Below are 57671 nucleotides of genomic sequence, written 5' to 3' on the forward strand. Positions count from 1 at the left end.
TTTAACTAACTATCGGTGTGGTTTTTTACTTGTGATATTTGATTGTTTTTAAAGGTTTTTTGGTTTGCCTGTAATTGCTTTTATTTTTATTGTGTAAGATTAGGTTGAGACTAAAATTAATAAAACATGATCTAGATCTGTTTTTTTTACTCAACACAGGAGTACTGTAAATGGGTACTTAATAACAAACGAAATAAATTTAAAGGAAACAGTATGTCTGAATTAACAATTGGTGAAATTTCTAAACCACGCTTTGAGTTCCGTACTTTTGGGCAAGACTTTACTGAAGCCGCAGAGCGTATGGCGCGCCTATCTGTTCCGGTTCCTGAAAAGGTATGGCGTCGTGAAAGTGACGAAATTTATATTATGTCTCGCACTAATGATTTGAATAACACTAAGATTCGCGATGGCAAAATGGACGTTAAAAGTTACGTACAAACCGTAGATGGTTTAGAGCAGTGGGATCCAAAATTAAAAGCGGAATTTCCGATCAGTAAAGTTCAGTTAGAACAAGAAATCTTCCCTGCTTTCATGGTGGAGCAACCTGCATTAGCCAAAGACAGCTATAGCTTCGAAGAATTTATCGCTATCATCGACGCCCATCCTGATTTACAAGCCGTTAAAATTCATAAAGAACGTTTTGGTTATATGGTCAATAACACCATCTGTGAAGTGGCAAATGTGTTAGTCAATGGCGCAAGACTTGTCAGCGTAAACAGTGAATCAACAGAATTAGATGACATTCACACCACAGTTAAAGACTTACGCTTAGCGGGTGTTGAAAACATTAATTACCTTCAAGCGATTAAGCGCGTTATCGGTATGAAGAACCTACCGCTAGCTAATTAAGCTTGCATGAGCATTACATCATCATACTTTTTTATAAATAGGGCATAGCTATCATGGCACAAGAAATTGAACGCAAGTATTTAGTATCAAGTGAAGAATTTAAAGCACAAGCGGGTAAGTCGGTTCGTATTATCCAAGGTTACTTAAGTAGCGTGCCTGAGCGCACAGTGCGAGTGCGTGTAAAAGGTGACAAAGGGTTTTTAACGATTAAAGGTATTGGTAATGAGTCAGGTGCGTCGCGTTATGAATGGGAAAAAGAGATCTCTGTTGAAGAGGCGCAAGAACTACTGAAAATCTGCGAACCAGGTGTTATCGATAAAACCCGATACCTCGTTGATCATCAAGGACACATCTTTGAAGTCGACGAGTTCTACGGCAGTAACCAAGGATTGACCGTTGCTGAAGTCGAATTAACTGACGAAGCACAAACGGTCAATAAGCCAAGCTGGTTAGCAGAAGAAGTGACGGGTGATGCACGTTATTACAACTCTATGCTAATGAAGCAACCATTTACGCAATGGTAGGCTGAAACCATGTTGTCGCTATCGATAGCTGATCAGTACCACTTAACAATTCAGGTGGATATTCCGCCTGAATTAAGTCGAGTACAATTGCAGGCCTATTTTTTCTTTCCTGCCAAACTAGCTGACAATAGCGACGTCATGAATAAAAGCAGCTTTTATCACAATTTGTTGCAACAACAACAATTGGTCAAAGTCGAGCCCATTAGTTGTCACACCATTGACCGTGATTTACTCATTATTAAGCAAACTGCTTATGCTTCCGCCCAAGCTAATCAGAGTCGTTATGTACTAGCGTTGTCTGAATTTGTCAGTGGTATTGTTGATTTACAAGAGAATGCTAGCTTAGCGCAGTTGGCCTATATCGGTGATCAAATAGAGCAATTTTCACGGATCCACGATAACGAACAATTACTCACCCAAGGTCAGCTATTTAAGTTGGCACTACATTTATTAATGTATCACTATCATCAATCTTTGTTACAGGCTAAACACCAGGCCAGTAAAGAAGATAAGCTTTGGCTGACTGTTCAAATACAACGGCTTTGCGTAGATGCCGATATACTGAAGATTAAGTTATCTCCTACCTCAGAAGCTGGAAGAGAGAAATTACTTAATCGATTACACATCGCTAAACGGGTGATCCATCGTCCACACCAATTAACTCGTAAGAAACTTAAAGATGGTGAAGTGGCTGAACAATTGATCTTTGGTTTTGCAGCCGCATTAGCAATGGCATTTGCTACAGGTATCGCTTTTGCGACTCAAAAAGCTTTTGGTAATTTTTCTACACCATTTTTTTTCTCTCTGGTGTTGTCGTATATCTTCAAAGACCGGATTAAAGAGTTGGGGCGTAATTACTTAATGGAGAAATATTTCTCTAAGTATTCACAGCATCATTATCGGTTCTATCAACACGGTTCCAGCCAATTAGTGTATGACGCTAAAGAGGCAGTATACCGACAAAAACCTGCTGAGCTACCTGAAAAAGTAAATGCATTACGTAAACGCTTTTATCGGGCAGAAAGCCATAGTTTTAAAGAAGCGCTCGTCTATAAGCGAAGTTATACATCGCATACCCATTCACAACCAAATTCCCAATTTAAGTTTAAAGATAAACTTACAGTTAATTTAAGTAAGCGTTTACGGTTACTGCCAAGAATGGTGCGATCACATTGGGAGGAAACGGAGAGTAATATTAAGCTCCACAATGTGCATAGTGTCTATCCTATCAACATTGTTTTAGTCACTAAAACTGACAGTGGTTGTAGTTATTATCGATATAAATTAACCACAAGTCGCAAAGGTATTCATAGATTAGAGCAAGTCGAATAAGCACTTGTTGAGTTTAGTATTGGTGTTTAATTGACACAAGTTTTCAATAATCAATATATAAATAAGCATTTAAATCAACAGTATGCAAAAAATAGTGGCTCATGAGAATATGATTTTCATAAGTCGCTTTCGGCTGACTTAAAAAATCTGCAATTGGATTATTTTACATTTCGCCTTAGATCACTTTTTACGCAAGATTGTAAGATTAAGTTGTAATTAGTTGATGTTGATCATGTTTTTTTTACAGCCGTAGTTCTACTCTATGGCTAACGAGATAGAAACATTTTTGTTCCAAATTAAGTAATAAAAATAATCTAAGGAAGATGAAGATGAGCAAAGAAAATGTGTTGTCAGTTTCAGGAGTTGCTAAAGCAGTAGCAATATCATTATTTTGTTTTTCAGGTGCCACTATGGCGGCTGATACCGATCGCGTTACAGAGTTAGAAGAACGCTTAGACGCGTTAGAAATGGAGCTGATTGAAGCCCAAGATGCTGCTAACAAAAAAGATAGATTAAAATTCTCTAGCAGCAGCCCGTCACCAGAGTTCATTTCTCAAGATGGTAAATCTACCATGGAGTTTTCTGGTCGAATTCAATTGGATTATGTTAATTCAGATGACTTCTATACAGGTAGCAAGCGTGAGTTTGAAGGTGGCGCCAATACGGTCGATTTTCGTCGTGTTCGATTTGGGGTCGAAGGCTACTTTTCAAATGTTTGGAAGTACTCACTAGAGTTTGATTTTGATGGTGAATCAGAAGTTGAAGTCAAAGATGCCAATGTCAGCTACCGCGGTTGGGAAAACTCAGAATTGACTATGGGTTTCCAAAAATTCGGTTTTGGTCTTGAGGCATCTGGTAGCTCAGCTCACTTAGCATTTTTAGAGCGTGCAAGTACTGATGTGTTCTCACCAGATCGTAATGTCGGTGTGCAGTGGTTATATAAGGGTAATGATTACAACTTAATGTTGGGTTATGGCACTACAGCCAACATCAATGACGATGATTTAAATTTCAAACAAGATGTCTACAACGGCCGTTTTACTATGGCACCGATTAAAACCAGTGATCATTTATTACACATTGGTGTAAGTGGCATGTATACCAACAACAATAGTGAAGCCGAAGAGATGCGCTACCGCGCTCGTCCTAGTAGCAAACCTGTTAGCCGCACTATTGACACTGGTAAGTTTGATGCTGAATCAGTGCAGAGTTATGGGCTAGAGATGGCTTATCAGCATAGAAATCTGTTAATTCAGGGCGAGTACGTTACCTCTAAGGCCGACCAAGTCGATGATGAGTCGGTGTCAGTCGATGCGTATTACCTGCAAGCTGTTTATACCTTAACAGGTGAGCAATGGAATTACGGTAGTAAAAAGGGCACTTTCAAGTCGATTAAACCTGCCAATGCAATTTCTGCTGGTGGCTATGGCGCATGGGAATTAGCAGCTCGTGTTGATGTGGCAAACTTCGATGACACCGATGCTGGCATCACTGGTGGTGAGAAAACCGATTATATCCTTGGGGTCAACTGGTATTTAGAAAACAACTTAAAAGCCCAGTTTAACTATGTGCACACTCAAGCTGATTATAAAAAGCCATATACAGATATTAATGGTGTAGAGATGTACGACCAAGACGGCAATATTTTCCAAGCCAGACTCCAGTTTACATTCTAAATGAAGGAAAAATTTGATGAGAAATAATCTATTTTTAATCGGCCTAGTGAATGTATGTTTAAGTTCGAGTGCCTATGCGCTATCGCCTGATGCCTTTACCTCGCTTGAATACCATGTGAATACGGGTACGGCGAAAACCATGCCTTATGCAGCATCGAAGCAAACTGACGAGTTTAAAGAAGCGTTTAGTTTTATCGACTTAAAAGAGGATGTCAGAGTTAAGTTAGTGACGTATCTAGATACACCAAATCGCGCTTTTAATGCCAAAGATATTAATATCCGTGTGCGTGAAGATTTAGGTAAGCCACGTAAGAGTAAAATTACCGTCAAACTGCGTGCTGATAACCCAGAAGGCTTTGGAGAGTTAACTAATTTCCGTAAAGCTGAGATTGATTATACAGATGGCAAAGCTGCTTACAGTGTGAGCTACGATGTACCTTATTCACCTGCTGACATTGATGTGAAAAATGTCGATATTAAAGCGGTATTTGCTATCTTAAAACGTAACTCTGTCATGTGGGATATCGTTGGTGAAATCTATGAAGCCAATGAGCAAGATGTGACTCAAACCTTGGTCATGCGTACTCATGGCTGGGAAGGCACATTAAATGATAAACGTTTTGATAATATCGAAATCGACTATCAATTATGGACGCCGTATTACCGTAAACCGCGTATTAGCTTTAACGAGTTCTCTTTCAAAGGACACGTAAAAGATAAAGCACAATTAGAGCAAGTGTATCAGCACTTATATGAGCAAGTTGAAGCCGTTGGTTTTGAACATGGTCATAGTGGTTCGAAAACCAGCTCTACCTTTAAAATGAGTAAAGGATTTACTAAGTAAGTTCCACTGAGTTCATCCAATGACCAGGTACTGCGCCCCCATCACTCCCTGATGTAGTGCTTGGTCATTTCTCATCTTAATTCCCCCTTAATTAACCCTAACAAAGGAGATGCCATGTTTGGCTTTTCTCGGATCACTACGCTTCTTTCTCAGAGTCAGTCTACCGAAACCAATGTGTATTTATTCCTCGATCAAGTCACACTCGCCCAACATAAGTTTGTTTATATGTGGCAAATGTATTTAGCTCACGGAGCTAATAGCGAGGAGTTTGAAAATGCATTAACAGAGCTTCAGTCTATTGAACATGAAGCTGATGTCCTCAAGCGTGAAATTGAACAGACGCTATATCGTAAAACCCTGATCCCTGATTTACGCAGTGATGTGGCCTCGCTGATTGATTTAACCGACCGGATTATCAATAAACAGGAAACCATAGGCTTACATTTAAAAATCGAGAAGCCACTTATTCCTCAAGCGGTTGAGGCTGACCTCATGGTGCTACTGAATGCGGTAGGCAATACCATAGATCACACTATATTGTGCGCCAAAAGTTTTTTTACCGACTTACAGCGCGTACAGGAATATCACCAGAAAGTGATTATGTTTGAAAGTGATGCGGATAAAGCCTGTACGCGGGCGAAAACTATCTTGTTCGATACAGATTTACCGCTGATTAATAAAGTCCAGTTGCGATACTTTTTTGACCGCATAGATCAAGTGGCGAATTTAGCTGAAGACATCAGTGATCGGGTTGCCATATTTACTCTCAAACGGGTTCAGTAGGAGGGAATAATATGGATATTGCGATTTGGGTATTTTTATCGAGTGGTTTGTTTTTAGGTTGGTCGTTAGGGGCCAATGATGCTGCTAATGTTTTCGGCACTGCTGTCGGTTCTAAAATGGTTAAGTTCTCCACAGCGGCAATGATTTGTTCAGTGATGGTGATTCTGGGCGCAGTGATCAGTGGTGCTGGTGCATCGCATACGTTAGGTGCCTTAGGTAAAGTCTCTGCCATTGGCGGCGCATTTACTGTGGCTTTGTCGGCTGCGACAACTGTATATCTGATGACAAAGTCAGGTTTACCCGTATCGACAGGTCAAGCGATTGTCGGGGCTATTATCGGCTGGAATCTATTTAGTGGCATGGCAACTGACTCTGAAGTATTGACTAAAATCTTAAGTACGTGGGTGATGTGTCCAATTCTTGCTGCCATCACCGCAGTTATTTTATATAAAGCTGTGACACGCGCAATTGATTGGTGGCGACCTGGTTTATTTCAATTAGATCAGTGGACACGTATTGGTTTGATATTAGCAGGTGCATTTGGTGCTTATAGTTTAGGTGCTAATAACATTGCTAATGTGATGGGCGTATTTGTGCTCAGCGCACCTATTGATGCCTTTGAATTTGCGGGTATTGAGTTTAGCGGTGCAATGCAGCTGTTCTTTTTAGGTGCTGTTGCCATTAGTGTCGGGGTATTTACTTACTCTAAAAAAGTGATGATGACGGTGGGTGGCAATTTAATCTCGATGACACCAGTGACAGCATGGGTGGTAGTAATGGCGCACTCTATTGTGTTGTTTATCTTCTCTTCTCAGTCGCTGTCTAATGCTTTTGTGAACATGGGTTTACCTGCAATACCTCTAGTGCCAGTGTCGAGTTCTCAGGCGGTCATTGGTGCTGTTATTGGTATTGCCTTCTTAAAGCGGTTACCGATTCAATGGCCTGTTCTAGGTAAAATACTGGTGGGGTGGGTGATTACGCCGATTTTATCAGCCATTGCCTGCTTCATTGGCTTATTCATTGTCCAAAACCTGTTTAAGCAAGTGGTAGTGTAATCAAGCATGCTAGATGTCTGACTCATTTTTAGGATAAGCTGAGATGACGAAATCATGGTGGTATAAGAGGCGACTTTATAATGAGACATGTTAATTTAGGAGGCATGTTAGCCGTTTCAATGTCATTAGGTTGCTTACTCAGATCATATAATACTGAAGGAGCCCCACACAGAACGTCATAATCAACAATGTACTCAAAGCTTGTATCGGTGATTAATTATTAATGATTTGTAGGTTTTTATAGACCTTGGCCGGTTTAACTCACGCTTTAATTCATTTAGCCTACATGGGAATTGGTCGTGTTATTTTTATACAAATCAATACTGATTTTGAGCTAAATACTGGGTGGATATATTGTTATGTCACGATTAATTTTACTACTCATTATGAGTGTTCTTCTGACAGCTTGTGCCAGCAATCATATTACAGTTCCTGATAACGCAGCTGCAGCATCATCATTAGGTGATGTTGATTCAAGATTGTGGAACGAAGCGCGTTTATTACAATTTCACCAGCAGTGGCAGGGGACGCCATACCGTTTAGGTGGATTAACTAAGAAGGGTTTGGACTGCTCTGGTTTAGTGTATGTGGCTTATCAAGATCTTGTTGGTCCAAGTATTCCAAGAACTGTGCAAGGGCAAACAAGTTTGGGAACCCGAGTGGCTAAAAGTGATTTACAAAGCGGAGATTTAGTGTTTTTCAAAACCACAGGTAGCGGGCGTCATGTTGGGGTGTATTTATCTGGGCATCGCTTTTTGCACGTGTCGACTAAAAAAGGCGTCATAATTTCAAGTATGGATAACGTTTATTGGAAACCGCGATACTGGTTTGCGAGTCGTTTATAACCTCAGCGAATTGCGTTGTCTTATTTTTGAACAAGGCATAGCTGCAGTGACCCATGTTTTGCAACTCTTGATCAATCTCTCCGTCTCTGCTTGAAAATTGTGGTATTTTAGCCACATCTAAAGTCTATAGTGTTATGTAGACTTACAGCCATTAAATGATCAAGTTTAAGGATTTTGTCATGACCAAAGCTAAAATCGGCATTGTTACGGTAAGCGATCGTGCGAGTGCAGGTATCTACGAAGATATTTCAGGTAAAGCCATTATTGATGTGCTAAATGAGTATTTAACATCTGAATGGGAACCTGTTTATAAGGTCATTCCTGATGAAATGGCTGATATTGAAGCTACGTTAATTGATATGGCTGATGTGCAAAACTGTAGCTTGATCGTGACAACTGGCGGCACTGGGCCAGCTAAGCGTGATGTGACTCCAGAAGCGACTGAAGCGGTGTGTGATCGCATGATGCCAGGCTTTGGCGAGTTAATGCGCGCCGAGTCATTAAAGTTTGTACCAACGGCTATTCTGTCTCGTCAAACAGCTGGTTTACGTGGTGACTCATTAATCGTTAACTTACCTGGCAAGCCTAAGTCTATTCGTGAATGTTTAGATGCAGTATTTCCTGCGATCCCTTACTGCATCGATTTAATGGACGGTCCATTCTTAGAGTGTGACGAATCAGTCATCAAGCCATTTAGACCGAAAGCGAAGTAATCTGAATTCAGATTAATTAAGCTTACAGCAGTTAAAATCTGCGAATATTAAAACCAGCTACGGCTGGTTTTTTTGTGGCTAGTACTTTGTATCGCACAGTCAAATCCCCTTCCTTAGGATCAAGTTAGCGCTATAGCCTGCGAATAGCACTAAACTTGGAATTGCTATCAAGTGCGCAAATATACTGGGCTCAGTACTGAAATTTAGCCAAAGTAATAAGCCCCAACTTACCAACAAATAGCTTACGCTGATTAACCAATTTGAACTGATACTTTTCATTGCTCGTTTCCTTACTGAGTACCTCAATGATGAATAAGCCCAGTATAAAAACTAGACAAATGAGTTGTAAGTGTCATTATTGACAAATATAAGGTCAAAATTGACATTTGAGGTGCGATAGATGAAAACGATCTACATTATGGCTGCGGGTAATGTTGTCGCCAGTGGCTTAATGAGTTTTCTAGATGTGTTTAGTTTCTGCAATAGTTACTGGCGCAGAATGAATCCAGATGCCACTGAGGACTTGTTTCATTGCCATGTTATTTCTGCCCATGGTGGGCCAGTAATGACGAATCAGGGCATAGAAGTACCCGCTAAGGGCCTTAAGCATGAAGAAGATATTCTCGCAGCTGATGCGGTGATATTGGCATCGGCTTTTGTGACTAATAGAGATGAGTTTCAGCATTTTTTGAGTGATTTCGAGCCATTATTTGCGCCATTACGACAGTTTTCTGAAACAAGAAAACCTGTGGCGGCTTATTGTTCGGGGACCTTATTGTTAGCCGCATCGGGGTTATTAAACCAGCGCCGTGCAACCACTGTGTGGTGGCTAAGTGAAATGTTTGAACGTAACTTTAAAGATGTGCAGTTATGCATGGATTCATTGGTGGTTTCAGATGGCCATATTCATACCGCTGGAGCAACCACATCCAGTTTAAGCTTGGCTTTGCACTTGATTTCGATTTTGGTGGGTGAGCAAATGGCACAGCAAATGTCGAAAATCTTATTGATTGATCCTAATCGGAGTTCACAACAACCTTTTATGACAATGAGTATTAACCCTGAGCAACATAAAGATGAATTGATTCATAAAGTGCAGCAATGGATGCAAGTGCACTTAGATCAACATTGGTTGTTGGATGACATTGCCGATAAATTTGCGGTAGGTAAACGCACGTTAATAAGACGCTTTAAAAAGGCCGTTAATGAAACACCTGCGAGCTATATGCAACGTTTACGAGTTGATGAGGCCAAGCGATTACTTGAAACCACGGAACTGGGGATTGAACAAATTGTTGAACGAGTGGGCTATGAAGATAGCAGCTCATTTAGGAAGTTATTTATTCAGTTAACTAGCTTGTCGCCAAGAGCATATCGACAAAAATTTAATACCCATACTTGCTGCTGATTTAAAATATAGATAAACAAAAAGCCAATAAAATCGGTGGTTTTATTGGCTTTTTAATCGTGTTGGCAAGGTTTTACAATCCATTGATAGTTTGCTTTAAATCATAACCTGGCTCAGTGACAATGGTTTCTAGCGTAGCGATCCGCGTTTGCAGTTCTTTATTTTGCTGGCGAAGCATGCTGATTTCAGCATCATTATCTTTGTCATGTTTTGTCGATTTTATCTTGACGTAATGCTTAAACATTTCTGTGGCAGTTGTGCCCAGGGTAATGATGATAACCAAGGCCACAATGGCGTATTCTTGTTCCATAATAAACTCCTTCTATTTGATGAACCCAAGTTTGGGTTAATAACAATGACGATTGAGGCCATTTGCTGATAAAGCTCAGCAAAATGACCTGTGTTATCGACGCTTATAAACCAAAAACCACTTTCTCGCTTTTCAGCAGTTTCTCTAGCCCTAATGCAAGTGCAATTGACAAGACTAATGTGGCACCTGAAGACACCAATAACTGCAGCATTGGGATTTCTCGCCCTTTAATAAAGGCCATAAGTGCTTGTTGCTGACCTGATACAGGCAGCCATTCCAATACATCTGGGGCAATGTTATAGCTGGCAGCCATGGATAAGGCTAATGGGACAAATAGCACCATGGTTAAATAAGACTGGGCCTCTTTAAAGCTTTTGGCCATGAAAGACACAAACAGCTGTAACGTTGCCGCCATGATGGCGAGTGGAATGCCGATAAATAGCATCAGTCCCATAAAGTCAGGCGAGATGTTGACGCTAAAGCCGAGTTCCTGCCAAGGGACAAAGGTATAAGCGAATTTAGACACCAGCAAGATCAGCAGCAAGCCCAGTAAAGCAAAGCAGGTGACCGCAATGATTTTGCCCAGCACTAACTGTCGCGTGCTAATAGGGTGGCTGAGTAACAATGCCAATGAATTACGCTCGCGTTCACCGGCACTGGTATCAATGGCCAAGTTCATGCCAGAGATAAACACCGAATAAATCATGGTGAAAATCGCGATACCCAAGATAAAGCCGCCTTTAGAGTCAGGTGTAGCCTGATCTTCTACAATCACTTTAACTGGCTGTACAACCGCTGGATTAATTCCGCGTGCAATTAAGCGTAAACTGCCCATTTCACTGCTGTAAGCTTGCAACTGTAGCTCAACTCTACGAATTGATTTTTGTAGCTTTTCATTAGAGTTATCTGCAATTAAGGTCACTTCAGCAGGTTTAGCTTTAGCCATATTCTCGGCGTAATCGTCACTAATAATAAGCTCAATGTCTTTGACATCTTTTACGCTGACACCTTCATCTGTCGAGGCATTGATGCCGCGATTATTGAGAAAACGGACTAAATCAGGCGCATTGTCACTGTTAGTAATATTAATGTTTAAATCTTCTGGGCTTGATAACTGTCCGATTAACACCATAAACATGCCGCACATTAATAGCGGTGTGCCGATAGCATAATAAAGTCCAGCCATGACAGAGCGTTTGTCGCGCATGGCGTCGATGAGTTCTTTGCGAACCATTGCAATAACTGTTTTCATTAGGCTGCGATCCCTTCGTCAGTACCAATTAATTGTATAAATGCATCTTCAAGTGAATCCTTGCCTGTTTGTTGGCAAAGCTCTTCTGGGCTGCCTGTGGCAACGACTTTACCGTCTGCCATCACAATCACTTGGTCACAAAGTGCGGCAACTTCTTGCATAACGTGACTTGAAAACAGCACGCAGTGTCCAGCGGCCTTGAGCGAGAGCAAAATGTCACGCAGTAAGCGTGTACTCATCACATCCAAACCACGAGTCGGTTCATCCAAAATAATATTGGTTGGCTTGTGCACAATAGCCTGCGCTAATGCAGTTTTCATTCGCTGGCCTTGAGAAAACCCTTTGCAGCGTCTATCGGCAATATCTTCAAGTTTGAGCTGAGCAATCACATCTTGGGTTGCTTGTTTAGCGTCATTTTTTGACATGCCACTGAGCTCGGCAAAGTAGCTGATGTATTCTCTAGGCGATAAACGCTCATAGAGGCCAAATGGATCTGGGAATAAGCCCAGTTGTGCTTTGGCTTTAGTTGGCTGTTTAGCGACATCAATGCCGTCAATTTCTGCATGACCTTCATCGGCGGCAAGTAAACCAAATACGGTGCGTAGACAGGTGGTTTTACCTGCGCCATTAGGACCAAGCAAACCCGTGATATGACCGTCATGTGCGCTGAAACTAAGGTTATCAAGTGCTTGCACGTCACCAATTTTTTTAGATAGATTCGTTACAGTAATCATGATTATTCTTCCTCAGTTGTCGTTGGAATAACTTCAACGGTGTTGGCATTTAAGTAAAAACTACGGCTCACATCTTTTTCTAAACATTCGCCATCGATATTGTCCAGCGAGCCACTCGTGACTAAATCTGCCATTAACTCATTGCCACAACTTTGGTATGCGACCCCGTGAGTGGCGAATTTGGAGATAAAGTGTTTTGCATTGCTGAGTTTTTCGGTGGCCATTTCGCCCCAGCTTGGTGGAGTGGCAGGATCTAATTCGCCAGATAATAATAAGGTGGGGATGTCGCTTTCGATGGCATCACTAAAACTGCTATCAACTTGCGGCATATGCCATACGCTACAGGTGGCTTCTAACCCCTCAATCATGGTGGTTGCCATGTATGAGCCTTTGGCTCGTTGGCGAATGTCATCAGTAAGGCGGTGTATGTCTTCTCCACACACCACAGATGCATGCATTCCCATTGCAATCCCAGTGCTGTCGGCAGTAAGGGTATAAATACCTAAAATGGGTTGATAGTTACCGATAGATGCTTGATGAATCGCATGGGGAATTAATGCGCGAATATTGGGCATATATAAGGCCATACGAATTGCGCCGTTAAACTTGCCACGGGTTAAAGTAAAATCAGCGATTTCATCGGTTTGTGGATCGCGGGTTTGCGTGACGATAGCCGCTTCAGTTAATGCGTTATCCACCTGTTGAAAATCTTGCTCAAGCGTAGGAAACTGCTGCTGACATTGGCTGTTTTTCTGACAATCTTTAAATAATAAGGCGTAGCCCCTATCAATAGCACTACCTATTGCAATCACACTTTGTTGCATTGGCACCACACCATCTAAAGTAACGGTGGCGAGCGCTTGCGGATATTCGCGCATATAAAGTTGCGCCATACGTGTGCCATAAGACACGCCGTATAAATGGAATTTGTCGTAGTTTAAGTGTTCACGTACAGCTTCAAAGTCTTTAAGTGCCGTTAAACTGCCGTACTGGCTCACATCAGCATCAATCTTATCGAGACACTTTTGCGTGTCTGCAACATAGTCCATGTCGTCATCATTAAAAGATAAGGCTGACATATTGTCGTCATCACAAGCCAAAATACTGGATTGTCCAGTACCACGTTGGTCAATTAATAGAATGTCTCTATCTTGGCGCACTTTCGCCAGCACGCGATTAAAGCCTGCCGCATTTTCAATGGCTGACTGACCTGGACCACCTGCAATGGCTAACAAAGCTTGTTTTTTAAAGCTGGGTTTAATCGCAGGCAATACTGCGTAATGAATCGCGATTTGCTTGCCATCTGGTATAGCTGGATTTTCTGCCACCATTAATGAACCGCATTGAACTTGCTCTGATAGGCCATCAACATAACAAGCTGATAGTGGTGCCTGATTTGACGTGGTCTCTTCTGCTGTTACTGACAAGCTAAGCATAGAGAGCAAACCAACTTGAATTGCGCTGATTAATTTTGATTGGCGAGCCAATAGCTTTGGCTTACGAACCTTATTAAACGTTCCTTGCAACATAACTTTTCCGATGTTCATAACATCTTTCCTTTTTGCATTTCAGGATAATTGTGGTAACTTAACATTAGTGTATCGGTGTATTGATGTATTAATACAGTAAGTGAAGGCTAATGCTAGAACTAATAAAAGTCAACCCCAGTAGTGGTGAACCTATTTATCGACAATTGCATGAACAAATCGTGCGATTGATTGTGGGCGGCCAACTGCAGGTAGATCAAGTACTGCCATCAGTGAGGCAACTTGCTGAACATTTAGCGGTTAACCCGATGACAGTATCCCGTGCCATTCAACAATTAGTTGAACAAGGCTGGCTAGAGCGTCGCCGTGGGCAACCTACTCGTGTTGCTAATAAGCAAGATGCGCCTGCGACGACAAGTTTGCAGTTATTAGAATCTCAAGCCAATGATTTAATAACTAAAGCTAAGCAATTAGGCATTTGTTTGGATGATCTAAAGTCGTTGATGGAGCAGCAGTGGGATAAGTAGTCCTAGTTTAATTTAATCTTTTTAAATACTGATAACACTAAACAGTAAGCGCAAGATAACAAGGAACAAGTTGATGGAACACTCTGAAGTGATTCTCGAGTTTCAACAAGTCGATAAACGATTTGATGACCAAGCTGTATTAACCCAACTGAGCTTTAGTTTATCGGCTGGCATGGTTGTGGGCTTATTGGGGCAAAACGGGGCGGGTAAATCGACCTTAATGCGTGCAGCCTTAGGCATTTTAGAAATTGATGCAGGTAATATTACTACTCTAGGTGAAACCGCCACTGACCTGTCTATCGATGCTAAGGCTAAAATTGGCTATGTGCCACAACAGCCGTTTGGCTATGAAGGTTTCACTATTGCCAGTGCACTTGAATTACACAGTAGTTTTTACCCGCAATGGGATAAAGCACTTGAAACTGATTGGTTGGCTCGTTTTGGGCTTGATAGTAAACAACAAGTGCAAAAGTTATCAGTAGGGCAGCGTCAATCTTTAGCGCTAATTATGGCGATGGCGTATCGTCCCCAGTTACTGATCCTTGATGAACCTGTTGCCAGTTTAGACCCTATTGTGCGTCGTCAGTTTATGGGTGACTTATTTGAGTTAGCGCTTGAGTCTGGCTCTGCAGTGCTATTCTCATCTCACATTACCTCCGATCTTGAACGTGTTGCCAGCCATGTCGCGCTGCTCAAACAAGGTGAATTAGTCTTGTTTAAAGAAATTGATGCCTTACGGGAAGAGGTTGTTTTAGTGCAACTCGCAGATAACCAAGAGTTACCCGAGGGGTTAACGGTGTTAAATCGCAATCAGCAACAAGTGTTAGTGGATAATGCCGATCAAATCGACATTGCTGGCGTGGTCAATACTACCTCATTAAATCTTGAACAACTATTCATGGAACTTCACCGATGAATAGCCCGTCGCCCTCAACACAACCTAGCGCTAAAGTGACTAAAAATGCTTTTCGCAACCCATTTAAAGGGTTCTACTCACTATGGCTAAGAGACTTTGGCAGTCTGAGCTTTTTGATGGTCGCTTTGCTGGGTTGTGGCCTGACAATACTCACCATAATAACTAAGCCTGAAAAAATTGACGTCATCAATCTTGCTTTAGGCATGACTATTTTATCGATGTCTTGCGCAGTAGCCTGGCAATTCATTAAATTGTCGGCCAATGAATGCGCAATGCTTATCCCTCATTATCGAAAGCAGGTATTAATACAAGCTAGCAGTATATGGGCGGTGAGCTTATTTCTGAGTTTCGTGGCAATTGAGCTAAGTGAATTGACCAGTATCGCGACATTGATGCTTTTTGTCAGTATTGGTACTGGGTTTATTTATGCGTGTTTAATCAAACCGCAGCGATTCAATTATGCCATGCTGGTGTTTTTAGTCTTACCGATTACACCGCAATTAATTAACTATATTCCGCAATTACTGGCTGATTATATTGTATTGATCCCGGTGTTATTAGGGTTCTTAATTGATCGGAAGCTAAAACGTTTCAGCTGGAATCAAGATGCTCGTGCCATATATTTAAATGGCCTAGAAACAGGGTGGATGGTTGGCCCAATAGTGGGACAAAACCCTTGGTTTATTAAGCTAAGTCGCTACCTACATCCTGCCAGTTTTTTTATTGGCCCAATGCTCGGCATGATGTTGATTGTTTCATTGGTATTAAGTGCTGTTGGGGTGTTATTTGCAGCTTACATAGATGCAGACTTTCCCATTTTAATGGTGCTTTCGCAGTTAATGATTATGGTATGCGCATTAATTCACTGGACACGTGTTCAGCGTTGGCGCGCAGCCGAGACGCTATACATGCTACCAAGCTTTAACGGTAAAGCTGGCTTGGTAGAGCAGTTTTTTAAGTCGCAATTACGCTTAATGGGTATCGTGATAATGATTATGTCACTGATAACCCTGTTATCTGCTTTGTTTAACTCACAGATAACCCTGATGGTGGGCTTACATATCGTCGCAACGACGACTTGGGCATCTGGTTTGGCCTTAGCGTTCGGTGCAATGAGTCGATCTACTTTGCACGTTAGCTTATCTATGCTGCTTGTCTTTAGTAGTGCTATATGGCTTTCAACTTCATTAGTTGGCTTACGGGAGCAAGGTTCTATAAACGTTGGCTATTATTGGGGAGATTTAGGTTTACTCCTGTTAATGGGAGTTTTACTCGTTATCAGCAGAAACAAATTATGGAAAAATGGTGTTGCTGGTTTGTAAAAAACGACCTTATTCTGTGAATTGACGCTAATTTAGACTAAAAACTCTTATTTTTATGGGAGGCATACAGTAGAATGCCAAAAAGCGGAACACTTGTAAGCTAAAAGGTAATTATTAATGTCTCTCGAAAAATTTCATATAGTCAGACTTCTGCAAGAGCAAAGTAAAGCGCTAGAAGATAACATTGCACTCGAAGGATTTGAGATGGCAGCTCCTTGGAACAAAGTTTCATGGAGTCAGTTTGATACTATTACTAATAAAGTGGCACAACTGTTAATCGACTTTGGTTTAGCTGTTCAAGATAAAGTGGTAATTGTGGCGCAAAATAGCCCACAGTGGAGCTGCGCTGACATTGGTGCGCTAAAAGCACGTACTGTTGTGGTACCTGTTTATCCAACTAGCCCAATGGAACAAGCAGTTTTTATCGTTAATGATGCTCGCGCTAAAGTGATTTTTGCCGGTGACGAAAGCCAATATGCCACAGCTTGTAAGATCCAAGCTCAATGTCCTACTGTTGAACACATTGTGGTGTTTGATAGCCAAGTAAAATTAGCCTCAGATGAACATTTTCATTTCGATGACATCTTAATTGCTGAGACAACGCCAGTAAGTGCAACCGAGCTAGAGTCTCGTTTATCGCAAACCAACCTTGATGACTTACTTACCCTTATCTACACATCTGGCACCACGGGCGATCCTAAAGGCGTCATGCTTGATTATCGTAATATTGCGTCAATGGTAGAGCAGCATGATGATGAAATTGCTTTTAAAGCGGGTGATGTATCGCTTGCTTTCTTGCCATTAAGCCATGTGTTTGAACGCGGTTGGAGCTTCTATGTTCTATGCCGTGGTGGTCATAATGTTTATTTAAGTGACACTAACCGTGTAAAAGAAGCCATTGCAGAAGTACGCCCGCACACCTTATGTGTCGTACCGCGCTTTTTAGAAAAAGTGTATAGCGCCGTGCATGATAAAGTCAGTACAGCACCAGCGATCCGCCAGAAGCTATTTAATTGGGCTATTGGTGTGGGTTCGCGTCAATTTGAAGTGACTCAAGGGCGCAAACGACCAAGCACACGTTTATCATTGCAGTGGAAATTAGCCAACAAGCTGGTATTCAGCAAATTACAAAATGTATTAGGTGGCCGCCTTAAGTTTATGCCGGTAGGCGGCGCGGCGTTAGACGTGAATGTTGGTGGTTTCTTCCATAGTATTGGCGTACCAATCTTGTGTGGTTACGGCATGACTGAAACTTGTGCAACAGTCACCTGTAATACCTTAGATAACCGAGTATCGGGTTCTAACGGTAAACCATTACATGCGATGGAAGTGAAAATTGGCAGTAATAATGAGATTTTAGTTCGCGGCGAAACGGTGATGCGTGGTTATTACAATCGTCCAGAAGATACCGCTGAAGCATTCGAAGATGGCTGGTTAAAAACCGGCGATGCAGGCATGTTAGATGCCGAAGGTAATCTATATATTACTGATCGCATTAAAGAGTTGATGAAAACATCAAATGGTAAATACATTGCGCCGCAGCGTGTTGAAGGTAAAGTCAGTTGTTGTCCGTTCATTGAACAAGTCGCGATTGTGGCTGACGCGCGTAACTATGTATCAGCGCTAATTGTCCCCGCGTTCGAGTCACTAGAATCTTGGGCAAAAGAGCATGAGATTAAGTTTGAAAATCCAATGGAATTATTGCGCCACAGCCAAGTTGTTGAGCACTTTGAACAACGTTTAAAAGAGCTACAACACGAATTAGCAGGCTTTGAAAAAATTAAAAAATTCACCTTACTGCCTGAAGCATTTTCAATGGAATCAGGGTTAATTACCCCCACGATGAAGCTGCGCCGTAAGAAGATTTACTCTAAGTATGATCGTGAAATTAATGCGATGTACGCTAAGTAATTTTTTCTGAGCATATTATAAAGGACGCATTAGCGTCCTTTTTTGTGTCTGTTGTTTTTGTCTCAATTATTTTTGTATAAATGATCATCACATAAGTGTCATAAAAGCCGACTATTCTCTGGTTAGTTTATTCCTGTGAATATGTAACTTTTGAAAAAACTTAAACGCTATCAATACGAACGTTATGCCGTGTTATGTAAGGTCACTTACCGTGCTGACTTTGAGCCAGAAAAGCTCGGGTTTTCTAGGGGTAATTATCGTGAAATTGCCAATCGCTGGGGCAATATATGCGCCCGAGTTATGTGGCGTGATAATAAAAAAGAAGTGCTGGTGGTATTTCGTGGTTCGCAAACTATGAACGAATGGCTACTCAATTGTCAGTGCTGGCCGAAAGCGAAGCAGTTTAAAGGGTGTCGTTACAATGTGCATTCTGGCTATGACTACTTATTGGAGCAAAGTACTAACCCGATAGCACCGCATTATGAGGCTGATATTAGTCTTTTCACTCAGTTACAAATGATCCTCAACCCGTTGATTCTGGCTGGTAAGCGTATTTCACTAACTGGCCACTCATCAGGTGGCTCAATGGCAATATTAGCCGCAGATAGATTAGAGCGATTATACCCAAACTCAATTAAGCGGGTGGTGACTTTTGGCCAACCATCACCAGGGTTTAAAAGCTTTCAAAAAGCGTATTTATTACATCGACGTACTTATCGTATTTGCTGTGATATTGATGTGGTGACTTTTTTGCCACCACTGCCAGGTATTTACTTTCATGTGGGGAAAATGCTGTGGCTGCATAACGAACGGATTTATGAAAACATATCGCCGGTAAAGCGATTCTTATTAAGTTTTTTTAGTTGGATAGTGTCGCCTTTTGCCTTTCATTACATGCACAAATACATCCGTAATAAAGACTTCTTTGATGACATTTGAGCTTGAAAAATCAGAATAGGGTGACTCACTTTTAAAGCTGTCATACACTGCCTGCGGTTTTATTTATCATTACTGAACGCACATAATAAAAATAAGAGGCTTGTATGTCAGATAATCAATTCAGTTTAAATCTCACGCCACGATTTTGTGAAACCGATGCATTAGGGCATATCAATAATACGGTGATCCCTGTGTGGTTTGAGGCGGCGCGCGATCCAGTGTTTGATATTGTGAACCCAGGACAAGATTTGTCGAAGTGGAACATGATTATTGCAGGCTTTAATATTGTCTTTAATGCACCAACCTTTTATGGCGCAGAAGTGACGGTTAAAACCTATATCAGCCGTGTGGGCAACAGTAGTTTTGAGATTGCACAAAGCTGCTGGCAGAATGGGCGTCAAACCGCAGAAGCCAAAACGACGATGGTGCATTACAACTATCAAACTGAAAAAAGTCAGCCGATGTCTGATGAAGTAAAAGCGCAACTTGCTGCACTGACCGGTGAGATTGAGTAGATTATAGAGGTAGGTTTCTTACCTTTTTAAAGCCCTGTATTTTGAATACACAAAATACAGGGCTTTTTTTGAGTGGCTATTCGGCTACTTTATGCTGTTCCAGCGCTGCGAGTAGTTCAGGTGTTAGCTTGGCTTTTTGGCCTGTCTTAAAATTAAACATCACCACATTGGCGGTGCCTGAGGTCGTAACAGCTTGTTGGGCTTTACTGAAAATTCGGTAATGCATGATAAAGCGGTCTTCTTTTACGTCACTAATATTGACGCTGACTAATAATGTATCAGGGAACGTCACTGGTCGTTTATAGCGCGCGTGGGTTTCACTTAACACAGGGCCTACAGCGGTTTCTTTAAGATCGGCCATCATGTTTATCTGGCTAAAAAAATCGATCCGAGCGGTTTCAAAGTAGCGAAAATACACCACATTATTGACGTGATTGAGTGCGTCCATTTCACCCCATGCCACTGGAATTTCGGTAATAATCGCATGCTGCTGAATAAACTGGTCCATATAAATCTTGCTCCCTAATAAAGTTAAACGCTTGTTTGATTTTTATTCAGGTTAACAGGCAAAACCTAGTTCAACAAGCATGGAATGCTTTGCTATCAATTGGGCAATATGTTTTGATAATGTTAAACCACTATTTGCTATGGAATGCGTCGTTTGAACTCTTTTAACTACCCACGATTACAGCAGTTACTTTATCGCCCCGTTGAGAGTGTATCGGCCTTGCCTCGAGTGATACTCAGTTATATTAAGACCATCATCGGTAAGCTGACCGTGGCGCAAAAGTTGTATTTCATCGCCTTTCTTTTGATGTTTACCACTGATGGAGTGACGATGGTGGGGATCATTGCCATGATTGCAATGATGATTGAGTTTTGGCCATTGTTTACTAAAACTTGGCATAGCTTAGCGGGTAAAGCATTTCTGCTGTTGTTTTACGCCATTATTGCTAACTTTTCGTTGGTGTGGGCAGCCTCTGTAGTTAATGAAGTTTCAGGCGTTGATGCAGATCATTTAACCTATACCCACAATCTCGTTATTCTGCTTTATATGCCGGTATGGTTCGTACTGGTTAGCGGAGTGGCTTTAATGTTGCTGCAAGCCGTCATCCCAATTTACTTTGTATTGATGCCACTACTTAACTTGCTTGGCGTTAAATCAATACGTTTTACTAATAGTGAGCATTACCGAAAACGCACTATATTGCTGCGAATGATATTGGCTTACGTGGTGTTAGCTAACCTGTATTTATTAAGTGATATTGAGAACACCTTTGAAACCAGTGATCCCAGAGCCAAAATGATCAAATTGTTAGAAGAGGAAACGGGTGAAAAAACTGAAGATATTGAAGCTAGTTTGCAGAAGCTCTCAGCCGTCGGTGCGAAAATTGCCGAAGCTAATGCAGAGACTAAGACTGAGGCAGAACCTAAGGCAGAGACTGAGACAATTTTAGCTGTTGTGAACTTAGAAAACCTTAGCTCTACTGAGTCAATGCCAGCGCCTGAACCTGTGACTTCGAGTGTTAGCGAAGTGACTCCTCCAGATATCGCCGCGAGTACTCAAAAGGTGATTGAGGATGCCGTTCAACAATCTATTAAACAAGTACAACAAAACGAGGTTACACGTTTGGATGTGGGGGCGGATGAAGCGGCTGAGCGACGTTACGATATTATTCGAGAGAGTTATCGCTTGATGGTAAGAATGACGATTGCCAATTTTATCTATTATTTTGAGGGTAACCAGTATTCTCGTTGTGAATCTGAACCCAATAGTAAAGTGGTTGAACTCAATGACTATGAGATCTTACAAGTATTGCCCACGGCAAAAGATGAAAGCCGATATGGGTATTCATTTGATGTGAAAGCATGCGTGTCACCGGCTTTTCCTGCTAAAGAGGAGTCATGATCCGTAATAGCATCTTTATCGGCTTATCTATGTTGCTGGCAAAGGCTTCAATGTCGGCACCTGTAATTGAACAAAGTATCAGCGATATTGCTAAAGGTAATATTGCTTCAGCTATCGTGTTATCTGATGCAAGTTTAATCTCACTGGGCGTAGTCAATTTTGACCCTAACAATATTGTCAGTCTTGACCGATTCGATGCAGGATCAGAGACTTCAATACAGCGTAGAAAAGAGCTTAGCGTCTATTCGATCCCCTGGGAAAGTGACTGGCAGGGTAAAGAAGATGAATGGCAGCGAGCGACATTTGCAAAATTTTCTTATATCAATTCTAAGCAATCATTACAGCTATCAGACGATATAACACTGGTTGATAAACTTAATGAGAAAAGTTATTTACTGTTTGCTGAGCAGCGCTGGAAGTATCTGCTATCAGACAAATGGTGGTTACAATTAGCCGTGGGTGCGCATTTGATTCGCTATGAAAATGACTTTGACTATCGCAGCGATTTTGGTGATTTTCAAGATGAGTTAGATGGCAGCTTGTTTAATACCTCATATGCAGCTTGGATGCTCGACCCTACCATTGAGTTGCATTATCAAGATACGCTGTGGGGTAATAAGTGGCAATTCATCAGCCGTTATAACTATGCTTTTGGGCAACTGTTTGACACCGATTCTCCCCAGCAAGATGGCTCGCCTAATGTCGGTCGTTTCAGTAATGCTTTTATTTTTCATTACGCACTTCCGCCAATGATGAACCTGCGCAATGAAATGCGTTTTTTATTCAAACGCATAGATTTAACGGGTGATGCAGTGGCAACAATGAACACAAATCACTATTACGAAACCGGTCTAGGCTGGATAGTTGAAACCCCTTCATTGTCATCTTGGCTGACCAATGTAGGAATTGGCGTCACGGTCAATATTGATAGTGCCCTAAGTGGTGGCAGTGTGGTGCTACTGTTTAATGAGGATATTTAGCTGTGTTAAAGCGTCACTCTAGTTTTAGTTCTAGATTTAGTTCTAGTTCTAGATGTCACTGCCGACGTTACAACAGGCAATAAAAAACGGCCACAGAGGCCGTTTTTTATATTATGACAGACATCTTTATGCGTCGATATCTAATCCTGAGAAGTCACTGATTTGCGCAAATTTAGCGGTTTTTTGATTATCAAAACGTACCATTTGGCGAGTATGTAATCCTGCCGCTTCTGCCGCTTTTAATTCTTCAACAACATCAGAAACGAATAGCACTTGTTTAGGGCTTAAGCTGATGGTGTTTAAGATATTACAGTAAGCTTGCTTATCTAATTTGTTACCCGTACGCGTATCGAAATGACCACTAAATTTAGGGGTTAAATCACCCGCATCACTATGGCTGAAAAGCATTTTTTGTGCTTCAGCAGAGCCAGACGAGAAGCTATAGATTCGCATGTTAGCGGCTTCAAATCGTGGGATAGCGTCGATGAAATCTGGGTAGATATGACCGGTGAACTCGCCAGATGCATAACCTTGTTTCCAAATAAGACCTTGAAGGGTTTTAAGTGGCGTTGCTTTGCGGTCTTCATCAATCCATTGCGCAAGGATTTCTGTGACGCGTTCAACAGAGGCGTCTTGTTCTAGTGCAAGGTCGCGTACGTCACTAATACAGTATTCAACCAATGGGTTGTGCTGATTCTTATTCAGAAAGTCGCCCATGGCTTTTTTTGAATAAGGAAATAGTACATCGTGAATAAAATCTAGATCAGTCGTGGTGCCAGCTGTATCTACGATAATCGCTCTAATACCCATAGTGTCTACGTACTCCAATCCTTAAATTTGCTTGTTCAAGATCCTAAGCTTTATTGGGTCTGATGGCTAGTCAAATTGGTGTCTAGAATAGCAGTTATCTTCAAATCAATGATATTCCATGTATTTAGCTGCCAATACGGTGAAGTTTAGGTATTATGAATAGACACATAACAGGTGTTTTATTTCAACTTTTGAGGCTGTCACTATGATTTCAAAATGGGCAAAACGATTTTTTCAGATGGCTGAGCTAGTTGGATCATGGAGTAAAGATCCATCAACGCAAGTTGGCGCGGTGATCACTAAGCATAACCGTATTGTTTCAGTCGGTTTTAACGGTTATCCACACGGGATTTCTGATAGTGCTGAAACCGATGACCGTGAAATGAAATTACTGAAAACATTACATGCAGAAGAAAATGCCATTTTGTTCGCCAAGCGTGATTTAGGTGACTGTGATATCTGGGTGACGCATTTTCCTTGTCCTAATTGCGCTGCAAAAATTATTCAAACTGGGATCACTGGTGTTTATTGCCCTGAGCAAAGTGAAGATTTTCTTTCTCGTTGGGGTGACAAAATTAAAGTCAGCCAAGATATGTTCTTGCAAGCGGGTGTGAAGGTGAACTGGCTTCCAGTGAGTGAACTTGAATAAAGGCTGTTTTTTCAATCGACAGCTTTAGTCATTAGAATCGCAAATTATGCCGACATAACTAAGTAAAAAAGTTTGTCGGCTTTTTTGTGTTGAAATTAGGCTCGGTTCGCATTATTGATGAACTAACACGCCATTTTTAACCACATCTTTGCATGGGTTAACGCCGTATGAGTAAGCAAGTTGCGCAGGGGTAGTGATATCCCACAAGCAAAAGTCAGCCTGCATGCCTTGGGCTAAAACACCGACCTTTTCTTCTATTCCCAGCGCTTTTGCTGCGTTTGCGGTAATACCTTTGAGTGCTTCTTCAGGGGTTAACCTAAACAGTGTACAGGCCATATTAAGCATTAATAGAGTTGAGCAAATTGGTGATGAACCTGGGTTAAAGTCACTGGCCACCACAATAGGCACTTGATGTTTGCGCAGCAACTCAATCGGTGGCATCTGAGTTTCACGTAAGAAGTAATAGGCACCAGGCAGTAATGTGGCACAAGTGCCACTGGCCGCGAGTGCTTTAACTCCGTCTTCATCAAGGTATTCGATGTGATCGACAGATTTAGCGCCAAGCTTAGCGGCTAACGCAGAGCCGCCCATATTGGATAACTGCTCAGCATGGAGTTTGATATCCAGTCCAGCTTGTTGAGCTGCGGTAAGTACTTTTTCTGTTTGGGCTAAATTAAAGGCAATATTCTCACAAAATACGTCTGCAGCATCAGCAAGACCTTGCTCAATAACCTTTGGCAGCATGTCATTGACGACCAAATCCACATAGCCCTCAACATCGTCTTTGTACTCTGGTGGAATTGCATGAGCGCCAAGGAAAGTGGTTTTGACATCTACATGATGATTACGGCCAAGCTCGCGAGCCACTTTTAGCAGTTTGACCTCGGTTTCAGTATCTAGGCCATAACCTGATTTGATTTCAACGGTCGTAACACCTTCTTTGGCTAGGGCATTTAAGCGTTGACGGCCAAGCTCGAATAACTCTGCTTCTTCAGCTTTTCGACAAGCGTTAACCGTTGATATGATGCCGCCGCCAGCGCGGGCGATATCTTCATAACTTGCCCCTTCAAGGCGCATTTCAAATTCATTGGCGCGACTACCAGCAAACACTAAGTGGGTGTGAGCATCAATAAGACCTGGGGTTATCCATCCGCCTCTGCCGCGGTATACCGGCATCGAAAACACATCGAAATCAGGCAATTCTTTTCGAGGCCCAAGCCATGCAATTTTGCCATCTTTAACTGCAATAGCGGCATCGGTAATGGCACCGTAAGCGGCTGAATTGTTTGGATCCATTGTAGCTAAATTAACGTCTATCCAAACATGATCCCACGACATGGCAACTCCAGCATTAGCAATAAATTGAAAGAATAATAGCAAAACAATACTTGTTTTTACTTGTATATACAAGGTAAGGTTGGTGCTGAGTTTTTAGCCATTAAGTGGCTTTCATCACCCATTATTCCATGATATCGGTGTTGTTTGCAGCAATAAAGCCCTGATGACAATAGACCTAATAACCACGATTGACCTGATAACCAGATTGGATAACACGATGGCATTAGCAAAATTTGAGCAAATCAAGCAGCACATTTTAGCCCATATTGAGTCGGGCGAATGGAAAGAAAATGATCGAGTGCCATCAGAAAACCAGTTAACTGAATTAATGGACTGTAGCCGTATGACCGCCCGCAGAGCATTAACTGAGTTAGTTGCATCCGGTGTGTTAGAAAGAAGCCAAGGTCTAGGTACCTTTGTCGCTGGGCTGAAGTCTCAATCATCGCTGCTGAATATTCGTAATATTGCCGATGAAATTAAAGAGCGCGGCCATGGCTATAGCGTTAAACAGTTAGCCTTGTCGCAAGTTCGCGCAGAAGGTGCGGTGGCGATCTCGCTGGGCTTAGAAGAAGGTAGCCCTGTGTTTTATTCTGTGTTGGTGCATTGCGAACAAGAGCAACCCCTGCAGGTAGAAGAGCGTTATGTGAACCCACAAATGATCCCTGATTATTTACAGCAAGATTTTAATCAACTGACGCCCCATGAGTATTTATCTCGAGTTGCGCCTTTAACTGAGGCTCGTCATACCGTAGAAGCCGTGATTGCCAATGAGCAAACCCAGCAGCTGCTTGCCATTACTGCAGCTGAACCTTGTTTACAAATTATACGTCGCACCTGGTCTCGTAAAGGTGTGGTGAGTTTTGCCCGTTTAACCCATCCAGGTAGCAAATTTAGCCTAGGTGGTCATTTAACTTTTAGTCAGTAAATTAATAATAAAGCCAAATCGTTAGCGCAGTCAGTGCGAAACGATTGAAGATAATTGAAGGAAGTACAATGAATAACAGACACGACCCTAGTCGCAATATTATTGCGCCTCATGGCACTACGCTCGCATGTAAAAGCTGGCTAACAGAAGCTGCCATGCGCATGTTAATGAATAACCTTCATCCTGATGTCGCCGAGCGCCCTGAAGACTTAGTCGTATACGGTGGTATCGGCCGCGCAGCTCGTGATTGGCAGTGTTATGACAAGATCATTGAAGTGCTTCAACGTCTTGAAGACGATGAAACCTTATTAGTGCAGTCAGGTAAACCAGTTGGCGTGTTTAAAACCCATAGCAATGCCCCGCGCGTGATTATCGCAAACTCAAACCTAGTGCCGCATTGGGCTAACTGGGAACATTTTAATGAGCTCGATAAAAAAGGCCTGGCCATGTATGGCCAAATGACCGCAGGTTCATGGATTTATATTGGTACCCAAGGCATTGTTCAGGGTACTTACGAAACTTTCGTTGCCATGGCAAAACAACATTTTGAAGGCAGTGCTGCAGGTAAGTGGATTTTAACAGGCGGCCTTGGTGGCATGGGTGGTGCACAGCCTCTTGCTGGCACTATGGCTGGTTACTCAGTACTGGCATGTGAAGTCGACGAAACCCGCATCGATTTTCGCTTACGTACTCGTTATGTCGACAAAAAAGCCACTTCACTGGATGAAGCATTAGCCATGATTGAGCAAGCGAATGCATCAGGTACTCCTGTCTCTGTCGGATTACTGGGTAATGCTGCGGATATTTTTGCTGAGTTAGTTGAGCGTGGTGTAACGCCTGATGTAGTAACCGATCAAACTTCGGCACACGATCCGTTAAACGGCTATTTACCTCAAGGTTGGACGTTAGCCCAAGCTGCTGAAATGCGTCTAAAAGATGAAGCGGCAGTGGTTAAAGCAGCGAAGCAATCAATGGCGGTACAAGTCAAAGCCATGTTAGCGCTGCAAGCAGCAGGTGCGGCAACAACCGATTACGGCAATAACATTCGTCAGATGGCTCTTGAGGAAGGCGTAGAAAACGCGTTTGATTTCCCTGGCTTTGTTCCTGCTTACGTGCGTCCATTATTCTGTGAAGGAATTGGTCCTTTCCGCTGGGTAGCATTATCGGGTGACCCAGAAGATATTTATAAAACTGATGCCAAGGTAAAAGAGCTTATTCCTGATAACCCGCATTTACATAATTGGCTTGATATGGCCCGCGAACGTATTGAGTTCCAAGGCTTACCTGCTCGTATTTGTTGGGTCGGACTGAAAGACCGTGCTCGTTTAGCGTTAGCATTTAACGAAATGGTCAAGAATGGCGAACTATCGGCGCCGATCGTGATTGGTCGTGACCATTTAGATTCTGGCTCTGTTGCCAGTCCAAACCGTGAAACTGAATCTATGCTTGATGGTTCAGATGCAGTGTCTGATTGGCCATTAATGAATGCGTTATTAAATACGGCAAGTGGCGCGACATGGGTGTCGTTACATCATGGCGGTGGTGTTGGTATGGGCTTTAGTCAGCATTCTGGTGTGGTGATTGTGGCTGATGGTAGCGATGATGCAGCTGAGCGTTTAGGTCGAGTTTTATGGAATGATCCTGCCACTGGTGTCATGCGCCATGCTGATGCTGGATACGATATTGCGATTGACTGCGCTGAAGAGCAAGGTCTTGATTTACCGATGCAAGGAGTCAAGTAATGACTGCAACACAACATAGATTATTGCTGAGTCCTGGCACGTTATCATTAGCCCAGCTGCGTAAAATTAGCCGCAGTGCTGTCCATGTAACACTCGCTGAAGAAGCGAAAGCTGATATTAATACGAGTGCAGGTTTAGTGCAGCAAGTACTTGATGAAGGCCGCACAGTGTATGGTATTAATACCGGTTTCGGCTTATTGGCGAACACCAAAATTGCGCCTGAAGATTTACAGCTGCTGCAGCGCTCAATTGTATTGTCCCATGCCGCGGGCATTGGCCAATACATGCAAGATGCAACCGTACGATTAATGATGGTGTTAAAAATTAACTCGTTAAGCCGTGGTTTTTCAGGTATTCGCATAGAGGTGATTAACTTCCTTATTCAATTGGTAAATGCAGGAGTTTATCCGTGTATTCCTGAAAAGGGCTCAGTGGGTGCATCTGGTGATTTAGCGCCCCTGTCACACATGTGTTTGCCGTTATTGGGCGAAGGTGAAATGAGCTATCAAGGGCAAATTATCACTGCAGCAGAAGGACTGGAAATTGCAGGTCTTGAGCCGATTGAATTAGCGGCCAAAGAAGGCTTAGCATTATTGAATGGCACGCAAGCGTCAACAGCTTTAGCCCTTGAAGGTTTATTTCATGCAGAAGACTTATTTGCGGCGAGTTCGGTCATTGGTGCAATGAGTGTTGAAGCGGCAATGGGCAGTCGTAGTCCGTTTGATGCACGTATTCATGCGGCACGAGGTCAAAAAGGTCAGATTGATTCTGCCGCGATTTTCCGTAACTTATTGGGTGATGAATCTGAAATCAGTGCCAGTCACGTGGATTGTGAAAAGGTACAAGATCCTTATTCATTGCGTTGTCAGCCACAGGTATTAGGTGCGTGTTTAACTCAAATTCGCCATGCTGCTGAGGTATTAGGTGTCGAATCAAATGGCGTGACGGATAACCCATTAGTCTTCCAAGACACTGGTGATATTATTTCAGGTGGTAATTTCCATGCTGAGCCAGTGGCAATGGCGGCAGATAATTTAGCGATTGCGATTGCTGAGTTAGGCTCAATTGCTGAGCGCCGCATTGCGCTATTAATCGATTCTAGTTTATCTAAACTGCCACCCTTTTTAGTGGAAAATGGCGGGGTTAACTCAGGGTTTATGATTGCGCAAGTGACAGCGGCTGCATTGGCATCTGAAAACAAAACTTATGCTCACCCAGCTTCAGTAGACAGCTTACCGACTTCAGCAAACCAAGAAGACCATGTTTCGATGGCCACGTTTGCAGCGCGCCGTTTACGCGATATGTCGGAAAATACCCGAGGTGTGTTAGCGGTTGAGCTACTTGCTGCTGCACAGGGGCTGGATTTCCGTAAGCCATTAGCGCCAAGTGATGCGGTTGCTAGTGCTAAAGCTGAGTTACGTGAAGTGGTGGCTTATTATGATAAAGATCGCTTCTTTGCACCTGACATTGAGAACGCGACAGACTTACTTTATACCGCGAGCTTTAATCGCTATTTACCTGCTGGAATGTTAGCGAGCTTTTAATTTTTCGCTTATCGTTCAAAGCGAAGAATCAAGCATTAAAAAAGGACCTTAGGGTCCTTTTTTATGTTTAACATTGCTTGCAGATCATCAAGTCTCAATCTGCTTACATGGTTACACCAATAGAGAAAATGGCAGCATCAGCACTCGTATCGTAACCAGCACCAATAACAAAGCCTTTGGTGACGTTATATCTCACGCCAAACTCAGCTCCCCATTCTTTGTTGCGGCTGCGTTCCCACACAGGCTCACCGCCGACAATGAAAGGCACAATATTATCAGTGGTGTTTTCTTCATAAATGTAGGCTGTTGCGCCACCATAGACACTTAAGTCTTGGGTTAGGCTGTAACTTAGACCGAAGCGCCACATGTATTCTTTAGCATAACCTTCGCCAGGCTCAGGCACATCAAGATCGTATTTATCGCCCCAAGCATAACCAATGTAATAGCCCCAATCGGCATAATCTGGGTCGAAATGTTTTGCAGCAATCGTGACACCAAACATATCACCACGGCTATCAACATAATCTACCAGCAAGGCTACTGACGGAGTGTATTGTTGACCTTCTTCTGTCGTGTTTGCTTGAGCTTGTTGGCTAAAAGCAACTAAGCTAATAGAGAATGTAATGGCAAGCCAGATTTTTTTCATGAATACCTCTACCTGATTGGATGGCGCTATTGTTAGGGTTTGCCAATCAGAGGTCAATATTTGCCCGTATTTTTGCGGCCGATATCGTTGAATAGGCCATTAGTGTTAACAATTTGTTTTATGTCAGTGGAAAGCTTACTGATGTTTTGTCATATATTTGATTGCCATCGTTTCAAAGCAGAAATATGATATGTTAGCCAATGATTTTTTGGTCATTAAGGAATGAAAGTAGTGGATAACGAGTTACGCGCAGATATTGCCCAGTGGTTACTGGAAGCAGGGGTGAATAGTCAGCCTTCCGATAGCGTGGCGACATCAATTCTATTGTTTGTCAGCTTTTTAGTCGCAACGATTGCTTACTACATTACTAAAAAAGTCTTTGTTAAGGCGGTTAATGCTGTTATTCGCAAATCTGCAGTGACCTGGGATGACATCTTCATGCGCTATGGCGTGCTTGAAAAGTTAGCCTTGTTAGTACCTGCATTTATCCTCGACCTATTCGTACCTATCGTGTTGACCCATCAGGATTTATTAGGTGTCATACTTGATCGCGGTTTAAGCGTACTGGTGGTAATTTTTATTATTCGTGCGATTTATGCAGGTCTTGATGCCTTAAATGAAATTGCCGATGTAAAGCTTATTAGCCGTCGCTTGCCTGTAAAAAGTTTTGTGCAGCTGTTTAAACTGTTCTTATTTTTCATTGGCGTCATTATTTCGGTTTCAGTGCTTGCTGATCAGTCACCCGTCTATTTCTTAAGTGGTTTAGGTGTGGCGACGGGTTTAGTCATGTTGGTGTTTAGAGATACGATTCTAGGCTTTGTTGCGGGTATTCAGCTTGCGGCCAACCGCATGGTGAGTAAAGGCGATTGGATCCAAATGGATAAATACGGCGCAGATGGCGCAGTAGATGAGGTGTCGCTGAATACCGTAAAAGTACGTAATTGGGATAATACCATTACGATGATCCCAGCTTATGCGTTGGTATCAGATGCATTTAAAAACTGGCGTGGCATGTCTGAAAAAGGTGGTCGTCGTATCAAGCGCGCAATTAATCTTGATGTGAATAGTATTCATTTTTTATCTGAACAAGAAATAGAACGATTATCAAAAGTGAATTACCTCAAAGATTACTTTCCTAAAGTCGTATCAGAAATCAATCACTCAAATGAGCAGGTTAATGATTTTGATATGCCAGTGAATGGTCGTCGCTTAACGAATGTAGGCACCTTTAGAGCTTACTTAGATGCGTATCTTCGCCATAATAATAAGCTTCATAAAGACATGACTTTAATGGTGCGCCAGCTTGCGCCAACCACTGAAGGTTTACCTATTGAATTGTATGTCTTCACTAACGATACACGTTGGGCATTTTATGAAGGGATCCAAGCTGATATCTTTGACCATATCTTTGCCATCCTGCCTGAGTTTGGTTTAAAAGCATTTCAAAACCCAACGGGTAACGATATTCGCAGTATTAAACCTGACACTAAAGTGCATTAGCACTTTAGTTATTAGCTGTTTGATTAAAGTGACAGAAACAAAAGCCGAATTAACCTTGTCTAGTTCGGCTTTTGTGTTTTTGAAGGCTGATAATCAGGGATCACCTTAGGGTGATGTCCCGTTATACCGCGAAAAAAATCCAGTATCTGATTCATGTCCGCTGACATATCATCACTGGTATCCATTGGCTTATTGAGCACTATCGATTTACGTGAAAAGTCCAGTCCCACAGTAATAATGGGCACCTTCGCTTTTACCGCAATATGGTAAAATCCTGTTTTCCAACGGGTAACCGCACTGCGTGTTCCTTCAGGGGCTAATGCTAGTTTGTATTGATTATCGGCTTCAAAATGCTGCACTGCTGCATCGACCATGTTGTTATTCTTACGGCGATCAACAGGGCTGCCACCGAGCCATTTGAAGAACCAGCCCCAAGGTGGAATAAACAATTGGTGTTTACCTAAGAAATGGATGTTTATCCCCAGCGCAGATCGCGCAATGATTCCGATAATAAAATCCCAATTACTGGTATGCGGGCCAACGACCATAATGAACTGGCCATCATGAGGCGCGCTCCCCTCAAACTGCCAACCACATATTGTGAGTAGCGATAAACTAATTTTGCGAAACATGGACTATTTTCCAGTTTATTTGTATCTGATACGCTAGAATCTAACGATAAGATAATGAAATATTTTACGAATATTATTTGGGTTATGATTTGTTTACCAAACAATACCGGCCTGATTACAGTGTCGATTGAGTCGGTAAAATGCCAGATTACAAACCCATTTTAAGCGTCAATGCTGTGATAGTTAACTAACCTATCGTATTCATTGTCGTAATACAAAAGGACTAATTCTTTTTTTCTTCTGGAGAAATCAAGCATATCCAATCAGCGAGGAGAGTGTGTGAAGCACCTTACAATAATCAGTAGCAGCGTTTTTTGTGTGCTGTTTTCAATGGTGAGTATCGCGACTGAAAAAGTCTCGATGGACACCTTACCGGCTGCAGAAAATAACACGGCAGTTCAAACAGTAGCAGAAGCTGACACGGTTACTGAAACATCGACTGAGCAAGTTCTCAAATCAGTACCATTAAAGCCAACAACCACTGAAAAAGTGCAAGTGGGCTCAATTAAAGCTGTAGATATTGCTGAGACAAAAACTGCTGTAGAAGACGCTGTTACAGACATCAGTGAAGTGATACCTGATGAACCGGCTAATGTGGCTGATAATGATGACAAGCCAAAGCAGCCTGAAGCTTTTACACCAGTAACCCCCGTTGCTGCTGTTGATATAAACCCAGAAGATGCTGCACCTATTTCTTTAGATGAAGTGAATTCAGACAGTGCAATTCCGACGGATCGCATTCGCTCTGTTATTTCTAACCAAGAAAAAGCCTGGAATAGCGGTGATATTGACGCTTACATGCAAGGTTACTGGAAAAGCGACAAGCTGCGTTTTGTGTCTAATGGTAAGTACAACTATGGCTGGGATTCAATATTAGCCAGTTACAAGCGTAGCTATCCAACCTCTGCCAGAATGGGCAAGCTCAACTTTAAAGTGCGAGAAATTAAAATGCTCAGTAACTATGCGGCACTCGTCGTTGGGCGCTGGACATTAGAACGCGCTAAGGACAAACCAAGTGGTGTGTTTACCTTATTGATTGAACGTATTGATGATAAGTGGGTTATTACTCATGATCATTCATCAGACTAGCGGTTTATTTTATCAAAATGGGCAAGCTATTCAGTGCTTATACTGAATCGTTGTTGCCCTAGATTTCTGGATTTACCGTCGTAACGTACTTCGGTAAATTCAATATTACCTTTACTGTCCTGCATCACCACGCTGGTGGAACGAGTGCCATATTCTGGGTGCTTAATAAATATCGCTGAAAGTAATCTTTCCCACTCAAGATCAATACCAGTGTTTGGCAAACCGGTGTCATCTGCCTCAGATTCATCGCGCATGAATGATAGCATTTGTGCTATATCTGGCTCGTCATGGCTCAATACATGTTGCTCTAACGCCTGTTGCCCTTTAGCCATTTTCGGCCAAACATCGTCTAACGCGCCATTACTGACCGCATGAAATCCTTTGCTCAATGGTAAATTTTCCGCTGTAGCGCTATTAAAACACCATAGCTGGTTATCTTGCTGATAAACCAGATTAAATGGGCTGTAGTTGTCACTATGCTGATGCAACCATTGTTGATTCAATAAGCCGTCACCCGATAGGGCTTTAAGCACTAACTCGCCACGACTACGCATGCCTTCATGTTCAGATTGGAGGCGTATATTGGTTAAGGCTGAAAATTGCCCGAGTTTATTGACGCCTAGCCAAGTGCCACCTGCTTGTAAGTCTTTGCCTGCTAGGATTTGAGCGGCTGAGGATGTGGCTTGGTTAGTTGAACTGGCAGCAATTGGCCAAAAGTGAGCAGGTTCAGTAGGGCGGTGATGAAACTCATCGCGATTAGCACAAACAATCAAAGGCCATTTGGGATGCATGTCGACAGCGATAAATAAAATGCACATAAGCTCTACCTAAAGAAGATGATAAAACATCATAACCTAAAATTTACAGGTGAAGCATTAGTAAAGCAGTATGGGTGAATTAAACGGATTAAATTAAGACGTTACCGTTATATCCTGCTGCGCGATTGTCGCAGCAAGCGCTACGACAATGCTTGGTTAGAATAAGCTGAGACTGAGTATGGCATAAGTTTAGTGATGATGACCGTGATTGTGCTCATGGCCGTCTTTATGACTGTGATCATGACTGTGGCTGTTAAACTTAATCAGCAAACGACTGAGGAATTTTCTTGGGCCTAAACGCAATAAGCTGGCGCTAAAGATTAACCCTACTACCACAGCAGCAGTAATGTTGATGCTATCTGGCAAGGTTAATAATTGGTGCCAATCGACAAGATAGTGATGTGCAAATAACAAAGCTACAACTAACACTGTCGATAAAGCGGCGCGCATTCCCCAACTCATCAGTTTAAGCTGACTAATACTGAGTACAGGCGCAGCGATTAAGGCAAACGCAACAGCCACATTACTCCAGCCGCTATAGGCTAGTGAAAGGGCTAATACCGCAGCACCTAGATTACAGAAACGCATTGGTAAAAATACCGCCAGCAGAATCAATACTTGCAGCGCTGGGTGCTCAAGGTGTATCGAAGGGTGACCAATTAAATTCGCCAAAATAAGGCTTAAAGCAATCCAAGGGGCACTTCTATCTACCAAGTGTGCAAAACCAAAACGCCATGCTGATTGCGGTAGGTTTTCATGGGGATCAGTAAGCTCAACGTTACCTAAACTCAGTAATGTACCAATAACCAATAAGCCAATGGCTTGATATATTGCAAACCATGGACCGAGTAATAATAGGGTAATTATCAATGCTTCAGGGCCCGCTAAACGTTGTAGCCAGCGACTAGCTAACCCTTCGTTTAAAGGCGATAAACCCGCTTTAAATCGTGCCGTTGCGATCAAATAGCTTAGAATCAGAATCGGTGAGATTGTGAGTAACCAAGTCATAAATTGATCTGAGCCGTGGCTATGGTGGTTATGACCACCTGTATCAACAAGTAATAACAATGCTAGTAATCCAACACCCAGTAAGCTGCCAATACCCGCTTGATATTGGTAACGACCCTGGACATCATCATTTTGATTGCCATGGGGTTGATGTAGCACCACATGCAAAATAGAACCAGTAACAAATGCTTGGAGGTAAACAGTATTGTCGATGCTTAAATGCTGTAGTAGTTGCTCACCGGCAAAATAACCCACAGAGGTTAATGCCATCATTGCCACAAGCACTGCACTAGCCCACTTTGTGCCTACTTGCGGCTTTAACAACCACCAAATAGCCACACCAACAGGCAGTCGATGCATGATGACTCCAAGAGCAAGTAAAGTTGAATTACCTTCCTGCTGAGCCAGTACCATTGCACCGCCATCAGTAATGGTATGCAGCAATAAACCACCAATCCCTAGGGTCAAGGTGACGTTATGAGTGATTTCAGAATATCGATGAAATAGTCGTTCGCTTGCTGTAGGCCCCCAAAGGCCAAGCACGACAAATAATAATGTGAGGATCCCGCCGTGCTCGAGCAGTTCAGGCAAAATATGAATAAGCACTAGCCCGCCTAAAGAGACGAAGATAAATCCGTCCAAGCCTTTTTGTAGCCCACTTCCCGATGAGAAGTAGCGATAAAAAAGTGGTCCGAATAAAAGTGCAATACAACTAGCGACAAGATAGAGCATGGAATCCAAAAGAATCAAAGAGACGAAAAAAACAATCAAGTATATCCTAGTATTTCATTTAACTTAATACTTGCTTAGCTTGATTATTCATCATCTTTAGAATTTACACGGTAAACATCCACGAAAACCGACAAATATAAACAAATCTTACTGTTCATACCTCCAAAACAGCCTCATTAAGTATACAATGGCGCTTCTTTGTTAATTAATAATAGAATATTTGTAATGGACATATTTTCAGCTGCTGTGATGCTATTTTTGATCATGGATCCTTTAGGGAATTTACCGATTTTCGCCTCAATTTTGCGACATATCGAACCTAAAAAACGTCGTCGCGTGCTTATTCGTGAGTTGTTGATTGCGTTAGCCATCATGCTGCTGTTTTTATTTGCTGGCGAAGCGATACTTAATTTCCTCAATTTACGCCAAGAGTCGGTGAGTATTGCTGGCGGTATTATTTTATTTTTAATTGCGATTAAAATGATATTTCCGCAGCCGGGCGGAGTCGTCGGACTTGCTGCAGGCGAAGAGCCTTTTATTGTACCAATGGCAATCCCACTAATGGCTGGCCCTTCTGTATTGGCGGCATTAATTCTACTTGCCCATAGTGATAGCTCCCGAATGACTGACTGGACTATTGCGTTGCTTGCCGCTTGGGGCGTGAGTGCGGTGATTTTACTATTTTATAAAGTATTCACCCGACTATTGGGCGAAAAAGGACTCACTGCGGTTGAGCGACTGATGGGAATGGTATTGGTGATGATTTCAGTACAAATGTTCTTAGATGGTGTTTCAAGTTATTTGAAAAGCACTGCATAAGCGCTCAACCTTTTAAATAAAGTATGTATACCTAGGCCGCAATTGCGGCCTTTTTTGTATTCAGCGTTAAACTATTTGAGAGGTTTATATATTATGGACTTGAGCAGGCTGATTAATCTTAGCGACAGCAGCTGGTAAGAATATTTCGCTGACGATAATGTCTTGGTTAGCTAAATTGAAATAACGGCGACGCCCCCATAAAGGCGCGTTCACCTCTTGAGATAAGCTGGTGGCCAGTTGGGCTAGCTTACTGCAACTTTCAAATTCAGCGACTTCAATTTTTCCTGGGACAATATCATTACTTGAAAATAGCAATTCACCTAAGGGTCTAGTGCCGAGTGCTTTGAAGTTATGTTGGTGAAAAGTGGTTAATACTTCGGGGATTAATGTCCGTGCAAAAACCCAAGGTTCGCCATCGAGGCATAATAAAACTTCTCGAACCCAAACGCGGTGTTGATGAGGACATTCGCCAGCTAACGGGGTCGTTAGATGCTCCCCAAGTACTTTGACTTCAAAATGTTGGCAACAGCTTCTTAATTTTTGAGTTAAACTGCCTGTGGCAAGTAACCATTCTTTTAGCGCTGTTTTTGGCATAGAATTGAAATTCTCAGGTGAAAACCATTGGATTGATTCACCATAAGGGAAGCTAAGGCTGGTCACTTTCATTCATTACTCGTTACAATGTACACAACGAGTGCAGTTTATCACGACAGAGCTTATATAAATAATGGAGTTTGTTTAACTATGGCAAAGTATGTATACGCAATTTTACTTTCAATGATGTTATCGATGAATGTATATAGTGCCGATGAAAAAACGGTAGAAAACTTTGCTTATTATGGGTTTGAACCTGACATAGTGACGAATTACATTTCAAATCGTAAGAAGTTAGGCTTTGTTAAAATCAGTGTAGAATTGATGGTAAAAGATCCTGATCACCTTTTGCTTATTGAGCATCATGATCCATTGTTACGCTCAGCAATTGTTGAGGTATTAGGTAACCAAGCGGAAGACAAAGTGAAATCATTAACGGGCCGTGAAGACATTCGACGTGAGTGCTACGAAACCGTTAATAGGCTTCTAGAAGAAGAAACTGGGCAACAAATAGTCGTTAATTTATTGTTTACTAAGTACTTATACGATTAATGAAACATAAAAATCAATCGACATCAGCAGACAAAGCATCAAGCAAAGGCACTGCACGTAAATCTAATCTCGATACGAAAAGTGCCAAGCAAACTCAAAAGGTGAATAAACCTTCTCAATCGTCGAAGGTTAAAGTCGCTAAACCGATATCAAAGACCTTACACCCTCGTAATAAGCATAACCAAGGTTATGATTTTGAAGAGCTTATTTCAAAGTGTCCCAAATTGTCCCACTTTGTTAAGCCTAATCCTTATGGCAACTTATCAATCGATTTTTCTGATCCTCAAGCAGTTAAAACATTAAATGCGGCAATCCTAAAAACTGATTATCAGATTGAGCATTGGGATATTCCCCAAGGCTTTTTATGCCCACCTGTTCCAGGTAGAGTTGATTACTTACACTACATTGCGGACTTATTAAGTGACAAAGGCAAAGTGCCGAAAGGTCAGAAAGTCATTGCGTTAGATATTGGTACTGGCGCGAACGGTATTTACCCATTACTTGGGATTCAGTCATACGGTTGGCAATTTGTTGCCAGTGATATTGATCCTATATCGATTGCCAATGTTGCTAGTATTGCTGATAAAAATCAGGCGATTAAAAGAAAGATTTCTTTACGTCAGCAACATAACCCCAATCACATCTTTAGCGGCATCATTGCTGAGAATGAACGCTTTGATATCACATTGTGTAATCCGCCTTTTCATCGCTCTCTCGAAGAGGCAAGCCAAGGTAGTGCAAAGAAAAACGCCAATTTAGCTGCTAACAGAGCAAAGAAGGGGACAGCTAAAGGTGCTGCATCTGGAACTTTAACCACTAAAAAACCAGATAATGCGGTAAGTGGTTTGAACTTCGGTGGCCAAAAAGCCGAGTTATGGTGTGAAGGTGGTGAGCAGCAGTTTTTAGCCAATATGATTACTGAAAGTCAGCAGTTTGCTTCACAGTGCTTGTGGTTTAGTTCGTTAGTGTCTAAATCAGAAAACCTTAAGCCGTGTTATGCCTTGTTAGAGAAACTATCAGCAGATAGTGTCAAAACCATTGAAATGCAACAGGGAAATAAGATTACTCGAGTATTGGTATGGAGCTTTTTAACCAATGCGCAGCGGCTTCAATGGGCAAAATTTAGAAATATGCAATAAAAATGGCTCCTTGTTTAGAGCCATTTTTTAGTAGACTTTTTTGCTAAAACACACTTCTGACTCAGCGTGAATAAATGATGTTATTTCTCTTTATTAGCATCAAATTCAATGTTTTCAGCGCCATGGTAAACCAAGAAGTGGCGCCCTTTAGCTCGCGCAATAATGGTAATGCCCATCTTCTGTGCTAATTCAAGTCCCATTTGGGTTACACCACTACGAGAAAGCAATACTGGAATCCCCATCTTGGCAACCTTAATCACCATCTCACTGGTTAAACGACCGGTGGTATAAAAGATCTTATCATTGCCGTTCTCACCTTCAAGCCACATATCACCCGCTAGAGTATCAACAGCATTGTGACGCCCGACATCTTCAATAAAGGCCTGAATGGTATCGTCTTTACAAATACCGCAACCATGTACCGCGCCAGCATTCTTATAGGTCTCGTTATAAGCGTTGATATTTTTTAGCAAGCTATACAAGGTAGATTGCTTGAGTTCTGGTGTCGGTAAGTTGATATCATCTAACCCTTGCATGAAACCGCCATACACCGTGCCTTGTCCACAACCTGAGGTCACTGTTTTTTCAGAGAGCTTTGCATCTAAATCGGCGGTTTGTTCTTGCGTCAGAATAGCTGCCGAATTGACATCCCAATCGACAATAATTGATTCGAGTAAATTCGCATCATTCACAAACCCCTGGTTTTTCAAATAGCCAAGGGCAAGAGACTCAGGCTTAGCGCCCAAAGTCATTAAGGTCACAATGGGTTGCCAATTCAAGTAAACCGTCAGTGGTCGCTCGCAGGCGACAAATTTATCAATGCTCTCGCCTAATTCATTTATGGCTTTAACTGGCAAGGTTAAAGGCACTTCTGCTTGAGTTTTGACGAGTTTCAGTGGGGCTTTAGCACGTGTATTGGATTGCGTCATTGATATTGAGGCCTCTGACTGTGTCATCCATTGCCGTCATCGGCTTTAAGATGAGTATCGTGATTAAAGTAACTGCGTATCAGCATAGCAACTTTTGTTCCCGTAACAGCAAGTAGATTGTAAATGCGTGATCTAACACAAAAGTTAATCAGGAACAGCTAATTAACGTAGCCTTATGTCCTAGTAAAATTAGCAATATGGACAAATTGTCCTACTCTTAATGTTGAATAAGAGATCTAGGTCAAATTTTTGGTTTGATTTTATTTGGCACTATTATTGCAGATTAATGACTATATAGAGGAATAAGGCCATATTTCGTATTTGAAAAGGTCACGCAATTGTTAATTAAGTTTATGTATTTATTGTTCTTTTGTTTATTCCTCGTTGATTCATGTTTTTAAGGGCACAGCTTTTATGCAACACACTGAAAATGTTTGGCCTATGTACGTATCACTCAAGAAAGTTGAGAAAATGATAGGTCGGTGGCCATCGGTGACGTGGGAAGTCGATCAAATGCTTCCTGCGACTCACGAAGCTCCCGAGGGCGCGAAGTTAGTGTTATTTGAATTACATAAAGATGAGCGCGGAAGTTACCGTATCAATTTAGATATGGACAACACCATGCTTTATATCGTGTGTGATGAGCTAGCGGATGGAACCTATGTTCCTGCCGTTATTTCATGTGACCAAAATGTCGCTGCCGGTTGCTTAGAGTCAGAAACTCCGGTGTTAAATATGCCGATGCCAGAAGCATTAGCATGTTGGGTTGAAGCATTTATCACGCGTCATGGAGAAGTTGAAATTTCAGCTAAACGACGTAAACACGTTAATCGCCGCAAGGATCAAGGCCCAAGTACAGATCACCTTCGGAGTCATTAATGAGCGATAAACCTAGAGGATTTTTCTCTCGCTGGACAGAGCGTCGCGAACAAGTTGAAGCAGAAGCTGCTGAGTTAGCTCAACAAGAGCAACAAGCACAAGCTTTACAGGCGCAAGCTGATAACGAAGAAATCCCAAGTAATGATGCTCAAGCTGAGTCGGCAGAAGCAGACCAACCTGAGAAGATACTTGAAGCTGAAGATTTACCTGATCCAGAAAAAATCGAAGTTGGCGGTAGTTTTGCTTCGTTTATGGGAGCTAATGTCTCTCCTGAGGCAAAATCGGCAGCGTTAAAAGCGTTATGGAAACAACCACAGTATAACGAAATTGATGGCTTACTTGAGTATGCCTTAGATTACAGCAACCAACCCAAACTGAGCCCAGAAGTCTCTGCTGAGTTGGCCAAAAAAGTTTTCCGAAACGTCATGAAAGACGAGAAAGAAACAGCTGAAGATGAAGAGTTATTAGCCAGTGAGGGAGATGACACAGTTGGTGATGCAGCTGATGCCCCACAAGGTATAAATGAGAAGAGTGAATTAGTCGCAGAGACTGACTTAATTAATCAGAATGATGATCTGATTCTGGCGCAGGAAGTGGAACAACCGCTTCAAAGCCAAGTAAAAGTCTAGTTCGACGCAATAATTTTATGTCCACTATTTTGGCGTGTTAGGTGTTTTACTTATTGTTTTAGCTGATGTAATTAACGCGAGTAGATGACGCATTGATTATGAATGGATTGAACAGCGTAATAAGTATTCCCCGCAGCTGAAAACTGTTCAGGAACGCAATGTGAGCAATAGTCAAACCCCGCTTGAACTACAACAAGTTCGCCAGCAGGTATTAGCACAGACTCAAGTGATCCAAAACTTGATCCCACCAACAGTCAGTTATACGACTGAAGGCAATGTGTTAGTCATCGGCCCAGAAGATTTGGCTCGATTAGCTGCAGACAAACTGTCTACTATGGCCAATACCGTAATTTTGGCTAACGAAGCCATTACTAGCCAAGATGAAGCGCATCTTGAAGCGGTAATGAATGCTGCTGTGAATAGTGAAAGCTATTACAACAAACTTATCTCTGTTAAAGGCTTTTTAGGCCAATTCCAAGTAACAGTAGAAAGTGACGGACAAGACAGTAAAGCAGCTGAATTAAGCTTAGTCGCCATCCGTAAGCCGCATTTTGATATCGTTTTAGATTTGAGCATGGAGCCATGTTTAAACCTTGAAATGCTGCCACCGGGTTACTTTTACGTCGGCCAAGATGCTGAAAAACTCGCTGATGCATTAGAGCAAATTCCAGACCTTGTTGGTGAGTTTGATAAGCCACGCTATGTGAAAGTGAACAGTGATATCTGTGCACATAACCGTAATGGCGTTAATGGCTGTAACCGTTGTTTGAATTTCTGTCCTGCAGATGCGATTAGCAGTATCGAGCAGAAAATTGAAATCGATCCATACCTTTGTCATGGTGCTGGCAGTTGTACCAATGCTTGCCCAACTGGTGCAATCGCATTTGATTTACCAACGCCACAAGCACTTCATAGTTACATTCAAAAGTTAATTAGCCGCTACCTTGAGCAAGCTCAAGCTGCACCTGTCATCTTATTCCATGACAGTGCCGTTGGTGCTGAATTAATTACTGCAGATTTGGTCGGTGACATTATTCCGGTTGAGCTGGAAGAAATTACCGTTGCCAGTATTGATCATTGGATGTCAGCGTTAGCTTGGGGCGCACGTCAGGTATTAATTTTAAATACAGATGCAACTGCACCGACATTGACGCAAATGTTGAACGGTGAATTGTCGCTGGCGAATACTATTTTAGATGAAATGGGTCAGCCGCAACGTATTAGTTTAATTGATACAGAGACCTTAGCGTCACTTAATGACAAATTGGCTATAAGTTTAGATTGGCCATTAACTGTGCCAGCAGCTTTCACGCAAACAACCAAGCGTGAAACATTATATGCAGCTATTGATCATCTTAATCAACAAGCTGCAGCAAGTGACACCTGTATTGCTATTCACAATGTGCCTTACGGTAAAGTCGAAGTTAATCAAGACAAATGTACTTTATGTATGTCTTGTGTGGCGACTTGCCCTACTCAAGCATTGACTGATGGCGGTGATAAACCTGCACTACATTTTGTTGAACAAGACTGTGTTCAGTGTGGGTTATGTGAAAGCTCTTGTCCTGAGAATGTGATTACGATTACTTCGCAAGTCAACTTAGACCAAGCGTCACGTCAGCAGCGCCAAACGTTAAAAGAAGAGGCTCCGTTCGAGTGTATTCGTTGCGGAACCGCTTTTGCTACACAATCAATGGTTCATCGCATGATTGATATGATTGGAGGTCACTCAGCATTTAACGCCAACATTGAGCGGTTAAAAATGTGTGGTGATTGCCGCGTAAAAGATATGTTTGAAGACATTCTTGAAGACCCTGAGAAGCAACTTCGATAAGAGACCCGATATGACCGAATTAGTTAGAGAAATTTCAGAAAACGATCAGCTACGGGCAGATATTTACCAAATATTAGCAGCCTTATTACGCCGTGAGCCAAGTGCTGAACTGCTAGCGTTTTTAGCTGAGCTTGAAATCGATGCTGAAGAAGAAAATGACATGACAGCGGCTTGGGCTGCATTGAAAGTTGCTGCAACTCAGTACACCGAAAAAGAACTCGAAGAAGAATACTTCAACATTTTTTACGGTGTTGGTCGTGGTGAAGTATTGCCTTATGCAAGTTGGTTTATGACAGGTTCATTGATGGATAAGCCTTTGGCTTTATTGCGTCAAGACCTACTGCAACTGGGTTTTGCTCGCGAAGATGAAGTGAAAGAGCCTGAAGATCATGTTGCTGCATTATGTGAAGTGATGGGGACTCTGATTTTAGAAGCACCCGGTTACCGTCAGTTAGCGTTTTACCAACGCCATATTGGCAGCTGGATAGCTCGTTTTTGTGACACATTAGAAAAAACACCTAGTGCTGCATTTTACGCTCCAGTTGCATTACTAGCTAAAGCATTTTTTGAAGTAGAAGCAAATGAATTTGAGCAATTAAGCTTAGATATCCCTGTGAACTGCCCAGGCAGTGAAGCAGAAGCTTCTGCATCAGAATCTGCAGAAAAAATTGAACCTTCAACCAATGAATTGGCATCTTAATTAGCCTACATTGTTGTTGGTACAAAGATTTATGCCACTGAATGTAAATTCAGTGGCATAGACCGAAACGGGAGGTTACTCCCACTCAATCTAGGGTGTATTTACCCTTTTATGTTAAGCGTTTATTAAGGAGAGACTATGAAGAAGCAAGCTTCCGACATGGGTCGTCGTCAAATGCTAAAAGCATTGGCTGTCGGCAGTGCCGCTGGCGCAGTTGCTACTGTTAGCGGACAAGCTCTAGCTGCCTCACCAGAAGCCACACCAGTTGTGGGTAAAAGTGATGGTTATAGAGAAACAAGCCATGTACGTAGTTACTACGACACGTTACGTAGTAAGTAATTTAAGGAGAATATGTGATGCGATTAACCCGCAAAACAGAGACAGTTGAAGTGGCAGATAAGCCTGCACTTGGACTGAATCGTCGCCAATTTTTAAAGTCAGCAACATTCGCAACAGGTGGTATCGCCGCTGCATCAATGCTTGGTGCTGGAATGATGCGTAAAGCAGAAGCTAAAGACGTACCACATGATGCACCAACTGAAGTAAAACGTACTATTTGTTCTCACTGTTCAGTGGGCTGTGGTATTTACGCTGAAGTACAAAATGGTGTGTGGACAGGTCAAGAACCTGCATTCGATCACCCATTTAACGCTGGTGGTCACTGTGCTAAAGGTGCTGCACTACGTGAGCACGGTCATGGTGAGAAACGTCTTAAGTACCCAATGAAGCTGGAAGGCGGAAAGTGGAAGAAACTTTCTTGGGAACAAGCGATTGAAGAAGTAGGTCAAAAAGCCCTCGACATTCGTCAAGAGTCAGGCCCTGATTCAGTGTTCTTCATGGGTAGTGCAAAGTTCTCAAACGAACAAGCTTATATGTACCGCAAATTAGCGGCAATGTGGGGCACGAACAACGTCGACCACTCTGCACGTATTTGTCACTCTACCACTGTAGCCGGTGTTGCAAACACTTGGGGTTACGGTGCGCAAACGAACTCATTTAATGACATTCGTAAATCGAAAGCGATGATGTTTATCGGTTCGAACCCTTGTGAAGCTCACCCAGTTTCAATGCAACACATCCTTGAAGGTAAAGAGCGCGGCGCGAAAATTATCGTAGTCGACCCTCGTTTCACCCGAACTGCAGCTAAGTCTGACGAGTTCGTGCATATTCGTCCTGGTACGGATATTCCTTACATTTATGGTTTGTTGTGGCACATTTTTGAAAACGGCTGGGAAGACCAAACTTTCATCGACCAACGTGTATACGGTATGGAACGTATCCGTGAGGAAGTGAAGAAGTGGAACCCTGCGGAAGTTGAAAATGTTGCTGGTGTACCAGAAAAGCAAATGCATCGCGTGGCTAAATTACTCGCAGAGACTAAGCCTGGTACTGTGGTTTGGTGTATGGGTGGTACTCAGCATCACGTCGGTAATGCGAACACTCGTGCATACTGTATCCTCCAATTAGCCCTTGGTAACATGGGTGTTGAAGGTGGTGGTACTAACATTTTCCGTGGTCATGATAACGTTCAAGGTGCAACTGACTTTGGCTTATTGTTCGATACATTACCTGGTTACTACGGCCTGAAAACGGGTTCTTGGAAGCATTGGTGTAATGTATGGGATCTTGATTTCGATTGGGTTAAAAGCCGTTTCGACCAAGCTCAACATTTAGGCCAAGACCCAATGACTTCAACGGGTATCCCATGTTCACGTTGGCATGATGGTGTACTTGAAGACAAATCTAAGATTGCTCAGAACGACAACATCCGTATGTCATTCTTCTGGGGTCAATCAGTTAACACTGAAACTCGTGGCCGTGAAGTGCGTGAAGCATTGAACAAAATGGACACAGTAGTTGTTGTGGATCCTTTCCCAACAATGGCAGGTGTCATGCACGAACGTACTGATGGTGTGTATTTACTGCCAGCAGCGACACAGTTTGAAACTTACGGTTCTGTATCGGCTTCAAACCGTTCACTACAGTGGCGTACACAGGTTATCGATCCTTTATTTGAGTCAAAAGCTGACCACATTATTATGTACAAGCTGGCGAAAAAATGGGGCATCGAAGCTGAATTCTGTAAGCATATTAAAGTGAATGGCGATGAGCCATTAATCGAAGATATGACGCGCGAGTTCAACAAAGGTATGTGGACTATTGGTTACACAGGCCAAAGCCCTGAGCGTTTGAAAATGCACCAAGAAAACTGGGGCACTTTCGATATTGAAAGCTTAGAAGCACCAGGTGGTCCAGCTAAAGGTGAGACTTATGGTTTACCTTGGCCTTGTTGGGGCACACCAGAAAACAAACATCCAGGTACACAAATTCTGTACCGTACTGGACGTGAAGTTAAGTATGGTGGTGGTAACTTCCGTGCACGTTACGGTGTAGAGCATGAAGGTAACAACATTCTTGCGGAAGGTTCTTACTCTAAAGGCAGTGAAATTCAAGACGGTTATCCTGAATTTACCGCAGACATGCTTAAACAGCTTGGCTGGTGGGATGATTTAACCGCTGAAGAAAAAGTTCATGCTGAAGGGAAAAACTGGAAAACAGATATTTCTGGTGGTATCCAACGTGTTGCGATTAATCACGGTTGTATCCCTTACGGTAACGCGAAAGCGCGTGTTATTGTTTGGAACTTCCCTGATGATATTCCAATCCATCGCGAGCCATTATATACCCCTCGTCGTGACTTAGTGTCTAAGTACCCAACCTACGAAGATCGTATGGTTGCACGTCTTCCTACTCTGTATAAGTCTATTCAAGATAAAGACTTTGCAAAAGACTTCCCATTAGCAGTAACGACGGGGCGTTTAGTTGAGTATGAAGGTGGTGGTGAAGAAACGCGCTCAAATCCATGGCTTGCAGAATTACAGCAAGAAATGTTTATTGAGATTAACCCTGCTGATGCAGCAGATCGCGGCTTACGTGATGGTGATGACGTATTCGTTCACAGTCCAGAAGGCGCTAAAATCACAGTTAAAGCAATGGTGACTCCACGAGTCATTGCTGGTGAATGTTTCATGCCATACCACTTCGCTGGTGTTTTCGAAGGCAAGAGCCTAGAGAAAAACTACCCAGAAGGCACGGTTCCTTATGTTATTGGTGAAGCTGCCAATACAGTAATGACCTATGGTTATGACGTTGTGACTCAGATGCAAGAGACGAAGTCTAGCTTGTGTCAGATCAGCAAAGCCTAATTAACTTGATGAGGAGATAAGCCACTATGGCAGTCATGAAATTTTTGTGTGACACAAAACGCTGCATCGAGTGTAACGGTTGCGTCACAGCTTGTAAGAACGAAAACGATTCCGCTCTAGAGTGGGGTATTCAACGTCGTCGCGTGGTTACTATCAATGATGGTGAACCAGGCGAAGCATCAATTTCAGTTGCATGTATGCACTGTACAGATGCACCTTGTATGGCCGTTTGTCCGGCGGATTGTTTTTATCAAACCGACGACGGCATTGTACTGCATGATAAAGATACTTGTATCGGTTGTGGTTACTGTTTCTATGCTTGTCCTTTCGGTGCACCTCAGTTCCCGAAAAAGACAGCATTTGGCAGTCGCGGCAAAATGGATAAGTGTACTTTCTGTGCCGGTGGCCCAGAAGAGAACCATTCAGAAGCCGAGCGTCAGAAGTATGGTGCAAACCGTATTGCTGAAGGTAAATTACCTATGTGTGCAGAGCTTTGTTCAACCAAAGCATTGTTAGCTGGTGATGCAGATATCGTATCGACTATTTACCGCGAACGTATGGCGAAACGTGGTAACCCGGATGCAATTTGGGGTTACGACCCTAAAACGGGTGATATGGTTTAGGCAGAGCAAAAGGTTACGGGCTTTTGTCCGTAACCAAGCAAGGAGTGACAATGTTAAACAAACAGTTAAACAAATCACTGCGTAGCTTGTTTGCTCTGTTGGTTCTGGTGATGGGGTTGGGTTTTTCAACCACAACCTTAGCAGCAGATGAACAATCAAGTAAGCAGCAGGCAGCAAAAGATAACCCAGCTGAATTATGGCGGGCTGTAAAAGGCGGTGAAACTGGTCGCACTACAGCACAAGGCATTGAACCTGGAGTATTAATCAATGTTGGTGGCAATGAAGGTAGAATTATTAGGGATGACTATATTACCCCTGCAGTAGCGTTAGCGCTTGTAGGTGTATTTGGTGCATTTTTAGTGTTCTATTTTGTCAATGGTCCAGCAAAATTAACCAAAGGTTTTTCAGGCAAGATGGTTGAACGATGGTCTAAAGCAGATATTTTACTGCATTGGATTATGGCAATTGCTTGTTTAATCTTAATGCTGACAGGTTTGATGATCATATTAGGTAAATTTGCTATTCAACCTTATGTGAGTGCCAGCATTTGGGCCGGGGTCATTGCTTTCAGTAAGTTTGTGCATGATTGGACAGGTCCTGTTTTCATCGTATCTTGGTTGGTATGTATTGTTAAATGGATGCCACTACAAACCATTAAAATGTACGATTTGAAGTGGTTCCTTGTGGTCGGTGGTTACATCAACTTTGGTCCATTCAAAGGAAAGCATCCAGACAGTGGCTTTGCCAATGCTGGTGAAAAGATGTGGTTTTGGACCTTAGTATTCTTTGGTCTATTTATCAGCGTATCAGGCATGATGTTAGTGCTTCCTGGCTTAGATTTACCGCGAGAAGCTTCAATGCTTGCGTTACTTGTTCATGGTGTTAGTGCTGCAATTTTAATTGCATTCACGATAGTACACATTTGGATGGCAACAGCATTAAGTGAAGGTGGTATGGAATCAATGGTTTCAGGTTATTGTGATGAGAACTGGGCAATCCAGCATCACAATCTTTGGTACGATGAAATCAAAGCTAACGGTACCTTGAAATACCAAGAGTAATTGAACTAAGCCAATAAGGCTAAAGCAGTGAAAAACACCTCAACTGAGCTAATCTCGTTGGGGTGTTTTTATTGGTAGAGGTTTTATTTTTGTAAAGACGCTATGGAAAAATGTTGCCTCTGTTTATCAAACTACCAGTCTAATTTCCCAGCTTACATTTAAAAATTACTTCAAACTAACCCGAGTTTGAAGGTCATTCAAAGCCCTCGATTTTGGGGCTGATTGTTTGTCTTTTGGTGTGTCTTTTGGTTCTGTCATTATCCCTTTAATTGCCCCTTTAACTGTCACTCAATTTAAGCATTGTTCGTAGAATCATTTGGCGTAAGAAGTCACTTGATTGTTAATGAGTCGATAAACATTATTTAGGCCGTTGCTTGGGTATCGTTAATAGCTAAGAGTACTATCGCCGTTAGTTTTAAGTCATAAATGCTATAAGTGAATAATAAGGATTCTCAATAACAAGGATAGCTTATCAACTATCTAACTGCATGAGATGTTAAGGTTTTTAACAAATGTAGCTTTGCGGATTAAGCTGCAGATTTGTTCATTTCAAAAGCAAACCTTTCTAAAATATGACCCAGTTAACGCTTTGTTGATTCCATCGCTTTTTTTGGAATGTGAACTGGTGCTAGATCAATTTTTTTCGACCACTCTCCCTATATATTAGCGGCGTAAAATTTTTAACATTATTCATTTAGAAGTGTTTTTACCTTTTGGATTCACTTTCATTAACTTGTTGTTAACAACAGGTTTTGAGGAATCGAGAAGGCCTATTAGGGCATCAACCGATGAGTTGGTGTGATTTAACCGGGAGTAAAGATGAAGAAGCAACAGCCTGATCTGAACCGCAGATCTTTGCTGAAAGCCATCACCGTAGGTAGCGCTGCTACTGCAGCAATTGCTGTTTCAGGTGTGAGTGTGGCCCAAGCAACCGAGAGTAACGTTAGCAGCAAAAATGCTAAAGGTTACAAAGAAACTGCGCATATTCGTAGCTACTACGATAGCTTACGCGGCTAATTCAGGAGAAATAAGCGATGAAGTTAACTCGCAAGTCTACCGCAGCACCTAAAGCTGCATCAAAGTCGCTCGGTATTAACCGTCGTCAATTTATGAAGAATGCAGGTATTGCAACAGGTGGTATCGCCGCTGCTTCATTAATGGGCACTGGTATGATGCGTAGAGCTGAAGCGCATGATGTACCGCATGATGCACCAACTGAAATCAAACGTACTGTATGTTCTGCATGTGCTGTTGGTTGTGGTTTATACGCTGAAGTACAAAATGGCGTTTGGACAGGTCAAGAGCCTGCATTCGATCATCCATTTAACGCTGGTGGTCACTGTGCGAAAGGTGCTGCTATCCGTGAACATGGTCATGGCGAAAAGCGTCTTAAATACCCAATGAAATTGGTTGACGGCAAGTGGAAGAAACTATCTTGGGAGCAGGCTTACAACGAAGTCGGCGACAAGATGATGGATATCCGTGAAGAATCAGGTCCTGATTCAGTTTACTTTATGGGTAGTGCTAAGTTCTCGAACGAAGGTTGCTACATGTACCGTAAATTTGCGGCAATGTGGGGCACGAACAACGTCGATCACTCTGCTCGTATTTGTCACTCTACCACGGTAGCCGGTGTTGCTAACACTTGGGGCTACGGTGCGCAAACTAACTCTTTCAATGATATCCAGAATGCAAATGCAATCTTCTTCATCGGTGCAAATCCGGCTGAAGCGCATCCAGTTGCAATGCAGCATATCCTTATTGCTAAAGAGAAAAACAACGCAAAAATTATTGTTGTTGACCCACGTTTCTCACGTACTGCTGCACACTCTGATCTTCATTGTGCACTACGTCCAGGTACGGATATCCCTTTCATCTACGGTATGCTTTGGCACATCTTTGAAAACGGTTGGGAAGACAAAACGTTCATCAAAGAACGTGTTTTCGAAATGGAATCAATTCTCGAAGAAGTGAAGAAGTTCCCACCGAAAGAAGTTGCAGACATCACTGGTTGTAGCGAAGAAGAAGTTTACCAAGCTGCGAAAATGATGGCAGATAACCGTCCAGGTACTGTTGTTTGGTGTATGGGTGGTACTCAGCATCACGTAGGTAACGCGAATACACGTGCTTACTGTATCCTTCAATTAGCACTGGGTAACATGGGTGTTTCTGGTGGCGGTACTAACATTTTCCGTGGTCACGATAACGTTCAAGGCGCGACTGATTTAGGTTTGTTATTCGATAACTTACCTGGTTACTACGGCTTAACTTCTGGCGCATGGGATCACTGGACAAACGTGTGGGACATCGAGCTAGACTGGGTGAAAAACCGTTTCGACCAAAATGAATACCTTGGTCGCGTACCAATGAATACTCCTGGTATTCCTTGTTCACGCTGGCATGACGGTGTTTTAGAAACACCTGAAAAATTAGCACAAAAAGACCGTGTACGCATGGGCTTCTTCTGGGGTCAATCAGTTAACACTGAAACGCGTCAAGATGATGTTCGTGACGCACTAGACAAGATGGACACTGTAGTTGTTGTGGATCCATTCCCAACAATGGCTGGTGTAATGCATCGTCGTCAAAACGGTGTTTACTTGCTACCAGCTTGTACTCAGTTCGAAACTGAAGGTTCAGTATCTAACTCTGGTCGTTCACAACAATGGCGTGAAAAAGTTGTTGAGCCATTATTCGAATCAAAAACTGACCTTGAGATTATGTACCGTTTATCTCAAAAGCTTGGTTTTGCAGACGAGTACACTAAGCGTATCGCTAAAGATGCCAATGACGTGCTTGTTATCGAAGACATTACTCGCGAAATTAACCGCGGTATGTGGACCATTGGTATGTCAGGTCAAAGCCCTGAGCGTATCAAAGAGCACACCCAAAACTGGGGCACGTTCAGCAACAAGACACTTGAAGCTGCTGGCGGACCTGCTAAAGGCGAAACTTACGGTTTACCTTGGCCTTGTTGGGGAACTCCTGAGCAGAAGCATCCAGGTACTCAAATTCTTTATAACACAAGCAAGCATGTTCTTGATGGTGGTGGTAATTTCCGTGCACGTTACGGTACCGAATACCAAGGTAAGAACTTGTTAGCTGAAGGCAGCTTCTCTAAAGGTGCTGAAATCACTGACGGTTACCCAGAGTTCACTGCAGACATGCTTAAACAGCTTGGCTGGTTTGACGAGCTAACTGCTGAAGAAAAAGTTCATGCAGAAGGCAAAAACTGGAAAACTGATATCTCAGGTGGTATCCAACGCGTTGCAATGAAGCACGGCTGTATCCCTTACGGTAACGCTAAAGCTCGTTGTATTGTTTGGACATTCCCTGACCAAGTACCTGTTCACCGTGAGCCGTTATACACGCCTCGTCGTGACTTAGTATCTAAGTATCCAACGTACGCAGATATGCAAGTACATCGTCTACCAACACTTTACAAGTCAATTCAAGACAATGACAACAGCGCTAAGTACCCATTAGCACTGACTTCTGGTCGTCTGGTTGAGTATGAAGGTGGTGGTGAAGAATCTCGTTCTAACCCTTGGCTTGCAGAGCTTCAACAAGAAATGTTTGTTGAAATTAACCCTGCTGATGCTGCTGACCGTGGTCTTCGTGACGGCGACACAGTGTGGTTAGAAGGTGCTGAAGGCGGACGTATTAAGATTAAGGCAATGGTTACTCCACGCGTTAAGCCTGGTGTTACTTGGATGCCTTACCACTTCGCTGGTGAGATGCATGGTGAGAGTCTTGAGGCTAATTACCCAGAAGGCACAGTACCTTACGTACTAGGTGAATCATGTAACACTGCATTGACCTACGGTTATGACCCTGTGACGCAAATGCAGGAAACCAAAGCATCGCTTTGTCAAATTGAAAAAGCGTAACTGCAGCTATAGCTAGGAGAATTGCCAAATGGCTACAATGAAATTTTTATGTGATACCAAGCGCTGCATTGAATGTAATGGTTGTGTCACAGCTTGTAAAAACGAAAACGACTCTGCTTTAGAGTGGGGTATCCAACGTCGTCGTGTTGTCACTATCAATGATGGTGTGCGCGGTGAAGCGTCAATCTCAGTTGCATGTATGCACTGTAGTGATGCACCTTGTATGGCAGTATGTCCTGCAGATTGTTTCTACAAAACAGAAGACGGCATCGTACTTCACGACAAAGATACTTGTATCGGTTGTGGTTACTGTTTATATGCATGTCCTTTCGGTGCTCCACAGTTCCCTCAGTCAGGCGCTTTCGGCAGCCGTGGCAAGATGGACAAGTGTACTTTCTGTGCTGGTGGCCCTGAAGAAGATCATTCACACGCTGAGCGTGAGAAGTACGGTGCTAACCGTGTCGCTGAAGGTAAACTTCCAATGTGTGCTGAGCTTTGTTCAACCAAAGCACTGCTTGCAGGTGATGCAGAAATCGTTTCTGCTATCTTCCGCGAGCGTGTTGCATACCGCGGAGCTAACAAAGGTGTTTGGGGTTAATCTCCAAGCGTGTTAGTCAGCTTAGCTATGATGCCTAGGGCAACCTAGGCATCGAATAGCATAGAGGATGTAATATGAACAAGTGGTTCAAACAAATTGGCGTTGTTATCGCACTGATGTTCAGTGTCATGACCTTCGCCCACGCAAGTGGAAATGTTGAAGAGTCTCTAACCGTTCAAGATGGCAATGCACAATTATGGGCACAGCTTAAAGACGGTGCTGAAGGACGTACGACTTCAACAAGTGAGTTCCATAAACAACCAATCAATACCTATGATTTACGTGTATTTGATTTGCGTAGTGACTGGCTTGCTCCTGCTTTAGCTTTATCGCTATTTGGCATGATCATCATTTTCGTACTGTTTATGAAAATTAACGGTATTTCGAAATTACACGGTGGTTTCACTGGTAAGATGGTATATCGCTGGTCTAAATTTGACGTATCAATTCACTGGCTAGGTGCGATTCCTTGCATGTTATTGATTTTGACAGGTTTAGTACTACTTGCTGGCCGTTACTTCCTTCAGCCATACATTGGTGAAGGTATGTGGGCTGGATTGGTAAATGCTTCTAAAGTTATCCATGATTACATGGCTATCCCATTCATGTTGGGTTGGGCGTTAATGGTAGTACTTTGGGCTAAAAACCAAATGCCAAAAATGTATGACATTAAATGGATGATGGTGGTTGGTGGTTACATTAACTTCGGTCCATTTAAAGGCAAGCACCCTGACGCTGGTTTTGCTAACGCAGGTGAAAAACTATGGTTCTGGGCATTTGCTCTATTCGGTCTAATCATCTCAGTATCAGGAATGTTATTACTGTTCCCGAACTTATTTGAACCAAGCCGTACCTTAAGTTTGATTGCACTAGTTACTCACTCAGTGAGCGCTATCGTAATCTGTGCTTTCTCTATCGTGCATATCTTCATGGCAACCGCTATGTCTGAAGGTGGTATGGATTGTATGGTGTCTGGCTACTGTGATGAGCAGTGGGCTAAACAGCATCACAACCTTTGGTATGATGAAATCAAAGAAAAAGGCGAGCTTAAATATAAAGACTAATTAGTCTCTATATTGAATCGTAAACACCCTCAATAGCTTTGCTTTGAGGGTGTTTTTGTATCTGAATTTTAACGTTCAAAATTACAACATAAAGCTTTGTTATATTTAACATACGGATAGTGTACATTAGGTATTGGTTATTTAATGAGTGCTAATCTGTGATCTCTATGGTAAAAATCAATTGAATCAGTTGTGATTACCTCCTAAGTTATAGATAGTTCACATAATGGTTACTCGATTGAGAGTACTCTGCTCAATCAGCAATCGTTTAGCATTGCGAGTATGTACATATTTTAAGATAGGAAGTGCTATGTCATCAATAATTAAGCCATCAGATAAAATTATCCAATCACCTTACCAGGCCAATATTACTACGCCAGATTGGATGATCAGTGCGATGGAAAAAGTGATGCAATTTTACGTTGACCGTAATTTGCGCTTAGATACTGTATCTGCAGAAATGATGCCGAACCCAGTGGAAGGCAAAAAGTATATGCTCTATGCGCACGTGCCTTTTTGTCATACCTTGTGTTCTTACTGTACTTTTCATCGCTTCTTATTTAATGAAGACAAGGCTCGTCGCTATTTCGTTTCTTTACGTAAAGAAATGGATATGGTTAAAAACCTCGGTTACGATTTCGAATCTATGTACATCGGTGGTGGCACCACAACAGTGCTTGAAGATGAACTTGCTCGCACTATTGAACATGCTAAAAAGCTGTTCCCAAGTATTAAAGAAGTGTCATGTGAATCAGATCCTCAACATTTAGACAGTGAAGGCTTTAAGCAATTAGAAGGCTTAGTCGATCGTATGTCTATTGGTGTACAGAGCTTTAACGATGACATTTTGACCATGACTGACCGTATTGAAAAGTTCGGCACTGGTCAGCAGACTTTTGACCGCATTATGGCGGCTAAAGAATTATTCCCAATTATTAATGTTGATTTGATTTTCGGTTTCCGTGGTCAAACCGATGAAGTTATCCAACATGATTTGGATATGGCTTCAAAATTAGACCCTCGCCAAATCACCACTTATCCATTGATGATTACCCATCAAACCCGTAAGAGTGTGAAAGGCAAGCTAGCCGCACCTCATGGCGACATGGCGCGTCAATACCGTCAAATTCTAAATAGCTTAAATGGCCAGTACACTCAACTTTCTGGTTGGGCTTTTGGTAAAGCCAATAATGAAGGCTTTGATGAATACGTTATCGATTTTGATGAATACTTAGGAGTCGGTTCTGGTTCATTTAGTTTCTTAGATGATACCTTATACGTGAACACTTTCTCGTTGAAGAAATACCAAGAACGTATTGCCAGTGGCAAGATGGGTGTTGAGCAACAAAAGCAATACGGCAAGAAAGAAGTGATGCAATACCGCTTCTTGCTAGGTATGTTCTCAGGCCGTTTGTCACGTAAATACTTCCGCGACACATTTGGTGTTAACTTAGATACCGCATTATTTAAAGAAATGGCTTCAATGAGAGCCATTGGTGCGATTAAGAATGACCCGAATGACCCAGACAACTTGATTTGGACTGATAACGGCAAAATGATGGGCTTGTTAATGATGAAAGAATTTTATTCAGGAATGGATAATGTTCGTGCGCAATTACGTAAACCATTACAAGCCGCTGATATGTAAGTATCTAACGTTTAAGAAATAAGTTAATGAAAGGCAGTGACCATAGTCACTGCCTTTTTTGTTATTTGCAGTATACTGAATTTGAATGCATCATCTCTATTCTCACCATTTTGTCATTTCTATCATAATGATGTTGGTGCATTGAACATTGAATAGTTAAAAGAGATTGCTATGGCCAATATTTTACTGCTTGCCAATATTAACTGTGACCGACTACTTCAGTTAGACAAACCATTACAAACCGGTGGACGTTTTCATTATCAAGATGGTGGTTTACGGCTGGGTGGTGGTGGCGCCAATACAGGGATCGGTCTTGTTTGGGCAGGTCATTCAGTTTCGCTAGTTAGCCAAGTAGGCAATGATAAAATTGGTAACTGGATTTTAGCTCAAGCCAGTACCCAAGGTTTAGATTGTCGCTTAGTAGAACGCTTTCAGGGTAATACCTGTGAAATGCTATTGGTGATGACGCCAGACGGTGAGCGAACCATTATTCGCCCAGAACGTCCAATATTTGCATTATCTTCTCCACCTAATTGGCTGCAATTCGATGCTCTATATACTAATTCTTCTGCAAAAGGTATCAGTGGTTGGACCGAGTCAGCTTTAGACTCCTGCCTTGTCGTGTCGCAACTAGCCAAAGATGAACGAGTGCGCCCATGTCATATTCTCATTGCCTCTATTACCGATATGGAGGGGCGCTGCAATGAAGAAAAATGGCGTTTTGCGACTCAAATAGCCGGTGAGTCATTACGTTACTTTGTGGTAACCGATGGTGAAAATGGAGCCATCGCTTATAGTGAGGATGATCAAGTACATGTACCTGCTGTTCTATCTGAGGTGGTGGATACCACAGGCGCAGGCGATGCATACGCAGCAGGTTTAATTCACTTCCTGTGTGAGCAAAAAAGCATTACTGAAGCGATGGAAGAAGGGGCGAGATGGGCAGCTTTTGCTGTTGCGACGCCAAGCTCTGTTCCTGGTGACGACTTAAAACACTATTTAGCTAACTGAATAGGAAAATAAATAGTTAAGTAAGTGAAGTTGTCTTTTGGTGGATAGCTTCATTTTTCTGTCACATAACTGTCGCGATTATGTCATGTAGTAAATCTATAATTTCGCCGTAATTTGTTGAAAGCCAATTCTTTTCCGCAAAAGATTTAGTTTGATATAGGCCTTCCACTTCCTGGGAGTTAATTACAACCCTATTTAATTTTTTGTTTGAATTTACGACCCTGTATCCCC

54 protein-coding genes are annotated in these 57671 nt (G+C 42.3%); 41 read left to right on the top strand and 13 right to left on the bottom strand.

All coding sequences use genetic code 11. The features are described 5' to 3' along the window. Positions 1–213 precede the first annotated feature (213 nt). The 10 genes from BCU84_RS07890 (at position 214) to BCU84_RS07940 (ending at position 10029) form a co-directional block, all read left to right on the top strand. Positions 214–849 carry a hypothetical protein gene (locus BCU84_RS07890; protein ID WP_102527541.1) on the top strand — a complete coding sequence of 212 codons (636 nt, stop codon included), beginning with the start codon at positions 214–216 and terminating at the stop codon, positions 847–849. Positions 850–902: 53 nt separating this feature from the next. After that, positions 903–1373 carry a CYTH domain-containing protein gene (locus BCU84_RS07895; RefSeq protein WP_102527542.1) on the top strand — a complete coding sequence of 157 codons (471 nt, stop codon included), beginning with the start codon at positions 903–905 and terminating at the stop codon, positions 1371–1373. Between the two features lie 9 nt (positions 1374–1382). Beyond that, positions 1383–2705 carry a hypothetical protein gene (locus tag BCU84_RS07900; RefSeq protein ID WP_102527543.1) on the top strand — a complete coding sequence of 441 codons (1323 nt, stop codon included), beginning with the start codon at positions 1383–1385 and terminating at the stop codon, positions 2703–2705. A 329-nt stretch (positions 2706–3034) separates the two neighbouring features. Further along, positions 3035–4381: a porin gene (locus BCU84_RS07905; RefSeq protein ID WP_102527544.1), complete on the top strand. Its 1347-nt coding sequence runs from the start codon at positions 3035–3037 to the stop codon at positions 4379–4381. Between the two features lie 16 nt (positions 4382–4397). Beyond that, a complete protein-coding gene (locus BCU84_RS07910; protein WP_102527545.1) occupies positions 4398–5225 on the top strand; it encodes a hypothetical protein in 828 nt (275 codons plus the stop codon). 114 nt (positions 5226–5339) lie between these two features. Then, entirely contained in the window at positions 5340–6008 is a 669-nt protein-coding gene (locus BCU84_RS07915) for a DUF47 family protein (protein WP_102527546.1), read from the top strand. A gap of 11 nt (positions 6009–6019) precedes the next feature. Next, positions 6020–7063: an inorganic phosphate transporter gene (locus BCU84_RS07920; protein ID WP_102527547.1), complete on the top strand. Its 1044-nt coding sequence runs from the start codon at positions 6020–6022 to the stop codon at positions 7061–7063. A gap of 359 nt (positions 7064–7422) precedes the next feature. Next, complete coding sequence (locus tag BCU84_RS07925) at positions 7423–7908, top strand: NlpC/P60 family protein (RefSeq protein WP_102527548.1); 486 nt, start codon at positions 7423–7425, stop codon at positions 7906–7908. Positions 7909–8087: 179 nt separating this feature from the next. Further along, a complete protein-coding gene (mog, locus tag BCU84_RS07930; protein WP_102527549.1) occupies positions 8088–8621 on the top strand; it encodes a molybdopterin adenylyltransferase in 534 nt (177 codons plus the stop codon). A 400-nt stretch (positions 8622–9021) separates the two neighbouring features. Beyond that, positions 9022–10029: a helix-turn-helix domain-containing protein gene (locus BCU84_RS07940; RefSeq protein ID WP_102527551.1), complete on the top strand. Its 1008-nt coding sequence runs from the start codon at positions 9022–9024 to the stop codon at positions 10027–10029. A 73-nt stretch (positions 10030–10102) separates the two neighbouring features. Here the strand turns inward: BCU84_RS07940 and BCU84_RS07945 are convergent, their stop codons facing one another. The 4 genes from BCU84_RS07945 to BCU84_RS07960 all read right to left on the bottom strand — a co-directional run bounded on the left by BCU84_RS07945 (position 10103) and on the right by BCU84_RS07960 (position 13761). Continuing rightward, on the bottom strand, positions 10103–10339 hold the full coding sequence (locus BCU84_RS07945; protein WP_102527552.1) for a hypothetical protein: 237 nt from the start codon (positions 10337–10339) through the stop codon (positions 10103–10105). A 103-nt stretch (positions 10340–10442) separates the two neighbouring features. Further along, entirely contained in the window at positions 10443–11591 is a 1149-nt protein-coding gene (locus BCU84_RS07950) for an ABC transporter permease (protein WP_102527553.1), read from the bottom strand. Next, a complete protein-coding gene (locus BCU84_RS07955) occupies positions 11591–12325 on the bottom strand; it encodes an ATP-binding cassette domain-containing protein (RefSeq protein ID WP_102527554.1) in 735 nt (244 codons plus the stop codon). Before BCU84_RS07955 ends, BCU84_RS07950 begins: the two co-directional genes overlap by 1 nt. Before the next feature lie 2 nt (positions 12326–12327). Then, a complete protein-coding gene (locus tag BCU84_RS07960; protein ID WP_241906389.1) occupies positions 12328–13761 on the bottom strand; it encodes an alpha/beta hydrolase in 1434 nt (477 codons plus the stop codon). Between the two features lie 203 nt (positions 13762–13964). Between BCU84_RS07960 and BCU84_RS07965 the strand changes: the two genes are divergently transcribed. The 6 genes from BCU84_RS07965 to BCU84_RS07990 all read left to right on the top strand — a co-directional run bounded on the left by BCU84_RS07965 (position 13965) and on the right by BCU84_RS07990 (position 19942). Continuing rightward, positions 13965–14339, top strand: coding sequence for a GntR family transcriptional regulator (locus BCU84_RS07965; protein ID WP_102527556.1), 375 nt, complete (start codon positions 13965–13967; stop codon positions 14337–14339). Between the two features lie 73 nt (positions 14340–14412). Beyond that, complete coding sequence (locus BCU84_RS07970) at positions 14413–15255, top strand: ABC transporter ATP-binding protein (RefSeq protein WP_102527557.1); 843 nt, start codon at positions 14413–14415, stop codon at positions 15253–15255. Further along, positions 15252–16577, top strand: a complete 1326-nt coding sequence (locus tag BCU84_RS07975; RefSeq protein ID WP_102527558.1) for a hypothetical protein — start codon at positions 15252–15254, stop codon at positions 16575–16577. The genes BCU84_RS07970 and BCU84_RS07975 overlap by 4 nt, the downstream gene beginning before the upstream one ends. Positions 16578–16694: 117 nt before the next feature. Next, positions 16695–18488: a long-chain fatty acid--CoA ligase gene (locus tag BCU84_RS07980; RefSeq protein ID WP_102527559.1), complete on the top strand. Its 1794-nt coding sequence runs from the start codon at positions 16695–16697 to the stop codon at positions 18486–18488. A gap of 150 nt (positions 18489–18638) precedes the next feature. Further along, positions 18639–19427 carry an Mbeg1-like protein gene (locus BCU84_RS07985; RefSeq protein ID WP_102527560.1) on the top strand — a complete coding sequence of 263 codons (789 nt, stop codon included), beginning with the start codon at positions 18639–18641 and terminating at the stop codon, positions 19425–19427. Positions 19428–19531: 104 nt separating this feature from the next. Then, entirely contained in the window at positions 19532–19942 is a 411-nt protein-coding gene (locus BCU84_RS07990) for a thioesterase family protein (protein ID WP_102527561.1), read from the top strand. A gap of 76 nt (positions 19943–20018) precedes the next feature. Here the strand turns inward: BCU84_RS07990 and BCU84_RS07995 are convergent, their stop codons facing one another. Next, entirely contained in the window at positions 20019–20450 is a 432-nt protein-coding gene (locus BCU84_RS07995; RefSeq protein ID WP_102527562.1) for a thioesterase family protein, read from the bottom strand. Positions 20451–20603: 153 nt separating this feature from the next. Here BCU84_RS07995 and BCU84_RS08000 point away from each other — a divergent pair, with 153 nt between their 5' ends. Together BCU84_RS08000 and BCU84_RS08005 are read left to right on the top strand one after the other, a co-directional pair. After that, positions 20604–21851: a hypothetical protein gene (locus BCU84_RS08000; protein ID WP_102527563.1), complete on the top strand. Its 1248-nt coding sequence runs from the start codon at positions 20604–20606 to the stop codon at positions 21849–21851. After that, positions 21848–22831 carry a Solitary outer membrane autotransporter beta-barrel domain gene (locus BCU84_RS08005; RefSeq protein WP_102527564.1) on the top strand — a complete coding sequence of 328 codons (984 nt, stop codon included), beginning with the start codon at positions 21848–21850 and terminating at the stop codon, positions 22829–22831. Before BCU84_RS08000 ends, BCU84_RS08005 begins: the two co-directional genes overlap by 4 nt. 126 nt (positions 22832–22957) lie before the next feature. Here the strand turns inward: BCU84_RS08005 and mtnC are convergent, their stop codons facing one another. Further along, complete coding sequence (mtnC, locus tag BCU84_RS08010) at positions 22958–23641, bottom strand: acireductone synthase (RefSeq protein ID WP_102527565.1); 684 nt, start codon at positions 23639–23641, stop codon at positions 22958–22960. A gap of 205 nt (positions 23642–23846) precedes the next feature. Between mtnC and BCU84_RS08015 the strand changes: the two genes are divergently transcribed. Then, a complete protein-coding gene (locus tag BCU84_RS08015; RefSeq protein ID WP_102527566.1) occupies positions 23847–24290 on the top strand; it encodes a cytidine/deoxycytidylate deaminase family protein in 444 nt (147 codons plus the stop codon). A gap of 111 nt (positions 24291–24401) precedes the next feature. Here BCU84_RS08015 and hutI read toward each other — a convergent pair whose 3' ends face one another. Beyond that, complete coding sequence (gene hutI / locus BCU84_RS08020) at positions 24402–25628, bottom strand: imidazolonepropionase (protein ID WP_102527567.1); 1227 nt, start codon at positions 25626–25628, stop codon at positions 24402–24404. A gap of 217 nt (positions 25629–25845) precedes the next feature. On the opposite strand from hutI, the gene hutC reads away from it, so the two are divergent. The 3 genes from hutC to hutH all read left to right on the top strand — a co-directional run bounded on the left by hutC (position 25846) and on the right by hutH (position 29839). Continuing rightward, entirely contained in the window at positions 25846–26553 is a 708-nt protein-coding gene (gene hutC / locus BCU84_RS08025) for a histidine utilization repressor (RefSeq protein WP_102527568.1), read from the top strand. A 68-nt stretch (positions 26554–26621) separates the two neighbouring features. Then, on the top strand, positions 26622–28295 hold the full coding sequence (hutU, locus tag BCU84_RS08030) for a urocanate hydratase (RefSeq protein WP_102527569.1): 1674 nt from the start codon (positions 26622–26624) through the stop codon (positions 28293–28295). After that, positions 28295–29839 carry a histidine ammonia-lyase gene (gene hutH, locus BCU84_RS08035; RefSeq protein ID WP_102527570.1) on the top strand — a complete coding sequence of 515 codons (1545 nt, stop codon included), beginning with the start codon at positions 28295–28297 and terminating at the stop codon, positions 29837–29839. The genes hutU and hutH overlap by 1 nt, the downstream gene beginning before the upstream one ends. Before the next feature lie 103 nt (positions 29840–29942). On the opposite strand, the gene BCU84_RS08040 is transcribed toward hutH, so the two are convergent. Next, positions 29943–30485 carry a TonB-dependent receptor gene (locus BCU84_RS08040; RefSeq protein ID WP_102527571.1) on the bottom strand — a complete coding sequence of 181 codons (543 nt, stop codon included), beginning with the start codon at positions 30483–30485 and terminating at the stop codon, positions 29943–29945. Between the two features lie 231 nt (positions 30486–30716). On the opposite strand from BCU84_RS08040, the gene BCU84_RS08045 reads away from it, so the two are divergent. Then, a complete protein-coding gene (locus BCU84_RS08045; protein ID WP_102527572.1) occupies positions 30717–31985 on the top strand; it encodes a mechanosensitive ion channel domain-containing protein in 1269 nt (422 codons plus the stop codon). Between the two features lie 59 nt (positions 31986–32044). Here BCU84_RS08045 and BCU84_RS08050 read toward each other — a convergent pair whose 3' ends face one another. Beyond that, positions 32045–32617, bottom strand: coding sequence for a lysophospholipid acyltransferase family protein (locus BCU84_RS08050; RefSeq protein WP_102527573.1), 573 nt, complete (start codon positions 32615–32617; stop codon positions 32045–32047). A 666-nt stretch (positions 32618–33283) separates the two neighbouring features. On the opposite strand from BCU84_RS08050, the gene BCU84_RS20970 reads away from it, so the two are divergent. Continuing rightward, entirely contained in the window at positions 33284–33706 is a 423-nt protein-coding gene (locus BCU84_RS20970; RefSeq protein WP_229370270.1) for an SgcJ/EcaC family oxidoreductase, read from the top strand. Between the two features lie 26 nt (positions 33707–33732). On the opposite strand, the gene BCU84_RS08060 is transcribed toward BCU84_RS20970, so the two are convergent. Both BCU84_RS08060 and BCU84_RS08065 read right to left on the bottom strand, forming a co-directional pair. After that, positions 33733–34524, bottom strand: coding sequence for an NRDE family protein (locus BCU84_RS08060; RefSeq protein WP_102527574.1), 792 nt, complete (start codon positions 34522–34524; stop codon positions 33733–33735). A gap of 189 nt (positions 34525–34713) precedes the next feature. Beyond that, positions 34714–36264, bottom strand: a complete 1551-nt coding sequence (locus BCU84_RS08065; protein ID WP_102527575.1) for a metal transporter — start codon at positions 36262–36264, stop codon at positions 34714–34716. 225 nt (positions 36265–36489) lie between these two features. Between BCU84_RS08065 and BCU84_RS08070 the strand changes: the two genes are divergently transcribed. Then, a complete protein-coding gene (locus BCU84_RS08070) occupies positions 36490–37083 on the top strand; it encodes a YhgN family NAAT transporter (RefSeq protein WP_102527576.1) in 594 nt (197 codons plus the stop codon). Positions 37084–37167: 84 nt separating this feature from the next. On the opposite strand, the gene BCU84_RS08075 is transcribed toward BCU84_RS08070, so the two are convergent. Continuing rightward, positions 37168–37749: a chorismate lyase gene (locus BCU84_RS08075; protein ID WP_102527577.1), complete on the bottom strand. Its 582-nt coding sequence runs from the start codon at positions 37747–37749 to the stop codon at positions 37168–37170. 78 nt (positions 37750–37827) lie between these two features. Between BCU84_RS08075 and BCU84_RS08080 the strand changes: the two genes are divergently transcribed. After that, on the top strand, positions 37828–38229 hold the full coding sequence (locus BCU84_RS08080; RefSeq protein ID WP_102527578.1) for a flagellar basal body-associated protein FliL: 402 nt from the start codon (positions 37828–37830) through the stop codon (positions 38227–38229). Continuing rightward, positions 38229–39368: a 23S rRNA (adenine(1618)-N(6))-methyltransferase RlmF gene (rlmF, locus tag BCU84_RS08085; protein ID WP_102527579.1), complete on the top strand. Its 1140-nt coding sequence runs from the start codon at positions 38229–38231 to the stop codon at positions 39366–39368. The genes BCU84_RS08080 and rlmF overlap by 1 nt, the downstream gene beginning before the upstream one ends. A gap of 80 nt (positions 39369–39448) precedes the next feature. Here rlmF and BCU84_RS08090 read toward each other — a convergent pair whose 3' ends face one another. After that, positions 39449–40297 carry a formate dehydrogenase accessory sulfurtransferase FdhD gene (locus BCU84_RS08090; RefSeq protein ID WP_229370273.1) on the bottom strand — a complete coding sequence of 283 codons (849 nt, stop codon included), beginning with the start codon at positions 40295–40297 and terminating at the stop codon, positions 39449–39451. 414 nt (positions 40298–40711) lie between these two features. Between BCU84_RS08090 and BCU84_RS08095 the strand changes: the two genes are divergently transcribed. The 14 genes from BCU84_RS08095 to BCU84_RS08160 all read left to right on the top strand — a co-directional run bounded on the left by BCU84_RS08095 (position 40712) and on the right by BCU84_RS08160 (position 57440). Then, the gene (locus BCU84_RS08095) at positions 40712–41176 is read left to right on the top strand and encodes a DUF3305 domain-containing protein (RefSeq protein WP_102527581.1); all 465 of its coding nucleotides are present in this window, start codon (positions 40712–40714) and stop codon (positions 41174–41176) included. Continuing rightward, the gene (locus tag BCU84_RS08100; protein ID WP_102527582.1) at positions 41176–41805 is read left to right on the top strand and encodes a DUF3306 domain-containing protein; all 630 of its coding nucleotides are present in this window, start codon (positions 41176–41178) and stop codon (positions 41803–41805) included. The genes BCU84_RS08095 and BCU84_RS08100 overlap by 1 nt, the downstream gene beginning before the upstream one ends. 160 nt (positions 41806–41965) lie before the next feature. Next, positions 41966–43639, top strand: a complete 1674-nt coding sequence (locus tag BCU84_RS08105; protein WP_102527583.1) for a 4Fe-4S binding protein — start codon at positions 41966–41968, stop codon at positions 43637–43639. A gap of 10 nt (positions 43640–43649) precedes the next feature. Continuing rightward, positions 43650–44339: a molecular chaperone TorD family protein gene (locus tag BCU84_RS08110; protein WP_102527584.1), complete on the top strand. Its 690-nt coding sequence runs from the start codon at positions 43650–43652 to the stop codon at positions 44337–44339. Between the two features lie 138 nt (positions 44340–44477). Continuing rightward, on the top strand, positions 44478–44678 hold the full coding sequence (locus BCU84_RS08115) for a twin-arginine translocation signal domain-containing protein (protein ID WP_102527585.1): 201 nt from the start codon (positions 44478–44480) through the stop codon (positions 44676–44678). Between the two features lie 17 nt (positions 44679–44695). Beyond that, the gene (locus BCU84_RS08120) at positions 44696–47545 is read left to right on the top strand and encodes a formate dehydrogenase subunit alpha (protein WP_102527586.1); all 2850 of its coding nucleotides are present in this window, start codon (positions 44696–44698) and stop codon (positions 47543–47545) included. Between the two features lie 26 nt (positions 47546–47571). After that, the gene (gene fdh3B, locus BCU84_RS08125) at positions 47572–48168 is read left to right on the top strand and encodes a formate dehydrogenase FDH3 subunit beta (RefSeq protein ID WP_102527587.1); all 597 of its coding nucleotides are present in this window, start codon (positions 47572–47574) and stop codon (positions 48166–48168) included. Between the two features lie 50 nt (positions 48169–48218). Continuing rightward, complete coding sequence (locus BCU84_RS08130; RefSeq protein WP_102527588.1) at positions 48219–49229, top strand: formate dehydrogenase subunit gamma; 1011 nt, start codon at positions 48219–48221, stop codon at positions 49227–49229. A gap of 819 nt (positions 49230–50048) precedes the next feature. Further along, positions 50049–50246: a twin-arginine translocation signal domain-containing protein gene (locus BCU84_RS08135; RefSeq protein ID WP_102527589.1), complete on the top strand. Its 198-nt coding sequence runs from the start codon at positions 50049–50051 to the stop codon at positions 50244–50246. Positions 50247–50263: 17 nt separating this feature from the next. After that, a complete protein-coding gene (locus BCU84_RS08140) occupies positions 50264–53119 on the top strand; it encodes a molybdopterin-dependent oxidoreductase (RefSeq protein WP_102527590.1) in 2856 nt (951 codons plus the stop codon). Between the two features lie 28 nt (positions 53120–53147). Beyond that, positions 53148–53717: a formate dehydrogenase FDH3 subunit beta gene (gene fdh3B / locus BCU84_RS08145; RefSeq protein WP_102527591.1), complete on the top strand. Its 570-nt coding sequence runs from the start codon at positions 53148–53150 to the stop codon at positions 53715–53717. 74 nt (positions 53718–53791) lie between these two features. Continuing rightward, entirely contained in the window at positions 53792–54781 is a 990-nt protein-coding gene (locus BCU84_RS08150; protein WP_102527592.1) for a formate dehydrogenase subunit gamma, read from the top strand. Between the two features lie 310 nt (positions 54782–55091). Beyond that, entirely contained in the window at positions 55092–56429 is a 1338-nt protein-coding gene (locus BCU84_RS08155) for a coproporphyrinogen III oxidase family protein (protein ID WP_102527593.1), read from the top strand. A 171-nt stretch (positions 56430–56600) separates the two neighbouring features. Beyond that, positions 56601–57440, top strand: coding sequence for a PfkB family carbohydrate kinase (locus BCU84_RS08160; RefSeq protein WP_102527594.1), 840 nt, complete (start codon positions 56601–56603; stop codon positions 57438–57440). Positions 57441–57671: the final 231 nt, after the last annotated feature.

This window comes from Shewanella sp. 10N.286.51.B7 (genome assembly GCF_002873615.1).
GTDB lineage: Bacteria > Pseudomonadota > Gammaproteobacteria > Enterobacterales > Shewanellaceae > Shewanella > Shewanella electrodiphila.

Excerpts from the sequence above, each read along its gene's own strand:
- BCU84_RS07890 (WP_102527541.1), top strand. The coding sequence starts at position 214 with ATGTCTGAATTAACAATTGGTGAAATTTCTAAACCACGCTTTGAGTTC.
- BCU84_RS07895 (WP_102527542.1), top strand. The coding sequence starts at position 903 with ATGGCACAAGAAATTGAACGCAAGTATTTAGTATCAAGTGAAGAATTT.
- BCU84_RS07900 (WP_102527543.1), top strand. The coding sequence starts at position 1,383 with ATGTTGTCGCTATCGATAGCTGATCAGTACCACTTAACAATTCAGGTG.
- BCU84_RS07905 (WP_102527544.1), top strand. The coding sequence starts at position 3,035 with ATGAGCAAAGAAAATGTGTTGTCAGTTTCAGGAGTTGCTAAAGCAGTA.
- BCU84_RS07910 (WP_102527545.1), top strand. The coding sequence starts at position 4,398 with ATGAGAAATAATCTATTTTTAATCGGCCTAGTGAATGTATGTTTAAGT.
- BCU84_RS07915 (WP_102527546.1), top strand. The coding sequence starts at position 5,340 with ATGTTTGGCTTTTCTCGGATCACTACGCTTCTTTCTCAGAGTCAGTCT.
- BCU84_RS07920 (WP_102527547.1), top strand. The coding sequence starts at position 6,020 with ATGGATATTGCGATTTGGGTATTTTTATCGAGTGGTTTGTTTTTAGGT.
- BCU84_RS07925 (WP_102527548.1), top strand. The coding sequence starts at position 7,423 with ATGTCACGATTAATTTTACTACTCATTATGAGTGTTCTTCTGACAGCT.
- mog (WP_102527549.1), top strand. The coding sequence starts at position 8,088 with ATGACCAAAGCTAAAATCGGCATTGTTACGGTAAGCGATCGTGCGAGT.
- BCU84_RS07940 (WP_102527551.1), top strand. The coding sequence starts at position 9,022 with ATGAAAACGATCTACATTATGGCTGCGGGTAATGTTGTCGCCAGTGGC.
- BCU84_RS07945 (WP_102527552.1), bottom strand. The coding sequence starts at position 10,339 with ATGGAACAAGAATACGCCATTGTGGCCTTGGTTATCATCATTACCCTG.
- BCU84_RS07950 (WP_102527553.1), bottom strand. The coding sequence starts at position 11,591 with ATGAAAACAGTTATTGCAATGGTTCGCAAAGAACTCATCGACGCCATG.
- BCU84_RS07955 (WP_102527554.1), bottom strand. The coding sequence starts at position 12,325 with ATGATTACTGTAACGAATCTATCTAAAAAAATTGGTGACGTGCAAGCA.
- BCU84_RS07960 (WP_241906389.1), bottom strand. The coding sequence starts at position 13,761 with ATGCTTAGCTTGTCAGTAACAGCAGAAGAGACCACGTCAAATCAGGCA.
- BCU84_RS07965 (WP_102527556.1), top strand. The coding sequence starts at position 13,965 with ATGCTAGAACTAATAAAAGTCAACCCCAGTAGTGGTGAACCTATTTAT.
- BCU84_RS07970 (WP_102527557.1), top strand. The coding sequence starts at position 14,413 with ATGGAACACTCTGAAGTGATTCTCGAGTTTCAACAAGTCGATAAACGA.
- BCU84_RS07975 (WP_102527558.1), top strand. The coding sequence starts at position 15,252 with ATGAATAGCCCGTCGCCCTCAACACAACCTAGCGCTAAAGTGACTAAA.
- BCU84_RS07980 (WP_102527559.1), top strand. The coding sequence starts at position 16,695 with ATGTCTCTCGAAAAATTTCATATAGTCAGACTTCTGCAAGAGCAAAGT.
- BCU84_RS07990 (WP_102527561.1), top strand. The coding sequence starts at position 19,532 with ATGTCAGATAATCAATTCAGTTTAAATCTCACGCCACGATTTTGTGAA.
- BCU84_RS07995 (WP_102527562.1), bottom strand. The coding sequence starts at position 20,450 with ATGGACCAGTTTATTCAGCAGCATGCGATTATTACCGAAATTCCAGTG.
- BCU84_RS08005 (WP_102527564.1), top strand. The coding sequence starts at position 21,848 with ATGATCCGTAATAGCATCTTTATCGGCTTATCTATGTTGCTGGCAAAG.
- mtnC (WP_102527565.1), bottom strand. The coding sequence starts at position 23,641 with ATGGGTATTAGAGCGATTATCGTAGATACAGCTGGCACCACGACTGAT.
- BCU84_RS08015 (WP_102527566.1), top strand. The coding sequence starts at position 23,847 with ATGATTTCAAAATGGGCAAAACGATTTTTTCAGATGGCTGAGCTAGTT.
- hutI (WP_102527567.1), bottom strand. The coding sequence starts at position 25,628 with ATGTCGTGGGATCATGTTTGGATAGACGTTAATTTAGCTACAATGGAT.
- hutC (WP_102527568.1), top strand. The coding sequence starts at position 25,846 with ATGGCATTAGCAAAATTTGAGCAAATCAAGCAGCACATTTTAGCCCAT.
- hutU (WP_102527569.1), top strand. The coding sequence starts at position 26,622 with ATGAATAACAGACACGACCCTAGTCGCAATATTATTGCGCCTCATGGC.
- hutH (WP_102527570.1), top strand. The coding sequence starts at position 28,295 with ATGACTGCAACACAACATAGATTATTGCTGAGTCCTGGCACGTTATCA.
- BCU84_RS08040 (WP_102527571.1), bottom strand. The coding sequence starts at position 30,485 with ATGAAAAAAATCTGGCTTGCCATTACATTCTCTATTAGCTTAGTTGCT.
- BCU84_RS08050 (WP_102527573.1), bottom strand. The coding sequence starts at position 32,617 with ATGTTTCGCAAAATTAGTTTATCGCTACTCACAATATGTGGTTGGCAG.
- BCU84_RS08060 (WP_102527574.1), bottom strand. The coding sequence starts at position 34,524 with ATGTGCATTTTATTTATCGCTGTCGACATGCATCCCAAATGGCCTTTG.
- BCU84_RS08065 (WP_102527575.1), bottom strand. The coding sequence starts at position 36,264 with ATGCTCTATCTTGTCGCTAGTTGTATTGCACTTTTATTCGGACCACTT.
- BCU84_RS08070 (WP_102527576.1), top strand. The coding sequence starts at position 36,490 with ATGGACATATTTTCAGCTGCTGTGATGCTATTTTTGATCATGGATCCT.
- BCU84_RS08075 (WP_102527577.1), bottom strand. The coding sequence starts at position 37,749 with ATGAAAGTGACCAGCCTTAGCTTCCCTTATGGTGAATCAATCCAATGG.
- BCU84_RS08080 (WP_102527578.1), top strand. The coding sequence starts at position 37,828 with ATGGCAAAGTATGTATACGCAATTTTACTTTCAATGATGTTATCGATG.
- rlmF (WP_102527579.1), top strand. The coding sequence starts at position 38,229 with ATGAAACATAAAAATCAATCGACATCAGCAGACAAAGCATCAAGCAAA.
- BCU84_RS08090 (WP_229370273.1), bottom strand. The coding sequence starts at position 40,297 with ATGACGCAATCCAATACACGTGCTAAAGCCCCACTGAAACTCGTCAAA.
- BCU84_RS08095 (WP_102527581.1), top strand. The coding sequence starts at position 40,712 with ATGCAACACACTGAAAATGTTTGGCCTATGTACGTATCACTCAAGAAA.
- BCU84_RS08100 (WP_102527582.1), top strand. The coding sequence starts at position 41,176 with ATGAGCGATAAACCTAGAGGATTTTTCTCTCGCTGGACAGAGCGTCGC.
- BCU84_RS08110 (WP_102527584.1), top strand. The coding sequence starts at position 43,650 with ATGACCGAATTAGTTAGAGAAATTTCAGAAAACGATCAGCTACGGGCA.
- BCU84_RS08115 (WP_102527585.1), top strand. The coding sequence starts at position 44,478 with ATGAAGAAGCAAGCTTCCGACATGGGTCGTCGTCAAATGCTAAAAGCA.
- BCU84_RS08120 (WP_102527586.1), top strand. The coding sequence starts at position 44,696 with ATGCGATTAACCCGCAAAACAGAGACAGTTGAAGTGGCAGATAAGCCT.
- fdh3B (WP_102527587.1), top strand. The coding sequence starts at position 47,572 with ATGGCAGTCATGAAATTTTTGTGTGACACAAAACGCTGCATCGAGTGT.
- BCU84_RS08130 (WP_102527588.1), top strand. The coding sequence starts at position 48,219 with ATGTTAAACAAACAGTTAAACAAATCACTGCGTAGCTTGTTTGCTCTG.
- BCU84_RS08135 (WP_102527589.1), top strand. The coding sequence starts at position 50,049 with ATGAAGAAGCAACAGCCTGATCTGAACCGCAGATCTTTGCTGAAAGCC.
- BCU84_RS08140 (WP_102527590.1), top strand. The coding sequence starts at position 50,264 with ATGAAGTTAACTCGCAAGTCTACCGCAGCACCTAAAGCTGCATCAAAG.
- fdh3B (WP_102527591.1), top strand. The coding sequence starts at position 53,148 with ATGGCTACAATGAAATTTTTATGTGATACCAAGCGCTGCATTGAATGT.
- BCU84_RS08150 (WP_102527592.1), top strand. The coding sequence starts at position 53,792 with ATGAACAAGTGGTTCAAACAAATTGGCGTTGTTATCGCACTGATGTTC.
- BCU84_RS08155 (WP_102527593.1), top strand. The coding sequence starts at position 55,092 with ATGTCATCAATAATTAAGCCATCAGATAAAATTATCCAATCACCTTAC.
- BCU84_RS08160 (WP_102527594.1), top strand. The coding sequence starts at position 56,601 with ATGGCCAATATTTTACTGCTTGCCAATATTAACTGTGACCGACTACTT.